This window comes from Rhodococcus sp. T9N (assembly GCF_024436645.1).
In the GTDB taxonomy this organism is placed as follows: domain Bacteria; phylum Actinomycetota; class Actinomycetes; order Mycobacteriales; family Mycobacteriaceae; genus Rhodococcus_F; species Rhodococcus_F qingshengii.
On the sequence record NZ_JAMSKS010000023.1, the window covers coordinates 1 to 48,351 of the forward strand.

At 59.9% G+C, this 48,351-nt stretch carries 51 protein-coding genes and 4 pseudogenes; 33 read left to right on the forward strand and 22 right to left on the reverse strand.

The window, feature by feature from the left end:
- Positions 1 to 134, forward strand: a pseudogene (locus tag M1L53_RS27610) (NAD(+) synthase); the annotation flags it as partial.
- A 620-nt stretch (positions 135 to 754) separates the two neighbouring features.
- Positions 755 to 1,054, forward strand: coding sequence for a hypothetical protein (locus tag M1L53_RS27615; protein WP_261949322.1), 300 nt, complete (start codon positions 755 to 757; stop codon positions 1,052 to 1,054).
- Positions 1,055 to 1,496: 442 nt separating this feature from the next.
- On the opposite strand, the gene M1L53_RS27620 is transcribed toward M1L53_RS27615, so the two are convergent.
- Entirely contained in the window at positions 1,497 to 1,712 is a 216-nt protein-coding gene (locus M1L53_RS27620) for a hypothetical protein (RefSeq protein WP_261949323.1), read from the reverse strand.
- 82 nt (positions 1,713 to 1,794) lie between these two features.
- Here M1L53_RS27620 and M1L53_RS27625 point away from each other — a divergent pair, with 82 nt between their 5' ends.
- Positions 1,795 to 2,169, forward strand: a complete 375-nt coding sequence (locus tag M1L53_RS27625) for a hypothetical protein (protein ID WP_058037999.1) — start codon at positions 1,795 to 1,797, stop codon at positions 2,167 to 2,169.
- Here the strand turns inward: M1L53_RS27625 and M1L53_RS27630 are convergent.
- The gene (locus M1L53_RS27630; protein ID WP_397517570.1) at positions 2,148 to 2,447 is read right to left on the reverse strand and encodes a MerR family transcriptional regulator; all 300 of its coding nucleotides are present in this window, start codon (positions 2,445 to 2,447) and stop codon (positions 2,148 to 2,150) included. The genes M1L53_RS27625 and M1L53_RS27630 overlap by 22 nt on opposite strands.
- A 376-nt stretch (positions 2,448 to 2,823) precedes the next feature.
- On the opposite strand from M1L53_RS27630, the gene M1L53_RS27635 reads away from it, so the two are divergent.
- Together M1L53_RS27635 and M1L53_RS27640 are read left to right on the forward strand one after the other, a co-directional pair.
- Positions 2,824 to 2,961: a hypothetical protein gene (locus M1L53_RS27635; RefSeq protein ID WP_261949325.1), complete on the forward strand. Its 138-nt coding sequence runs from the start codon at positions 2,824 to 2,826 to the stop codon at positions 2,959 to 2,961.
- Positions 2,962 to 3,094: 133 nt separating this feature from the next.
- The gene (locus M1L53_RS27640) at positions 3,095 to 3,886 is read left to right on the forward strand and encodes a SigB/SigF/SigG family RNA polymerase sigma factor (protein WP_261949326.1); all 792 of its coding nucleotides are present in this window, start codon (positions 3,095 to 3,097) and stop codon (positions 3,884 to 3,886) included.
- Between the two features lie 140 nt (positions 3,887 to 4,026).
- Here M1L53_RS27640 and M1L53_RS27645 read toward each other — a convergent pair whose 3' ends face one another.
- A complete protein-coding gene (locus M1L53_RS27645; protein WP_261949327.1) occupies positions 4,027 to 4,455 on the reverse strand; it encodes an ATP-binding protein in 429 nt (142 codons plus the stop codon).
- Positions 4,456 to 4,589: 134 nt separating this feature from the next.
- The gene (locus tag M1L53_RS27650) at positions 4,590 to 5,297 is read right to left on the reverse strand and encodes a PAS domain-containing protein (protein ID WP_261949328.1); all 708 of its coding nucleotides are present in this window, start codon (positions 5,295 to 5,297) and stop codon (positions 4,590 to 4,592) included.
- Between the two features lie 254 nt (positions 5,298 to 5,551).
- Between M1L53_RS27650 and M1L53_RS27655 the strand changes: the two are divergent.
- Positions 5,552 to 5,713, forward strand: a pseudogene (locus tag M1L53_RS27655) (low affinity iron permease family protein); the annotation flags it as partial.
- Positions 5,714 to 5,764: 51 nt separating this feature from the next.
- Here the strand turns inward: M1L53_RS27655 and M1L53_RS27660 are convergent.
- Positions 5,765 to 7,225, reverse strand: a complete 1,461-nt coding sequence (locus tag M1L53_RS27660; RefSeq protein ID WP_261949329.1) for an aminotransferase class I/II-fold pyridoxal phosphate-dependent enzyme — start codon at positions 7,223 to 7,225, stop codon at positions 5,765 to 5,767.
- A gap of 1,047 nt (positions 7,226 to 8,272) precedes the next feature.
- On the opposite strand from M1L53_RS27660, the gene M1L53_RS27665 reads away from it, so the two are divergent.
- The 8 genes from M1L53_RS27665 to M1L53_RS27700 all read left to right on the forward strand — a co-directional run bounded on the left by M1L53_RS27665 (position 8,273) and on the right by M1L53_RS27700 (position 14,246).
- Positions 8,273 to 9,325, forward strand: a complete 1,053-nt coding sequence (locus tag M1L53_RS27665) for a glycosyltransferase family 1 protein (RefSeq protein WP_261949395.1) — start codon at positions 8,273 to 8,275, stop codon at positions 9,323 to 9,325.
- On the forward strand, positions 9,322 to 10,446 hold the full coding sequence (locus M1L53_RS27670) for a glycosyltransferase family 4 protein (RefSeq protein WP_261949330.1): 1,125 nt from the start codon (positions 9,322 to 9,324) through the stop codon (positions 10,444 to 10,446). The genes M1L53_RS27665 and M1L53_RS27670 overlap by 4 nt, the downstream gene beginning before the upstream one ends.
- Entirely contained in the window at positions 10,446 to 11,453 is a 1,008-nt protein-coding gene (locus tag M1L53_RS27675; protein ID WP_261949331.1) for a glycosyltransferase, read from the forward strand. Before M1L53_RS27670 ends, M1L53_RS27675 begins: the two co-directional genes overlap by 1 nt.
- 1 nt (position 11,454) lies before the next feature.
- On the forward strand, positions 11,455 to 12,291 hold the full coding sequence (locus M1L53_RS27680) for a glycosyltransferase family 2 protein (protein WP_261949332.1): 837 nt from the start codon (positions 11,455 to 11,457) through the stop codon (positions 12,289 to 12,291).
- An 82-nt stretch (positions 12,292 to 12,373) separates the two neighbouring features.
- Entirely contained in the window at positions 12,374 to 12,562 is a 189-nt protein-coding gene (locus M1L53_RS27685) for a hypothetical protein (RefSeq protein ID WP_024488145.1), read from the forward strand.
- Between the two features lie 46 nt (positions 12,563 to 12,608).
- Positions 12,609 to 13,166 (forward strand): type 1 glutamine amidotransferase domain-containing protein, encoded by a 558-nt coding sequence (locus M1L53_RS27690; RefSeq protein WP_261949333.1) that lies wholly within the window; start codon positions 12,609 to 12,611, stop codon positions 13,164 to 13,166.
- Between the two features lie 159 nt (positions 13,167 to 13,325).
- A complete protein-coding gene (locus M1L53_RS27695) occupies positions 13,326 to 13,829 on the forward strand; it encodes a TspO/MBR family protein (RefSeq protein ID WP_397517571.1) in 504 nt (167 codons plus the stop codon).
- 204 nt (positions 13,830 to 14,033) lie between these two features.
- The gene (locus tag M1L53_RS27700) at positions 14,034 to 14,246 is read left to right on the forward strand and encodes a hypothetical protein (RefSeq protein WP_019749559.1); all 213 of its coding nucleotides are present in this window, start codon (positions 14,034 to 14,036) and stop codon (positions 14,244 to 14,246) included.
- 57 nt (positions 14,247 to 14,303) lie between these two features.
- Here M1L53_RS27700 and M1L53_RS27705 read toward each other — a convergent pair whose 3' ends face one another.
- Both M1L53_RS27705 and M1L53_RS27710 read right to left on the reverse strand, forming a co-directional pair.
- Entirely contained in the window at positions 14,304 to 15,782 is a 1,479-nt protein-coding gene (locus M1L53_RS27705) for an FAD-dependent oxidoreductase (protein WP_261949334.1), read from the reverse strand.
- A gap of 70 nt (positions 15,783 to 15,852) precedes the next feature.
- Complete coding sequence (locus tag M1L53_RS27710; protein WP_261949335.1) at positions 15,853 to 16,317, reverse strand: DUF4383 domain-containing protein; 465 nt, start codon at positions 16,315 to 16,317, stop codon at positions 15,853 to 15,855.
- Positions 16,318 to 16,509: 192 nt separating this feature from the next.
- Here M1L53_RS27710 and M1L53_RS27715 point away from each other — a divergent pair, with 192 nt between their 5' ends.
- From M1L53_RS27715 to M1L53_RS34925, 3 genes are all read left to right on the forward strand, one after another.
- Positions 16,510 to 16,683 (forward strand): hypothetical protein, encoded by a 174-nt coding sequence (locus tag M1L53_RS27715; protein ID WP_261949336.1) that lies wholly within the window; start codon positions 16,510 to 16,512, stop codon positions 16,681 to 16,683.
- An 87-nt stretch (positions 16,684 to 16,770) separates the two neighbouring features.
- The gene (locus M1L53_RS27720; protein WP_261949337.1) at positions 16,771 to 18,000 is read left to right on the forward strand and encodes an IS110 family transposase; all 1,230 of its coding nucleotides are present in this window, start codon (positions 16,771 to 16,773) and stop codon (positions 17,998 to 18,000) included.
- 213 nt (positions 18,001 to 18,213) lie between these two features.
- Complete coding sequence (locus M1L53_RS34925) at positions 18,214 to 18,516, forward strand: DUF3349 domain-containing protein (RefSeq protein WP_397517573.1); 303 nt, start codon at positions 18,214 to 18,216, stop codon at positions 18,514 to 18,516.
- Positions 18,517 to 18,532: 16 nt separating this feature from the next.
- Here the strand turns inward: M1L53_RS34925 and M1L53_RS27725 are convergent, their stop codons facing one another.
- Positions 18,533 to 19,585, reverse strand: coding sequence for an NAD-dependent epimerase/dehydratase family protein (locus M1L53_RS27725; RefSeq protein WP_261949338.1), 1,053 nt, complete (start codon positions 19,583 to 19,585; stop codon positions 18,533 to 18,535).
- A gap of 649 nt (positions 19,586 to 20,234) precedes the next feature.
- Here M1L53_RS27725 and M1L53_RS27730 point away from each other — a divergent pair.
- The 3 genes from M1L53_RS27730 to M1L53_RS27740 are packed head-to-tail and all read left to right on the forward strand — an operon-like array spanning position 20,235 to position 21,866.
- Positions 20,235 to 20,852 (forward strand): nucleotidyltransferase, encoded by a 618-nt coding sequence (locus M1L53_RS27730; protein ID WP_261949339.1) that lies wholly within the window; start codon positions 20,235 to 20,237, stop codon positions 20,850 to 20,852.
- A 34-nt stretch (positions 20,853 to 20,886) separates the two neighbouring features.
- Complete coding sequence (locus M1L53_RS27735; protein ID WP_261949340.1) at positions 20,887 to 21,150, forward strand: BON domain-containing protein; 264 nt, start codon at positions 20,887 to 20,889, stop codon at positions 21,148 to 21,150.
- On the forward strand, positions 21,147 to 21,866 hold the full coding sequence (locus M1L53_RS27740; RefSeq protein ID WP_261949341.1) for a metallophosphoesterase: 720 nt from the start codon (positions 21,147 to 21,149) through the stop codon (positions 21,864 to 21,866). Before M1L53_RS27735 ends, M1L53_RS27740 begins: the two co-directional genes overlap by 4 nt.
- A gap of 961 nt (positions 21,867 to 22,827) precedes the next feature.
- Here M1L53_RS27740 and M1L53_RS27745 read toward each other — a convergent pair.
- Both M1L53_RS27745 and M1L53_RS27750 read right to left on the reverse strand, forming a co-directional pair.
- On the reverse strand, positions 22,828 to 23,082 hold the full coding sequence (locus M1L53_RS27745) for a hypothetical protein (protein WP_261949342.1): 255 nt from the start codon (positions 23,080 to 23,082) through the stop codon (positions 22,828 to 22,830).
- Positions 23,083 to 23,146: 64 nt separating this feature from the next.
- Positions 23,147 to 23,590, reverse strand: coding sequence for a hypothetical protein (locus M1L53_RS27750; protein WP_261949343.1), 444 nt, complete (start codon positions 23,588 to 23,590; stop codon positions 23,147 to 23,149).
- 247 nt (positions 23,591 to 23,837) lie between these two features.
- On the opposite strand from M1L53_RS27750, the gene M1L53_RS27755 reads away from it, so the two are divergent.
- Positions 23,838 to 25,211, forward strand: coding sequence for a cytochrome P450 (locus M1L53_RS27755; RefSeq protein WP_261949344.1), 1,374 nt, complete (start codon positions 23,838 to 23,840; stop codon positions 25,209 to 25,211).
- A gap of 161 nt (positions 25,212 to 25,372) precedes the next feature.
- Here the strand turns inward: M1L53_RS27755 and M1L53_RS27760 are convergent, their stop codons facing one another.
- The gene (locus M1L53_RS27760; protein ID WP_261949345.1) at positions 25,373 to 25,984 is read right to left on the reverse strand and encodes a flavodoxin family protein; all 612 of its coding nucleotides are present in this window, start codon (positions 25,982 to 25,984) and stop codon (positions 25,373 to 25,375) included.
- A gap of 214 nt (positions 25,985 to 26,198) precedes the next feature.
- Between M1L53_RS27760 and M1L53_RS27765 the strand changes: the two genes are divergently transcribed.
- On the forward strand, positions 26,199 to 26,852 hold the full coding sequence (locus M1L53_RS27765) for a UdgX family uracil-DNA binding protein (RefSeq protein ID WP_261949346.1): 654 nt from the start codon (positions 26,199 to 26,201) through the stop codon (positions 26,850 to 26,852).
- A 146-nt stretch (positions 26,853 to 26,998) separates the two neighbouring features.
- Positions 26,999 to 27,226 (forward strand): DUF6480 family protein, encoded by a 228-nt coding sequence (locus M1L53_RS27770; protein ID WP_080910726.1) that lies wholly within the window; start codon positions 26,999 to 27,001, stop codon positions 27,224 to 27,226.
- 222 nt (positions 27,227 to 27,448) lie between these two features.
- Here M1L53_RS27770 and M1L53_RS27775 read toward each other — a convergent pair whose 3' ends face one another.
- Together M1L53_RS27775 and M1L53_RS27780 are read right to left on the reverse strand one after the other, a co-directional pair.
- Positions 27,449 to 27,811, reverse strand: coding sequence for a hypothetical protein (locus tag M1L53_RS27775; RefSeq protein WP_261949347.1), 363 nt, complete (start codon positions 27,809 to 27,811; stop codon positions 27,449 to 27,451).
- Between the two features lie 272 nt (positions 27,812 to 28,083).
- Positions 28,084 to 29,118 carry a Ppx/GppA phosphatase family protein gene (locus M1L53_RS27780; protein WP_261949348.1) on the reverse strand — a complete coding sequence of 345 codons (1,035 nt, stop codon included), beginning with the start codon at positions 29,116 to 29,118 and terminating at the stop codon, positions 28,084 to 28,086.
- A gap of 222 nt (positions 29,119 to 29,340) precedes the next feature.
- Between M1L53_RS27780 and M1L53_RS27785 the strand changes: the two genes are divergently transcribed.
- Positions 29,341 to 29,763 carry an ATP-binding protein gene (locus tag M1L53_RS27785; protein ID WP_261949349.1) on the forward strand — a complete coding sequence of 141 codons (423 nt, stop codon included), beginning with the start codon at positions 29,341 to 29,343 and terminating at the stop codon, positions 29,761 to 29,763.
- Positions 29,718 to 30,542, forward strand: coding sequence for a SigB/SigF/SigG family RNA polymerase sigma factor (locus M1L53_RS27790; RefSeq protein WP_080910730.1), 825 nt, complete (start codon positions 29,718 to 29,720; stop codon positions 30,540 to 30,542). Before M1L53_RS27785 ends, M1L53_RS27790 begins: the two co-directional genes overlap by 46 nt.
- Before the next feature lie 4 nt (positions 30,543 to 30,546).
- Here M1L53_RS27790 and M1L53_RS27795 read toward each other — a convergent pair whose 3' ends face one another.
- On the reverse strand, positions 30,547 to 30,876 hold the full coding sequence (locus M1L53_RS27795) for a hypothetical protein (RefSeq protein WP_261949350.1): 330 nt from the start codon (positions 30,874 to 30,876) through the stop codon (positions 30,547 to 30,549).
- A gap of 290 nt (positions 30,877 to 31,166) precedes the next feature.
- Here M1L53_RS27795 and M1L53_RS27800 point away from each other — a divergent pair, with 290 nt between their 5' ends.
- Positions 31,167 to 32,939, forward strand: a complete 1,773-nt coding sequence (locus M1L53_RS27800; RefSeq protein ID WP_397517574.1) for a thiamine pyrophosphate-requiring protein — start codon at positions 31,167 to 31,169, stop codon at positions 32,937 to 32,939.
- 66 nt (positions 32,940 to 33,005) lie between these two features.
- Here the strand turns inward: M1L53_RS27800 and M1L53_RS27805 are convergent, their stop codons facing one another.
- Positions 33,006 to 33,242, reverse strand: a complete 237-nt coding sequence (locus M1L53_RS27805) for a hypothetical protein (RefSeq protein WP_261949352.1) — start codon at positions 33,240 to 33,242, stop codon at positions 33,006 to 33,008.
- Positions 33,243 to 33,522: 280 nt separating this feature from the next.
- Between M1L53_RS27805 and M1L53_RS27810 the strand changes: the two are divergent.
- The 3 genes and pseudogenes from M1L53_RS27810 to M1L53_RS27820 all read left to right on the forward strand — a co-directional run.
- Positions 33,523 to 33,723, forward strand: a pseudogene (locus M1L53_RS27810) (hypothetical protein); the annotation flags it as partial.
- A gap of 395 nt (positions 33,724 to 34,118) precedes the next feature.
- A complete protein-coding gene (locus tag M1L53_RS27815; RefSeq protein WP_261949353.1) occupies positions 34,119 to 34,835 on the forward strand; it encodes a GAF and ANTAR domain-containing protein in 717 nt (238 codons plus the stop codon).
- 45 nt (positions 34,836 to 34,880) lie between these two features.
- Positions 34,881 to 37,225: pseudogene (locus M1L53_RS27820) on the forward strand (molybdopterin oxidoreductase family protein).
- A 33-nt stretch (positions 37,226 to 37,258) separates the two neighbouring features.
- Here M1L53_RS27820 and M1L53_RS27825 read toward each other — a convergent pair.
- The gene (locus M1L53_RS27825; RefSeq protein WP_261949354.1) at positions 37,259 to 38,311 is read right to left on the reverse strand and encodes a C45 family peptidase; all 1,053 of its coding nucleotides are present in this window, start codon (positions 38,309 to 38,311) and stop codon (positions 37,259 to 37,261) included.
- Positions 38,312 to 38,458: 147 nt separating this feature from the next.
- On the opposite strand from M1L53_RS27825, the gene M1L53_RS27830 reads away from it, so the two are divergent.
- The 3 genes from M1L53_RS27830 (at position 38,459) to M1L53_RS27840 (ending at position 40,747) form a co-directional block, all read left to right on the forward strand.
- The gene (locus tag M1L53_RS27830) at positions 38,459 to 39,925 is read left to right on the forward strand and encodes an aminotransferase class I/II-fold pyridoxal phosphate-dependent enzyme (protein WP_261949355.1); all 1,467 of its coding nucleotides are present in this window, start codon (positions 38,459 to 38,461) and stop codon (positions 39,923 to 39,925) included.
- Positions 39,926 to 40,058: 133 nt separating this feature from the next.
- A complete protein-coding gene (locus M1L53_RS27835; protein ID WP_261949356.1) occupies positions 40,059 to 40,181 on the forward strand; it encodes a hypothetical protein in 123 nt (40 codons plus the stop codon).
- A complete protein-coding gene (locus M1L53_RS27840) occupies positions 40,169 to 40,747 on the forward strand; it encodes a GAF and ANTAR domain-containing protein (RefSeq protein WP_261949357.1) in 579 nt (192 codons plus the stop codon). Before M1L53_RS27835 ends, M1L53_RS27840 begins: the two co-directional genes overlap by 13 nt.
- Before the next feature lie 223 nt (positions 40,748 to 40,970).
- On the opposite strand, the gene M1L53_RS27845 is transcribed toward M1L53_RS27840, so the two are convergent.
- The 3 genes from M1L53_RS27845 to M1L53_RS27855 form a co-directional block, all read right to left on the reverse strand.
- Positions 40,971 to 41,201 carry a hypothetical protein gene (locus M1L53_RS27845; protein ID WP_261949358.1) on the reverse strand — a complete coding sequence of 77 codons (231 nt, stop codon included), beginning with the start codon at positions 41,199 to 41,201 and terminating at the stop codon, positions 40,971 to 40,973.
- A gap of 78 nt (positions 41,202 to 41,279) precedes the next feature.
- Positions 41,280 to 41,972 (reverse strand): superoxide dismutase family protein, encoded by a 693-nt coding sequence (locus M1L53_RS27850; RefSeq protein ID WP_261949359.1) that lies wholly within the window; start codon positions 41,970 to 41,972, stop codon positions 41,280 to 41,282.
- A 72-nt stretch (positions 41,973 to 42,044) separates the two neighbouring features.
- On the reverse strand, positions 42,045 to 44,429 hold the full coding sequence (locus M1L53_RS27855; protein WP_397517572.1) for an ATP-dependent DNA ligase: 2,385 nt from the start codon (positions 44,427 to 44,429) through the stop codon (positions 42,045 to 42,047).
- Positions 44,430 to 44,594: 165 nt separating this feature from the next.
- Here M1L53_RS27855 and M1L53_RS27860 point away from each other — a divergent pair, with 165 nt between their 5' ends.
- Positions 44,595 to 44,792 (forward strand): hypothetical protein, encoded by a 198-nt coding sequence (locus tag M1L53_RS27860; protein ID WP_261949360.1) that lies wholly within the window; start codon positions 44,595 to 44,597, stop codon positions 44,790 to 44,792.
- Between the two features lie 944 nt (positions 44,793 to 45,736).
- On the opposite strand, the gene M1L53_RS27865 is transcribed toward M1L53_RS27860, so the two are convergent.
- The 3 genes from M1L53_RS27865 to M1L53_RS27875 all read right to left on the reverse strand — a co-directional run bounded on the left by M1L53_RS27865 (position 45,737) and on the right by M1L53_RS27875 (position 48,030).
- Positions 45,737 to 46,006 carry a Rho termination factor N-terminal domain-containing protein gene (locus M1L53_RS27865; protein ID WP_261949361.1) on the reverse strand — a complete coding sequence of 90 codons (270 nt, stop codon included), beginning with the start codon at positions 46,004 to 46,006 and terminating at the stop codon, positions 45,737 to 45,739.
- Between the two features lie 94 nt (positions 46,007 to 46,100).
- Complete coding sequence (locus M1L53_RS27870) at positions 46,101 to 47,561, reverse strand: aminotransferase class I/II-fold pyridoxal phosphate-dependent enzyme (RefSeq protein ID WP_261949362.1); 1,461 nt, start codon at positions 47,559 to 47,561, stop codon at positions 46,101 to 46,103.
- A 232-nt stretch (positions 47,562 to 47,793) separates the two neighbouring features.
- Positions 47,794 to 48,030 (reverse strand): CsbD family protein, encoded by a 237-nt coding sequence (locus M1L53_RS27875; RefSeq protein ID WP_261949363.1) that lies wholly within the window; start codon positions 48,028 to 48,030, stop codon positions 47,794 to 47,796.
- Positions 48,031 to 48,351: the final 321 nt, after the last annotated feature.

Here is a 48,351-nt window from a genome sequence, read left to right on the forward strand (position 1 = left end):
ACTCACAGATAGACGACTACCTCGAAGGAAAGGACGTTTCCTCCGAGGTAGCCGAAAAGCTCGAGAAGATGTTCATCAACACTCGTCACAAGCGCACGGTGCCGGTCACACCCTTCGATACCTGGTGGCACTGAACGCAACACGCTGTCGGGGGCACAGTTCGATCCGCAGCTGTCTAATCGGCGGATTGAATCGCGGCGATCCAGCGTCACCCCGCAATTGTTCGGGGCGCGACAGCTAGATCTACTCGAACCGCTATTGTGCGGCACCGAGCGGGTGAAACTACGAGGCAGGCCTTGCGGCGCTACAGGTTTCGACGAGCATACCCCGGTAGCGAAGTTCGGAGAACGCGAGTGCCGTTCAGGACGAACAGAGGTACTTGGCGCGATGTTGCAGTCACACGCACACTGATGCGCTCCTGCCAGCACGCCTGACGAAGGGCAGGCGTGCCGATCGAGAGAAGCGGTTCGGGTCCCACAAACTGGTGCCGACCCCAGAATGGCATGTCCGCGGAAAAGTCGCTCCCCGGTGCAAACAGCACGTGATTGCACGCACTCTCCATATCATCCGATCACCGCGAGGTCGCTGGAGCCTCTTCGGCTCGTCCACGCCAACCGTACGGTTCCTGGGTGTGATGCCCTCCCTTGTTGCGGAGTTGACTGTTTCATCCGCGCATGACCGGGGTACGTGCGTTGCGAACGAACAACGAGGGCTGGTGACACGTTGTCATGATTGCTGGGACGGAGTGTGTGTTGTGGCTGAGCCGAATGAAATCGACCCTGTCCATGTGGACAATGACCGCACGAATCGATCGCACGTCGGGGAGGCGATCACAGACGGGCGCAACTATCCCGGGTACCTGCTGATCGGCCTCGGATTGGCAACTCTCGGATTAACTTTGGTGGCAGCAGGTTACGGATTTCGTGGGTGGGCGGTCATCGCCGGATGTGTGTGCGTAATTTCTTTCGTCGTCGGTGCCCTGGCAATCTTGATGGAACATCGGCGGGTCAAGCGTTTGGAAGGCAGCGAACTTCTCGACCAAGAGGGTCATTGAGCGATCTTCCCGGGCGCTGGTCGAGAAGTAGACCGCCGAAACAGAACCAAAGGCGTAGTCCGGATCGATTGGCACCGTACTCAGGGGACGCTGAGCGAGCTCTTCGTTCGTCCTCTAAGTGAATAACCGCGCTTCGTTTCGACTGAGCGGCCGGAGCGCCCCGTTCGGGGGCTCATCGAACAATCCTCGTCGAACAATCTCAGTCGCCCGATGTTCGCGTCACGGCGATTGCCGTTGAGTGAGTGGACACACTGACGAAGCGGAAGAAAATTGCTCAGGTCGCATAAGACGGAGACGAGGAGGACACTAGTGGACTGGTTCCTATCGGTGAGGGAGAAGAGGCCGGAGTTCACCTATACCGCGGTGCTGTGGGGCATGATCGTTCGACGGCCATCGAGCACGTGATCCACCCGGGTCAGGCCATCGCTCACCGCGAGGATGGTTAGGTTGTCGACGTAGCCGGCGAGGTGGTCTTCGACGGCACACCGGCGATGTGATCGCATTCGGGTATCCCAGCGTCAGCGACGCCGAGCTTGGTCTTGCGATCGGTGTCCAGTTTCGGACAGTGTTTGGACCCATACGGGCATTCGGCTCGATCGGTGTTGATCACCGAGTGGGATGCCCCCAATGGGGTGAGTTGCGCAGGGTTAGGATGCATCTCAGTTCCGGTCGTTGCCGGGCAACTGATCGTATGTACGCCGTGCCCGGTGCATGGCGGTGTCAAGCACGGGTAGGACGGCATGCCTCTTACGAAGAAGTTTTCCGAGATGTACGACGACGCATTGACTGCACTGGCCGCGGCGTCCCAACGACCTGCCAACGTCGTGAATGTGGACGGCCACTACGCTATTCGCGTCGACCTCGAGTACAACCGCTACGTCCTGGCCACGAACGCTCCGCGAGGACTATGGGACGAACCTGACGCCAGCGAATCCTGGTTGGTGCGTATCTTTCAAACCGGCGACGACGGTACGGACACGCTGCTCGGCGAAGCGAAGAAGCCATGGCTCATCGACGCATTCGACTCCGCGGTCGAACAGCTTGAATCTGACGGAAACATCGTCGTTGCCGACGCGGAATTCGGCAGCATTCGTTACACCCGCGAACTGGGCTGAACAGTCTCGGGCGTGACTTCCGGTGGTGTGTCCACGGCCGTTTCGCTCAGCTGAGCGATCCGCTCAGCCAGGATCGCGTTCTCGGTTTCAAGTGAGAGAATGACACCGATTCCGGTCAAGTTGATTCCGTCGCCGATCAACGCGGTAATACGGCGCAGTTTGTCGAGGTCCGCCGCACAGTAACGCCGCGTCCCGCCACTGGTGCGTGCGGGAGTCAACAGTCCGCGACGTTCGTAGAGTCTCAATGTCTGTGGGCCGACTCCGGACAGTTCCGACATCACGGAAATTCCGTAGACCCCTCGGTGGGCGTGCGCTGGATCCTTCAATGCCTCAGCGCTCTCCTTCAACCCAGCCGAATATCTCTCGACCTTAACATGTCGGTGCGCCGTCCCCCCGCCCTCCCGCACCTAAAATCTGATCTCCGACGCCACAGATTTCATCAGACGTGCGAACCCGATCTCGCCGGGAAAGGAGCCGATAAAATTCCGCACATGCTGGTTTCGCGCACAAGTGGGCATGTCTGGGCCTGGAAGTCGTATTGCGGTCGGTCGATCACTGTTCCACCTGTTGCCTTTTATCTGCATCGGTTGATATAGATTTATGACAGTCAATTACTTAGATGCATGCTGGAGCACTTGCACTTCGGGAGCGCGAATGACCACTGCCATGGCCACCGCCCGCGGCGGCGACGGCATCACCTGCCTGGCGCTGGGGCCGCTCTGCGGGCCTGTGTTCGCTCTGGCCGCGGCGATGGTTTTCTGGAGCGTTCTGCCGATCACCACCCGAAAATGAAGGAGACGACGATGTCGGCAACACGATCTGTACGCCGTTCCGGCAACACGACGGTGTCTTCACCTCAGCGAGGGGCCACCGTCCCTAGGCACTCTGCCAGGGCGATGACAAGGGGAAAGGGGTTGGCATTCTCATGAGCACCCACACGCGAGACGCCGACTACACGCACCTTGCGGCCCTTTTCGAACAGCTGGCTTCAATACCGAATGACGACGAGCACCGCGAGCGTCTACGTGCGCAGATCATCGAGTCGTGTCTACCACTGACCCGGAACATCGCCTTGCGATACCGCGGTCGCGGACAAGCCCACGAGGACCTCGTACAGGCCGCCAGCGTCGGTCTGGTCAGTGCGGTGAACCGCTTCGATCTCGCCAAGGGCAAAGACTTCCTAGCCTTCGCGATTCCGACGATGGTGGGTGAAGTGCGCAAACATTTCCGGGACCGCGGCTGGGACGTCCGTGTTCCGCGCTCGTTGCAGGAAAACTATCTCGCGCTCAACAAGGCCCGCTCTTCCCTCACCCAAGCCCTCGGACGCGAACCCACCGTGCCGGAACTGGCAAAAGAACTCGAAGTGGAACCTGCCGAGATCGCGGAGATCGTCGCCGCCGGCGATTCCTATCACGCGGCGTCCCTCGATGCCGCAACCGTCAACGACGGACGGACGATCGCAGACACCTTGGGAGACTTCGACTCTGCCCTCGAAGGCATTGACAACCAACAAACGCTCCGACCGGCACTACTCGCACTTCCTCAACGAGAACGCGCAATCGTGCTCTACCGATTCTTCGGCGAACTGACCCAAGCGGAAATTGCCGAGAAGGTTGGTCTCTCGCAAATGCATGTCTCCCGACTGCTCGCACAATCGCTCAAAGCGCTCCGACGGACGCAGTCCCTCGCAGCCCTCGAGGCCGCCGTCGCAGCGTGAGCTGGATGCCAAGAAAAGTGGACTCGTGTTGATCCCGGTACAAAGCAACTCGTGATCGGACGCGTCGTCGGTTACGGCGACGAGACACACCAACTGTCCGGTGTCCGGCGCGTACTCGTTGCCCTCCTCCGCGCGCGGGATCAAGAATCTGCCTGCAAGACCTTGGTCAGTGTGATTGTCACAGCCCACTTCTCCTCGGGTGCGGTAGGCGGGAGCTCCTCGAGGACCACTTCGTCGGCCAGGGTCTCGAGGACGCGCCACCCGAAGGACGAAGTGCTCGTGGTGATCTGACCCGTTGTTGCCGCAGAGAGGATCACCTGCGCAGCGGCGGTATCGTCGCCGAACGTGCACGTCAGGGTGCTGGAGGGGAGGGCGTGGCCGATGAGGATGGTCGCTGCTTCGTCGGCGGCGAGTACGAGATCGGACAACGCGTCCAACGAGAGCGCATAGTGCGCGGCCACGGTTCGCACCAGCGATCGCAGCACCGGCAGTTGATCCGGTGATGCAGAGACGGACAGTGAAGGTGAAACGGCGACCGGGGTAACGATCGCCCGCGCGAAGGACGTCACGTGAGATTTGCTCCTGTACTTAATCGGATGCAGCCAACCCCATTGGTGGGATCTTGGTAGCCGCATTCGAGAAGGATGATCAGCACTCAGCTACCCAACTGAAGTGCCGCCAAACATCGAGCTTAACGCCGTTGTCAGAGACCCAGCAGGGCGTGGTCGGAGTGTGTTGGTACGGCGTCGGCCATGTGGAAGTCCGTTGCCAGCCCCGTGAGGAGCTTTTCTGCGACATCACGAACTTTCACGAGTGTTTCCTGCGAATGCCAGGTGAGGACGTTGAATGCCCGGTTCGCCGATTCCGTGACAGTGTCATCGATAGTTTCGGTGACCTCGACGTAGAAGCCGGAACTGCCGATGATCTCGCCGGACTCGTCGACCAGTCGTTCGCCGACTATCACCACCGAGCGCGTCGTTCCTCTGGTGTCGACGATGCGGTGCCGGCTGCTGAACGAGCCGCCGGAAGTGCGGAGCGCTTCCAACGTCTCAGCGACATGAGGCCGATCGCCGGAATGTTTCTGGGAGAGACGCAATTCCGTGGCGGGGGTGATGGCGCCAGGTTCGTAGCGGTGTATCCGACTACTTCCACTCGCCGGCGCGGCGATAGAGGAATCCTCCCACCCGTTGTAGCACAACGGATTTCGCCGTCGGACCCACGCCCATGTCGTCCGGTACAGCATGTCCCTTTCGTTCCTCACCCAACCCTGGGCTTGATGCAGCGATGTTTGCCCGCCGAACTGCCTGGGCATCACCACCGAGCGCAGGCGCAGCGCGGATGCTGCGCGTCGGAGCTGGTGGGCTCGCCGTCGCGCATGGACCGGCACCCGGTCGCATGTCTGGGCTGTCATGCATAATCGGTGCCGGTCCGACCCGCCGCCAGCAACTCCTGAACTACGTTCTGTAGCGAAAGATTTGACGATCCCAGGGCCACCCCGGGTTGATGGACCGGATGGGCGGCGATATAGACGTAGGGGACAAGCGCCCTGGGGCGATAGTGAGCGGTACTGGAAGATGTTCCGGCGAGAGGACAATCAGATCAACGACGGCAACGAGCGAGAACTCGTCGGAGAAAGCGGACGTGATATTTCCATCCGAGGTATCGATGAAACTCTCCGTCTTCGACCGGTTCGCCACCTACGTCAGTGCACGCACCTCACAGGCATGGTTTTTCGTGGTGTGCGTGATAATCGTGGTGCTCTGGGCTCCGTCGTTCTTCCTGTTGGGCACTATCGACACCTGGCAACTGACGATCAACACCGTCACATTCCTCGAATCTAGCGGAGCCCAGGGGGCACACGATCGAATCGGGAGCACGTCACACCATCACCCGAAAGCAATCGAGTGAGGAGTCGGTGGCATCGGGCACGGCCATACCCGCGCGCAGTCCGGACTGAAGGTAGCCGATGACTTCCGTGTCGAGGCGCTCTCCGGGCACCACGGCGGGAATTCCGGGTGGGTACGGGGTGAGTTGCTCGGCGGCGATACGTCCGGCAGCGTGGGCACCGGGGATCATTTCAGTTCGGCCGAAGAATGCTTCGCGTGGCGATGACACAGTTTCGAGTTGAAGGCTCGCAGGAGAGGGTAGCTCGATGCGGGGGGTGTCGGGGAAACTTGGTGCTGCGCCGCAGAGAGCTTCGAGGCCGTCCAGCAGTCGTCGGGTGGTCTCGCGATCGTCTGCGGTGGAGACGGTCGCGAGGATGCGCCGATGGTCGCTCATGCCTACATCGATCGAGCGTTCGGCTCGGAGCCAATCCGCGCACTGATAGCCGGTGGCTCCCGTCCGTGAAACGTCGATCAGCACTTGCATTCTGTCGAGGTCGTGGGAAGCCTGGTGGCCCAGCAATTCGGAGTCGAGGACCTCGAGATCTGGGAGTTGTTCGATGTCGTCACGAAGCGAGGTGACCAGTGTCAGCGCTGTATCCAACAACTCGTGTCCGGTCTCGACCATCTGACGGCGCCATCCGTCGAGAGCTGAATAGATCATGACGTTGGGGCTCGTGGTCATCAACAGATCGGCGCACGCCGACAGGTGAGCAGTGTCGACAAGATCTCCCTGGACGTGGAAGACCGACCCCTGTTCGAAACCCATCCCCATCTTGTGCACACTGACCACGCAGACGTCCGCTCCTGCATCCATCGCCCAGGTGGGCAATCCTTCGTGAAAAGGGAGATGTGCACCCCACGCCTCGTCGACGATCAAGGGTTTACCCCTGCGGTGGCATTCGTCTGCGATCGCGGCTAGGTCTGCACAGGTGCCGTACGAACTCGGGCTGACGATCAGCGCCCCCGCCGCGTCCGGGTTCTTTTCCCACGCATCACGCACTTGGGAAGGGGAAGGGGGATGCGAAATGTGGTGCGCAGCATCCCATTGCGGGGTTATCCATCGGGGAGTGATGCCGGCAAAGATCAGCCCCGCGACGATCGACTTGTGACTGTCTCGACTGAGCAGCAGCCCACCGGGATCGTTGCCCGCGACTGCCATCATTGCTGCCTTGACGGACAGTGAACTACCGTAGGTCGAGAAGAACGCATAGTCCGCGCCCACCGCGTCGGCCATCAATCGTTCGGCATCTGCAAGGTAGTTGTTCGATGATCGGCGGTCGTCGAGGCCGGACGTGGCGAGAACGTCGTCGTGGAATGGATCCCGCCCGAGTACATCGAGTACCCGCCGGTCTGTGCCGCGCTCTTGTCTGTGCCCCGGTGGGGTGAACCCGTACCGATCCAACCGACGGTACTGCTCGAGGGCCTCCAGCAACGGTGCTCGGTTTTGATCCATGCGGCGGGACTACCCCGCACTCGAGGAAAACAATCGAAACAAACGTCACACTGGACTCCTTCTGCCTCGAGACCTGCCGCTGTAAAGATGACCCGAAGCCACTCAGCAACGGGAGGCGGGGAGGAATCGTAATACCCGCGCGCTGGCTCTATCTCGAGAATTGGCACGCGGGACTAAATTCGGCACAGTGAGTTGATCGATCCTGCCGAATCACCGGGCAACCTACCGGAGTAGACAGACAATATGGGTCGTTTCTGCTTTGTTTTTAGTCGTCGCGGGCCGGTATCTGGACTTCACACAAGGGAAACTGACTTCGTAGGCCGACATCCTGTGGACGAAATCACGTTCGTCTGCTATGGACCCGCTGCGGAACCTACAACCACGCCGAAACTATGTGCCTGACGCCAGTCTGTTTTGTAATCGCTGTGATCGGATTGAGTTACGACGGGCGGCCACCTCGGATCATCTGTCGAGGCGAAGGAAAGTGCGTCGACCAGCCTGACTACCGAATGTTCACTTCCGCGGCACGCGCTTCGACTGCACACGAAAAAACGAGCCGTACAGGTGAGCTGTTCTTCACCAGCATCAGCATCCGTTGGCGAGCGCTCCCCGGCGCCAAGCGATTGTCACGGCGGCCGAGGCGGGTGCGATTTCGAGGGTGAGGCGCGTGCATGAAACGCGGCTTCGGATGAGCCCAAATCGCAGGATGCTCTTCGATTGTGTGAGTTACGCGAGAAATGGGTAACGCTAGGTCGGCCCCGGGAAGTGTGCCCGTCGCGTTCAGGCGTGCGGCACGAAACACGTTCCGCCTCAACTATATCCGACAGACGCATCTACGATATGGTGATGAGGTATCGCGGTTGAGGAACCAGCCGTTGAAGTGAGAAACAGCCGTCTTCTCGTCTCTTCGGCGCGAGCGCGCCCTGACCTGATGCAAGGAGTGAGATGAACGGGCAAGCACGTCCCGGCGATCGGTTGTCGACCGATTTTGATTTGTCTACACAAGTCGACGTGGTTCGAGTTGACGACGTGGCCGGAACTGCAGACGTGATTCGGGTTGCGTCTGTTCCTGCATCGCACGTGTACGTACGGCATTTGGCACCGCACATGGGAACGGACGGCGTCGTTCGTCTTGACGATCCGATCCCCGCAGATGGCCGTAAGGTTCCCGGCGGCTGGTGGCCTCCCGTGATGCTCGACCCGGGATGGATCCGCGAGCATCATCACCTTTTTGATCTTTTCCATGTTCACTTCGGTTTCGACGCGATCGCACCGCAGGTTATGGAGGACATCGTTCACGAGTTAGACAGTCACGAAATCCCCTTGGTCTATACGGTGCATGACCTGCGAAATCCGCACCATCCCGATCCCGAGCCGCACCGCGAGATCCTGGACGTGTTGATCCCGGCGGCGGACTCCCTGATCACCTTGACACCGGGGGCGGCGGCATTGGTTGCGAATGATTGGGGGAGGGAATGCACAGTGCTACCTCATCCTCATGTGATCGAATTGGACAAATTCGGTCTTGCGCGGCCTCCTGGAACACAATTCACCGTGGGAGTGCACGTGAAAAGCCTGCGTCCCAACATGGATCCCTTTCCGGTGTTGAACACTCTGTGCTCGACGATTGCGACGTTGCCGGGTGCGCGATTGGTGGTGAACATCCATGATGAGATCTTCGATCCCGACAATCACTGGTATGCACCGCAGGCGTCGAAGAAACTCTTGGAATACGAGGATCTACCGGGTGTCGAGGTCGTGGTACATCCGTATTTCACCGACGACGAGCTGTGGCGATATCTGATGTCTCTGTCGGTTTCGGTCTTGCCGTATCGATTTGGTACGCATTCTGGATGGCTGGAGGCATGTTACGACCTCGGGACATCCGTCATCGCTCCCAGCTGTGGGTTCTACTCACAACAACAGGACTGCAAAATCTACGGGTTCGACGAGCATCATTTCGACCCGGAGTCGCTGGATCGATGCGTTCGCGAATTGTATTCGGCAGAGCCCGTGCGTCTTTCCGTGGCAATGCGTGCCAGGCAGCGTCGTTTTCTTGCCTCTGCTCACCGCGAAATCTATGAAAAGGCTCTCGCATGAGCGCGTTACGCATAGCTCTGATCGCATCGAGTCGCTATCCCGTCACCCAACCGTTCGCCGGCGGTCTCGAAGCTCACGTATGGCACCTGGCCGCAGCTCTGCGAAAAGCCGGCCACGATGTCACGCTTTTCGCCGGGCATGGTTCGGATCCGGAACTCGCTTGCGAGCTGATCGATGTCCGTCCAGCCCGCATCAGCACGGCGGCCAGGACTGACATCTCCATGCCGGCAGAGTATTTCATGCAAGAACACCATGCCTATCTCGACCTGATGCTCCGCCTCTCGCGTGACTATACGGAGAGCTTCGACGTCATCCACAACCACAGCCTGCACTACCTCCCAGTGGCGATGGCTTCCACGCTGAGTGCTCCTGTGCTCACCACTTTGCACACGCCGCCGACTCCGTGGCTGGAATCAGCAATCGCGGCAGGGGGGTCTCCTGGTCGGTTTGCTGCAGTGAGTCGTTTCACCGCCGATTCATGGAAACAGGCAGCCGGCGACGTCGAGGTCGTGCACAACGGAGTCGATACCGATCAATGGAGTGAGGGACCTGGCGGGCATCGACTGATCTGGTTTGGGCGCCTTGTTCCGGAAAAGGGTGCACACCATGCGATTGCGGCCGCCACGGAAGCCGGTATGCCGTTGGTACTAGCCGGGCCGATCAGTGACCATACGTATTTCAGAGAGCGAATCGAACCACACCTCGGCGGCTCTGTTCGATACCTCGGTCATCTGATGACTGACGATCTTGTTGACGCGGTAGGGACGTCTGCAGTGGCACTTGTGACCCCGCAGTGGGACGAGCCCTACGGGTTGGTCGTCGCCGAGGCGCTTGCCTGCGGTACCCCGGTCGTGGCTTACAGTCGGGGTGGCATACCGGAAATACTCACGCCGGATTGCGGTCGGTTGGTCCCAGCCGACGATGTGGCTGCGCTGTCCGTCGCGATCGGCGAGGCTAAACAGCTGGCTCGACAGCACGCTCGGGCGCGAGCTGTGAACCACTGTTCGGAACGAAGAATGGTGGACCGGTATGTCGCACTGTACGACGAAATCTGCTCTGCTCCAGTACAGTCCGACACACACCCAGCGGCACCCGCTGCCACAACGCGTCGAGCAAGCTGATGATCGGTTACTACATCCACCATCACGGGCGAGGCCATCTCACCCGTGCCGCGTCGATCGCGAGAAAACTGAGCCTCGACGTCACCGCGCTCACCAGTGCCCATTCAGTTGCAGTGGAGGCCTTCGACGACCATGTTCAGTTGCAACTCGACTACGGCGACGCGCACGAGGTTGACCCCACGGCCAACGATGCTCTTCATTGGGCACCGATCCACGAAACCGGGCTTCGTTCTCGGATGGCCCGAGTCGCCCGTTGGGTAGCGACCGCGCGTCCCGATGCCGTTGTCGTGGATGTATCCGTCGAAATTGCAACATTCATTCGATTGATGGGTGTCCCCGTCATCGTAGTGGCGATGCCAGGCGACAGGACCGATGCCGCCCACCAGCTCGCGTATCGACTTGCTGATCACATCATCGCCGCCTGGCCCCACGAGCTCTACGACCCGACTTGGCTCCACCCCCATGCGCACAAGACGACTTACGTGGGAGGTATCAGCCGCTTCGAGGATCGGGAGTGCGTATCTCGGACCGTCGACACTTCCTTGTCTCCTCGAGTTGTGGTGTTGAGTGGCGCCGGCGGATCAGCGGTCTCGAACGCTGACGTTCAAGCTGCTGCGGCGCAGCATCGTTCCTTCCACTGGACAGGGATCGGATTGCCGGGAGGGACGTGGGTTGCAGATCCCTGGCCGGACATCTGCTCGAGCGATATCATGGTCTCGCACGCAGGCCAGAACGCGGTGGCCGACATCGCGATCGCCGGTAAGCCTGCCATCGTGATCGCACAAGAACGTCCCTTCGGAGAACAGGTCGCGACCGCTGGAGCCCTGTCCATGCACAATCTCGCCGTGACGCTGAAGGAATGGCCGGCACTCGAATCCTGGCCCGATTTGATCACGCAGGCGCAGGCTCTCGATCGCGAAGGCTGGTCCAAGTGGCGGACCACGGGTGCTGCTGACCGCGCGGCGCGAGTCATCGAGTCAGTCGCGATACGGCACACGGCCCGCTGACGTGAGGACAGCGGTAATCACGATCGTGCACGGGCGTCACGAGCACTTGCGAATGCACCTGCGTGGCCTCGCTGCCAGTACGACCCTGCCGTACTCGCACGTCATCGTCGCGATGGGCGACGAGACGGTGAAAAACATAGTCGCGCAAGAGAGAAGCTCGGCCCACGTCGTGGAAATCGACGTTCCAGAAGGGGATCCTCTTCCGCTCGCCCGTGCCCGAAACATTGGAGCAGCGAAAGCTCGATGTCACGGAGCCGAGCTGCTCGTATTTCTCGACGTCGATTGCATTGCGGCGCCAACACTGCTCGCTCGATATCACGAGACGGCAAGTGAGGAGAATTCTACTGCCTCACTGTTCTGCGGACCGGTTACTTACTTGACGCAGCCGTTGTCGTCGCCGATTACTCCGGATGAGATGGCACTGCTGCACAATCCACATCCAGCAAGACCAGCGCCCCGCGCCGGGACGGTCCTCGACGGGGACGACTTCAATCTCTTCTGGTCGTTATCGTTCGCGGTCACTGTACCGACATGGCTTGCCTTGCAAGGCTTCTGCGAGGAATACCGTGGGTACGGCGGAGAGGACACCGATTTCGCCTGGTCCGCCCGAGACAAGGGCGTGAAATTGACCTGGGTCGGAGGAGCTGATGCCTACCATCAATTCCACCACGTGTCCGATCCACCTATCGAGCACCTTGACAACATCTTGACCAATGCGCAGGTGTTTCATCAGCGTTGGGGGCAGTGGCCGATGCAAGGATGGATCGACGCATTCGAAGAGAGGGGTCTCGTGGAGTACCGACCAGACCTTCAAACCTGGGTGCGGATTCGGAACTAGAGCTTCGTGACCACCGTGGTGCAGTAAACCACGACATCCCGACGGATGATTAAGAAAACATCGACTGGGGAAGCCGACCCGAATGGCTACATACAGAGTGATCAATCCTGCAGGCGACGTCACCGCGACGCGCGACATCGAAAGCGCTGACGACGCCCATGCCTGGTTTGTAGATGCCCGCGCCGACAACTCGGAACTGGGATGGCGTATGGAAGTTCAGCATGATGGCGAATGGTCGTTCTTCGACGACACCGAGGGCGCATCCAGCTGAGCAGTCGCTCAACGGATGCGACGAAGATGAGGAAGGACGTTCAAGCATGAGTCAACAACTCACAGGGAAGAAAGTGGCATTCCTCGTGGCGACGGAGGGAGTCGAACAGATCGAGTTGACGGATCCCTGGGACGCTTTGGTTGCCGAACACGCTCAGCCGTCGATTGTTTCGACAGAATCCGGCACAATCCAGGCGTTCAACCATCTCGACAAAGCTGACGTCTTCGACGTGGACGCGGTGGTCGAGTCGGCGGAGTCGTCCGAATACGACGCTCTCGTCCTGCCGGGCGGTGTGGCCAACCCTGATTTTCTCCGCATGAATCCCCACGCGGTGGCGTTCGCCCGGAGTTTTTTCGATGCCGGAAAGCCTGTCGCAGTAATCTGCCACGGACCGTGGACGCTGGTCGAAGCCGGCGTGGTGGCCGGTCGTACGCTGACCTCGTGGCCTAGTTTGCGCACCGATATCACGAACGCCGGCGGCACGTGGATAGACCAAGAAGTCGTGGTCTGTACTTCTGGCCCGAATACCTTGATATCGAGCCGCAAGCCCGATGATTTACCCGCGTTCTGCGCGAAACTCACCGATACACTTGCGACTGTCTGAGACCCTTGACATGGTGATCGGACGAAAAATCGCGATCATCACCTCGTGCGGCGAAGAGCGGACGGTCGCCCGACGCGAGTACCGATGGAGTGCCGAAGACGCTCAACGTGGTTGTGCCTTCAAAGTATCGTCAAAACATTAGGCGCCAGGAGTTGACCAATGCCCGAGAGTCGCCGCTCCTTCAGGAAATGGCTACCGCGCACTGCGACAATGACGACGGCGGCCGCCGTCGTCGGCTCAGTTGCATCGGGGAGACCAGCACAAAGCGCGTGGTTCGAGAAGCTGCGCAAGCCCTCATTTCAGCCGCCACCCGTTGCCTTCCCCGTCGTGTGGACTGTTTTGTACGCCGACATCGCAGTCAGCACGGCGCTGACTCTTGCGCGCCTCACCGAGAAGGGGGACGAGACCGCCGCTCGCGACTACACCCGAGTACTGGCGATCAACCTCCTCGTAAACGCCGGCTGGAGTTGGGTGTTCTTCCGCTCGCATCGACTTCGTACAGCAACCGTCGTCGCAGCCATCCTGACTGTAAGCAGCGCAGAGTTGGCGCGACGAACACTTCCGATCAGACGAGCGGCGGGAGTGGCATTGGCGCCGTACCCGCTTTGGTGTGCATTTGCGACGGTCTTGTCCACAGCTATTTGGCTCGAGAACCGGCGGTAATTGTGCTCATGGACGAGTCTCAGGGACCGATGATTGCGTTCAGCCGGCATCGGGTAGTTGTCCGGCATGGAGATATTGGTGATTCTTATACTGGTTGGTGCAGTCGCGTTCGTAGTCGCGCGCAAACGATTCACAGGAAAGCGCGAGCCGTGACCGGCCCGACGTACCCCGTTCCAACCATGATGCGGAAGCAAGGATGACGAGATGGACCTCTATCGGGTCACGATGCCGGACGGTTCGACTCTCGACGAGTATTTCGGATCGGACAATGAGGCAATCCAGGAGGCCACGAAAGCCAATCATGGTGTGAGTGAAGGGGTCACGGTCGAGCGATATGCTGGCGACGGAACGCTGTATCCGACGAAATTGCCGAATGGTGGGTATCGCGGAACCGTCCGAAAGCACCATGCCTGTTAGAGCGCGAGGCCGTGGAATGAGCTGAGGGCGATCCAGCTCACGAAGGGTGATCAAACGTCATGAGAGATCTTCGGTTGCAGGACCTTCCAGAAGCTCGCCGCTCGCGGTGAAGCGTGATCCGTGCAACGGACAATCCCAAGATCGTTCGGCATCGTTCCAACTCACGATGCCGCCGAGATGTGGGCATACCGCGGACACCTCCTGCGTCACTCCGCATACAGTGCTTCGGGCAACAGGCGTAAGCCCTTCCCATACGACCTGGCCATGGCTGTCGGATCCCGGGTCCTTGCGCGCGAGTCGATCGAACAAAGGCTTTACCCAGCCGCCCGCCAGGTGAACAGCCACTTCAGCATTGACCCGAACAGCATGGGGCACTCCCGATACTTGATTCCAATCCCACGGCGAATAGATTGCCGACCACTGCGCTCTGGTACCGAGGACGCTCGTGACCAGTGCCAGCGCGGCAGCGACCGAGTTGGTGATTCCCCACTTCGCGTAACCGGTGGCAATGAGAAGTGAGGGATCTCCCGGCAAAAGTTCCCCGACATAAGGGAGTTCGTTCACAGGCCGGTAGTCCTGTGCAGACCAGGAATGGGTCAGTTCGGCGCCGGGGAAGGTCTTGCCAGTCCAATCGATCAACTCTTGCAGACACTGTGACGGCGATGCTGCGCGCCCGACGGGATGCCCGTTACCACCGACGAGCAGCAAGTTGCTGTCATTGCGCGGAGCGTAACGAATTGACCGTTTCGGTTCGTCGACAGATACGTACATTCCTCGTGGAATATCGCCGGGAACTGCGAAGGCAGCTGCGTAGCTGCGTTGTGGTTCCAAGCGGGCAAAGAATCCGCCTCGATCGAGTATTGGTGTGCCCGTGGCGATCACGACTCGAGCAGCGGTGACTACGCCGTGGTTCGTATGCACCGAACGTCGATGACGATTGCCGTGCACGGTCCTGACCCGGGTGCCTTCGTGCAAGGTTCCACCCCGCCGGACGAATTCCCGGATCAGCGCGTCGAGTGCCTGGACTGCGTCGAACTGCGCTTGATCATCCAAGCGGAGCGCGCCAACCACCGGGAACGGTAATTCGACCGCGTCGGTCCAGTGGGCATCGAGGCCCGCCGCACGCGCTGCATCCAATTCTTCCCGTAGGGAGACGGTTCCGTCGGTGCTGGTGGTGTACGTGAAAGCCGATTCACGTTGCACTGCTACAGAATTGTCGGCGCAGTAGCGCAGCAGCCACTGCTGTCCCTCCCGATTGGCCTCGACGTAGGAGCGCACCGCCGACGGTGAGTGCTTCTTTGCAATACTCGAAAGTCGAGTGCCTTGGAGCAAACTGATCTTGCCAGTCGTATTGCCGGTTGTGACAGCTCCGACGGTCCTGGATTCGAGTAACGCCACCTCATGACCGGCCCGTGCGAACAGCAAAGCCGTAACCACACCTGTCATACCGGCCCCGACGACAACGGTGTCGTATTCGCGCTCGGTGAATTCGGATGAGTACTCGGGGCGAGCCCCTTCGAGCCACAGGGAGGTCATGACCGACGGTTGCCCATCGCTACCGTATGAGAAACGTGGCCGCTGGCATCTCGTCGCAATTGCGGAGAATTCACCGAATCGGGCTGTCCGTGCGGCTTTCTCGCCGCGCGAGACGGGGAGTCAAGAATCCGAGTGCCACCATGCCGACCCCGAGTCCGAAGTGCAACCAGTTGTCGGCATCGTTGACCGGAACAAAGTTGGCGGAACTGTCTTGGTCGATCAGCAGGCCGTAGATCCACAACGCCAAGTAGATGATTCCGCCGCCAATGAGATACGTCTGTGCGGTGCGAGCCATACGAGCCATCGCCACACCCGCCACACCGAAGACCAGATGAACCACGTTGTGTAAAAAGGAGACTTCGAAAATCCCGAAAAGCTTCGCACCTGAATGATGGCCCGCTCCGGCCAGCATGTCGTAATCGGTTGTCACACCGGGAATAAAGCCGAGGATTCCGACTAGTAAAAACACCGCACCCACGGCCGCCGCGGCTATCTGTACTGCTGAATAGGTGCGACGAAAGTTTCGCTGTGCCATGATGTTCCTCTCGTTGTTTCGGTCCCGCTGTCGCCTACGACTTACGTTGTGACGCACGCTCCGTAGGCGTGGCCGACTACGGTGGTTCGTGTCACCCTAATCGGTAGTTGGGATAGGAGCTGACCCCACGTAGGGACAGCTTGTGTTCTGGTCCTGCTGCCGGGGCGACGCCTGTTGTTGCCCGGACATTCGATGTCTCACGAAAGAACGGTGCGTCCCGGTAGCGGTGATCTGGTGTTCGGTGGTGTGATGGCGTTGCCCCTGCCGACCGCAGGGTTCACCCCGGTACGAGTTCTCCCGAGCCGTAGAGCTCTTCGGAAAGCATTGGGGGTCCTGCGGTGTGCTGGAGTCACGGACGGCTACTGAGATGACGGACCGTCGAGTCCTGCGATTAGGGCGCCGCGTGACCCCTGCCCGGTGCCGGGCACCGTATCGAGCAGACGGAGGGAACGGATGAGTTTGTTCTGTGGAATCGATTGGGCCACTGATCATCACGACATCACGGTCGTCGATCACACGGGCCGCCTGGTGGCCGGCGGCAGGGTCGAGAACACCGCCTCGGGATTCGCGGCGTTGTTGGCCATGCTCGCCGACGCCGGTGAGGATCCGCACGAGCCGATGCCGGTGGCTATCGAGACCGATCACGGTCTGTGGGTTGCGGCGTTGACCGCATCGGGAAGGCAGGTTTACCCGATCAATCCGCTCGCGGCCTCGCGTTACCGGTCCCGGCATGTCGTGTCCGGGGCGAAGTCCGATGCGGTCGATGCCCGTACCTTGGCGAACATCCTGCGCACCGACCTGCCCGAGCATCGCCCACGGTCGGATGATTCCGAGCTGGCCCAGAGTGTGAGGGTGCTCGCCCGTGCGCAGCAGGACACGATCTGGAACAGGCAACAGGTCGTCAACCGGGTTATCGCACTGCTCAAGGAGTTCTACCCGGCAGCGTTGGAAGCCTTCACCGGCCTCGAAGGCGGCATCACCCGAGCAGATGCCCGGACGATCCTCACCGCAGCTCCCACCCCTGCCCAGGCTGCGGCACTGACACCGGCCCGATTGCGGAAACTGATGTCCAAGGCCGGCCGTCAGCGATACCTCGACCGGGACGCGGTGCGCCTGCGCGAGGTGTTCACCGCCGAGCACCTCCGTCAACCCGTATTGATCGAAGAAGCGATGGGACGGCAGCTGAGCGCTCTGCTCGGGCAGCTGAACGCCATCTGTACTGCGGTTGCTGATCTGACGGAGGCGGTCACCGAGACTTTTCACCGACACCCGGACGCGAAAATCCTGACCAGCTTCCCCGGCGTGGGGCCAGTGGTCGGCGCCCGGGTGCTCGCCGAGATCGGTGACGACCGAACCAAATTCGACGATGCTCGCGGCTTGAAAGCTTTCGCCGGATCCGCGCCGATCACCCGCGCCAGCGGTAAGAAGACCGTCATCACGCACCGGCACATCAAGAACCGTCGCCTCGCCGCCGCCGGTTCGATATGGGCGATGGCAGCGCTGAAATCCTCGCCCGGAGCGCGGCGACACTACGACGCACGCAGAGCCAAAGGCGACTGGCTCCAAGAAGCCAAACGTCACCTGTTCAACAAATTCCTCGGACAACTCCACCACTGCCTGCAAACCGGACAAACCTACAACGAAACCCATGCTTTCCCACCTCCTCTCACACTCGCTGCTTGACTCTTAACTTCCTGAGATGTCTTTCGTGTCGCTGCCGTGGGACAATTCCCAATCACCACGGGGCCTAAACAACTCTCGGCCGTGTGCAGGCCGAGGAAGCACGTGTTGTATCGTCCTTGCTGTCTTGATTCTGTGGCGTCGAAGCTGTGAACTGAGGGGTAGGCGCACGCATCGAGAGCCGTACTCGAGAGCTTTCGCAGCGATCCGAAGGACATCCCTGAGAACGAGGATTTCGCGTTACTATCCGTCCTGCGTCGTGGATTGAGCAATGACGAGATCGACCAAGTGGTGGCGCTCTCTGTCGAGTATCCTTCTGAAACTCCGGATTGGCACATCAATTGCGCGCGCGTCCGGGAAGTCGTAGTGGGCTCCATCCGCGAAGAACCGTCCGAGGAGGACATGGAGTGCGTGTCTTGTCGGCTCGACGAAGGTGGTTGGTCTTTGACGCAGTCTGACCCACGTGACGGATTAGGCCGTGTTACCTATTTCAGCCTCCACATCTTCCACCCAAAATAGCTGTTGCGCAGTCTTTTCAAGCGCGGGATCCGAGTCCGGTCGCGATTTCGCGAAGCCTCGCGACAGGCCCGTCACCCGCGAGTGGGGGAGTGTGCCATCCAGCACCCGTTCTAAGCCCCTCGAAAAATTCCTGCAGAACGGCGCTGGGACTTCGAGTGGGTAGCCACCCCAGCTCGATACGTGCGCGCGAGCAATCCATCGTCGGAATTTGCATCACGGTGTCGAAGAGGCCCGGAGTAGATGGGACAGCGTGTGCATGCCATGCCGCCCAAAGGCCCGCCCGGATTACGGGCTCCGGAATGTCGATCAAGCGTGCGTCGAACAAATCTGCGAGGGTGTTCATACCGACGGGCGGATCCGCTGCCAGGTTGAATGCGCCTTGCTGCTCGCCCAAAGTCGCTGTCACGTAGGCGTCGGCGACGTCGGATGAATGAACCACCTGCACTGACAACGCAGGAAGCTGCGGCAAGACCGGTATCCAGAAACTACTGACAAGTGAGCCGGGCAGGAACGGACCTGCGAACAACCGTCGTTGAGCCGTGGCGGAACTCTTCTGGAATATGAATGCTGGACGCATGCGTACGACGCGGGTCCTGTGACGGTCTTCGAATATATCGAGACACCTTTCCAGGTAAGCCTTTTCGCGGGGGTAAGAAGCCCCAGGCCACCCGTGTGTCGGCCAGTCCTCCGATACCGCCGGTTGATTGCGCCCGGGCGAGTATGCTCCGACCGAGGATGCGTGGATCAATGCCGAGACACCTGTCTGGGCGACCGCACGAAACACTCGCAACGACCCTGAGACGTTGTTCTCCCAGGTGATTTCGGGACGTCGCGCCGGTTGAAACAGCCAGGCCAGATGGATCACTACGTCCGCGCCCTCGAAGTGCGACTCGAGATTGTCACGACAAACGTCCGAGACAGCGAACCGCGTTTTGGGTACAGTCCAGTCGGTAGGACGACGCGACAACCCTAAAACCGATTCGACGCCTTCTTCCGCACTCAGTGCTTTGATGACACTGGTACCGACATTGCCCGTTGCACCCGTGACCACGACCCGCAATCCGCTCATAGATCGGGCAGTACCCGAGGTGGAACGTCGTAAACGACCTAACAGAGGGACAATCAGGCCCCGTCGGGGCGAATCGAGACCGGGCATTCGATGTTCCCGCGCCAGACGCCTGTGTCGTGTCCACAACTCGATGAGCACCTTGAAGTTCTCTATGTCGGTCTTGACGCCACGGAGAGAATTCCGAGTTTTCGGCGACGTTCTCCAGAATCGGTCGGGGTCGATTCCATCCGTGCTGTCACCCGCGTCCGGTGATCGTCTAAACGGTGGAAGGTGATCACCTCAGCATGGTCGGACCTGCGCCGGATTTCCATGGAACGGGCTCGGAAGGGTGCTGTCCGGCGATGAGGGCGTCGAATTCTCCTACTTGGCTTCATATCTCGACGATCCAATGTGTGACACATCGTCTTGACTCATCTCACGTACCCCTGAGATGAGGTGGGAATCGGCTCGAATATGGGTCACTGGTCGTACGCGGTACGCCCAGGAACGTTGACATCGACGAATTCTGTCACGGTACTGATGGGGTTCGGGCTACCTAATGGGGCGATAGCTGCATGCCAACCGTCTCACGGCCTCACGCCGCGATCGTGACCGAAAGCTGCGCTGCCCGTAGCCGGTTTACAAAGTCAGGATCGGGTATCGCTCATTGATGAGCACCGAACCGACTCGGCACCGGCCACCGCCGGTCGAGTACTTCCCACCGCGCAACACTGTGTCGATGGACGAGTTGTTGCAGACATTGACACGTGTGGTTAATTCGCTGACCCACGCCGAGATCCCGTTCGCCGTTGCCGGAGGCTGCGCTGTTTACGCGCGGGGCGGACCGCCCTCGGGTCACGACGTTGATATTTTTCTGCGGCGGACCGACGTCGCCCCAGCACTTGCAGTACTGCAACAGAACCGCATGAGACGGGTGGACCCACCGGAGGACTGGCTGGTCAAAGCCTATGACGGAGACATTCTCGTTGACCTGATCTTCTCCGCGTCAGGACGTGAAATCACAGACGAATTGCTCGCGCGTGCGCCACGGATGCGAATAGGCTCAGCACACGCTCCGGTGGTTACCGCGACGGACCTGATGATCGACAAACTGAACGTCCTCGACGCTCACCGATGTGATTTTGTTCCGATGCTCCAAATCGCGAGGGACTTGCGTGAGCAGGTCGACTGGTCAGAGGTGGCAGACAAGACTGAATCGTCTCCGTATGCACGGGCGTTCCTGGGCCTTCTCGAGGATCTGTCCATTGCCTCGCCGAAGTCCTCGTAGGGCAGAGGCGTAACGAGCCGACTAGGAGGATGCGATGGAGTTCGAATCTCGGCTACCTCAATATGTGGTGGCTCACATTCGACGAGTCTTCGCGGAGGACCCCCGAACCTCTGAACTTGGTGTGAGGGTATCGATTCGAGGAGAGACCGTTCATCTCGGTGGCGAAGTGAGCACGCAGCATCGTAAGCATGAACTCGAATCAATCGTCGCGGAGATTTATCCGGACGTGCAGGTGCACAACGACATCCACGTGGTGAGCTCTGCGGAACCCCAGCCTGAATGCGAGGACTTGACGTGATACGCATTGCGGCGGTCGGTGACATCCATCTCGGTGTGGACTCCCGGGGAGAGATGCGCCCGGCTCTCGAGAAGGTGTCGATTCATGCGGACGTGCTACTGCTCGCGGGCGATCTCACCCGACACGGCGGAGCCGAGGAGGCTGAGGTCGTGGCTGACGAGTTCGGCGAACTCGGCGTTCCTGTGATCGCGGTGCTCGGCAATCACGACTACCACAGTGATGCGGTTGAAGATGTCACAGCAGTTTTGGTGGGGCGAGGTATCACAGTTTTGGAGGGACAATCGGTCACGATGGATATCGACGGGCAGACGTTGGGGATCGCCGGCACAAAGGGATTTGGTGGGGGATTCGCGGGAAAATGCGCCAGTGTGTTCGGCGAACCTCAGATGAAGAACTTCGCGGGGCATACCGTCGAGGTGGCGGACCGCTTCCGCTCGACCGTCTCCGAACTCGAAGCTGACGTCCGAATTGCCTTGTTGCACTACTCGCCGGTCAGTGACACCTTGCATGGAGAGCCGCCTGAAATCTATCCGTTCCTCGGTTCATATCTACTTGGGGAGCCGATTGACGAGTTTCATCTGGATCTCGCCCTGCACGGTCACGCTCACGCGGGATGTGAGCGTGGAACGACGCCGGGAGGCGTACGGGTTCGCAATGTCGCGCAACCCGTCATCCGCTCCGCTTACACGGTATACGGACTTGGTCGGCACGATTGACGTACTGGACCGCATTTGTCGAGTCGAATATCCGAACAGGCACCCTTCGACCTGAATGCGAACGCCAAGTCGGGCGTCTTCGAAACCAGCCCTCTGACTGCTCGATTTCACGCCAAGTATTTACTCTCCCAAGTGCTGGACCGAGCGCGACGTGAAGGACTACGAGCGGATATCCCGAGTGACAAGGAACCTGCCCGACTTCCGCCCGCCGATCCGATCAAAACTTTGCGGTAGCAGGGCACTGGACGAGAGCGTGCTGAGGTCGTGGCACTGAGGGTTCTCGACCGTGGAGTTCCCGGTTGTGAACGGAAAATACGTCGAAGAGATGGCTCCGTACGGCGTAGCCAGTCTTCTGTGCGAGCACGCACAGGTCTCGAAAGACCTCGAAAGGCACTGTCGAGCTCATCTTTCCAGCGAAGAGTGGCATTCGCGGAGCTGTGGAGATTGTCGAACTGCCCGTTTGCGAACGTGCTACACACACTTCGTCGAACGAGGACGGCTCGGCGTGTCTGCCCGTCTATCGAGAATGCAGTGCGGTGGAAGCTGTCACCGCCGAGAAATATCAGTGCTCGATTCAAATCGCTGGTTGTCAGGACTACGCGGTGGAAAGCCCCGAAGCGTGGCATCCGACGACGCCCGCTGTTTTGGCTTTGCCGAGCAAAGCCCCCCAGAGTTTCAAAACGCAGAAGCCAACCGACTTGCAGTGTTTCGCGCGAGGGCCGGGATTCCCATTGCGCCGACCCACGCAAAAGGCTACGTCAATCCCCGTGCCGTCGATGCATATGACGCGGGCATCACAATTTCGCGCGCGGTCAACCGCGCAGACAGACTCGATGATTCGGTACGGCGTTCGCGGGCACCGACAACGCCCGAGCCCTTCTCATCGAGTTGGTACGTCGCAAAATTCGCCGAAAATCGACGGATGATGGTCCGTCCGACTCGAACGTGCTACTTCTGTCTGTCAGCTGTGACGACTCCCGGCGGCGACGCGGTCTTTTGGCTCGTCGTGACCGCTCTCTCTTGCGCAATGGGCGCAGCAATATATCGTCTCGTCCACCTCGATGCCGTGCCCGAGTATGCGACAGCCGCAGTGGGCGCATTGCGGAGCCAGGGCTTGGACCGCGCATTCGAAACTGTCGAATGTTGCGGTGCGATCTCCGCGTGTCACAGTGAAGGTTCGATCGTACTCATTGCCACAGGTTTCACACTTAGCCACGAAATTCTCCTTCTCTTTTACTGTCTCGCTTACCTCTCCTGGTCGGCTAGCCTGTAGGTCAGTTTCACGACGGACAGGCAGGCGTAACCAAGTCATAGATCTGTTCAGCTTGAGCTTGCGTCGGTTCATTGCCATTGTGTGCGGCGAGCGTTCGGATCTGTTCGGTGACTTGTTGCTCATCGGCTCCGGCTCCAATGGCATCGCATGATTGCAGGACTATGACTTTGATGCTCTCATCGTCACGCTCTTCCGCGAGTTCTGAATACCCGGTCCGGAATGCAACGACGAAGGAAGTCAGTTTCGCTTCATCAAGGGTCCCCAGATCGGCGGATCCGGACGTCGAAGTCTCCTCGTCGGTGACTTGGTCGGTCGGCGGGGTCATGTTCTGAATCGACGCAGTGGCATTCGTATCTTCGTTTCCACCGTTGTTTCCGCAGGCTCCAGTCGATATCAGGGTGCCCGCGAGTATCGTTGCGCCAATTATCCTCTTCATGTCTGCTCCGTTCAAGTGGAATTGAGTGTCAGGCTTCGTGCGTTTCGGATGGTCATGCCCCGGTGTTACCCCAAGCCATCGATTTCTACCCGTCGTTCGCGTGGCTCAATACTGGAAACAATGGAATCCTCGTAAACAGCTGAGACGCAGTTACTTTCGTAGGATCGAAGTCCGGCGCTCAACCGATTCTCCGCGATCGAACCCGCCATACCCGGGAATTGTCGCGGGTTTGGCGAAGTTGCCATCGGGTAGGTACCAACCCATGACTATCAACGAAACCGCGGCGACGACATCAGTAAGCGTGCCGACAGTGACTGGTATCCGGGCAGTGCGACTCTTGATGCAACTAGCGGGCCCGTCAGTGGTAGCCGGCGCCATCGCTCGCAGGCACTCGACGTTGCCGCTGCTGGAAAAAGTGCAAGCCGATGCTTCGACTCCTCGACTCGTATCGGGACTTCGCGAGGAATTCGGATCTGGTCCCCTGCTGCTCGATCTACCGGGTCGCCGAGTCGTAGTATTGCTCGACCGGGAGGACGCGAGTCGCGTCCTCGAGGAGACACCGGATCCGTTCTCCCCGGCAAACCGCGAAAAGGTCGCTGCACTGAGTTCTTTTCAACCTCATGGAGTTCTCGTAACTCGAGGCCGATTGCGGGTCGCTCGACGCGCTTTCAACGAATCCGTTCTTGAGACAGGCGAACCACTTCACTATCTCGCTGGAGCAATGACCGAAACCGTGGTCAGCGAAACCGGCGAACTCAACGAGCTTGCACGTGCGCGCGGGCATTTGGATGCGGGTAGTTTTCTGCCGGCCTGGTGGAATCTGGTCCGCTCGCTGGTGCTGGGGCCGTCCGCACGTGAGGACAATTCTGTCACCGACCAACTTTGGAGCCTGAGGTCGCAGGGTAACTGGTCCTACTTCCTTCCGCATCGTCGCCGATTGCGGGATCGGTTCATCGAGAGTCTCTATCAGTACGCAGCACGCGCTGAAACGCCCAGTCTCATCGCGGCAGTCAATCAGACATCCGCTGCACCCTCGGTCGACCCGATTGGGCAGGTGCCCCATTGGCTGTTCGCATTTGATGCGGCCGGCATCGTCACTATTCGAGCGCTGGCGCTCCTTGCGACCCACCCGCGACAACGGGCACGCGCACTGGAAGAAATCGACGAGACCGATCCCCGACACCCCAGTCGATACCCGTTCTTACGCGCGTGCGTCTTGGAATCCGCGCGGCTATGGCCGACCACGCCTGTAATTCTGCGTGATTCGATCGCTCCGACGACTTGGCCGACCGAACGCGGTGTCGCCGAAATTCCTACCGACAGTGCATTCATCATCCTGACCGCAGCATTTCACCGGGATCCGCAAAATGTGCCGTTTGCCGACGTGTTCACCCCTGACGCTTGGCTCGACGGCCGTGCTGATACGCAAGCGTTCATGCCCTTCAGCGGCGGACTTGCCGTATGTCCCGGGCAGAACTTCGCTCTCTTCGTCGCTACGACTGCACTGGCAAACCTGCTGCGCGGAAGCACCTTCGAACTCGACCCGAGAACTGGTTTGACCGCAGACGCGGCTGTGCCGGCTACACTCAATCACTACAGTCTTCGTTTTCGTACGAAACCGGCAAGACGGCGCTAGCGTGGTCGACCATTGAATCGCTGTGGCTCTGAAACGAAGCGCAGTGGCTCATGCTGACCATTGCGACGAGGTGGGAGCCGAAGTTACTGGCCAGCGCAGAAGTTGGTCCGCACTAGAAGATTTTGCAGACTTCGGTCTTACGACGCTCGAACTCTGGCCCGTCAATCCTCTACCGGATAGGGTTGTTGGCGAAGGACTTTCGCGAGGTGCACGGCGTTACGCACGAGGGTGGAGTTGGCGGATGCTACGGCCGGGGGCACGCTTTCCAAGTCGTTGTAGTCCCCGGGTGTCATCGCCTCGCCATTCCAGTAGGTGCACCCCTGTGCCGGTATGGAAAAGCCACAATCGTTGAGAGCTTGAAAGAGTGAGGCAACTATGGCGTGTGCCCCGTCCTCATTACCGACTACTGCTGCTACTGCGACCTTGTCGAACATGTTAGGTCTGCCGCGGTCGTCTGTTTCGGAGAGTTCGGCATCGAGACGCTCGAGAGCACGCTTGGCGACACTCGACATTTGACCAAGCCATGTGGGGGTCGAAACCAGCAAGATGTCTGCATTGTGTATTTGTGCCCGAATTCGAGGCCATTGATCGCCCCGACCCATGTCGATTTCCACTCCGGGTCGAATGTCATGGTCCACGAGTCGAATTGAACTGCAGCTCACGCCCTCTTCGCGAAATTCGGAGAGGAGCTGCTCGGCAATGAGTTCGCTACTCGACCGTGCAGGCGAAGGTTTCAAGGAGCAAGTCAAAGCGAGAGCAGTCAAGGAGTTCATGACGGGCGACTACCCAGCCTCTGCCTTCTCCACACACTGGCGACAAATTTGTTGGTTCTGGCGGGTCGAAGTGTGGTTGTGCAGATATTTTGGCTTCGAACGATGTCGCAGGATTGCTGGATTACAGAAGACCGCGTCAGGGCATGCCTCAATAGCACAACCCGCCCGTCGAGAGAATCCGTTTTGTCAGTGGTGAAACCCGAAGGGAGCCAGAGTGGATGACGGTGATGCAGACAAATTCGTGCCGGACAGTCGGGACCTACGCAGACTCAAAGCCGCTGCGTCGAACTGTCGCGGCTGCGGCCTTTACCGCGAGGCCAACCAGACTGTGTTCGGGAATGGAAAGAAGGCGGCCACGTTGATGCTCGTCGGGGAACAGCCCGGTGACCAGGAAGACAACGCTGGTAAGCCGTTCGTGGGCCCCGCTGGCAAGCTGCTGCAGCGGGCGCTCGACGCAGCGGACATCGATCGCAGCGAGGCGTATGTGACAAATGCGGTCAAACATTTCAAATTCGTACGGGCTGAGCGTGGAACGCGTCGTATTCACAAGAAGCCCGGGCGCGGCGAGATCGACGCATGCCGTCCTTGGCTCGTGGCAGAGATCGACGCGGTTGAACCCGATGTTGTTGTGTGTCTGGGGGCGACGGCGGCGCAGTCGCTGATCGCGCGAGACTTTCGTGTCACGGCACACCGCGGAGAAAGGCACCATCTGATGCCGGAACTGGGCGTGCACTGCGATCCGTTCGTCTTTGCGACCGTCCATCCTTCTTCGATTCTCCGGGGGGCACGTGATGAGCGTGAACGGGCTTTCGCCGACCTGGTGACCGACCTTCGAGCCGCGATGGTTTCGTGTCAGTCGCCGAGATAAAGGTTCGAAGCGGAGGGGGCGAAGAGAAACGGGACTGAATCAAATCCTGGCACGGAGTACTTTTTCGGTCAATCGGGTAGCACCACGACTACGCAAGGAAAGGGCCTCGGGTCCGCACGAACATAATCCCGTGGAGATGAGGAAAAGTGATCGCTACACCGCCAGAACCAGATCCCGCCAACACCCCTGACTTGGAGCCCGGCGGAGGTGTTGCGCCCGGGCGAACACCACCTGATGCTGCACAAACTTCCGGTTTGTCTTCTCCGGAACCCTCGCCCGCCGGAAAGTTCCCGTTGATGGGCATTGGGACGGTCATCGCAATCGGGGTTATTGTGCTTGTGTTCGTCGTCGTCGCCGTAGCGATACTCGTGTAGGGGGTTCAGACGCCACCGAGTTTCGGACACAGGCGCCTATGTCTCAGCAAGATTTCCCTCCATGCTGTCGATTGTGCAAAGTCGCCCAGTTGGCGCTGTATAGGAACAGGCCGCGGATTCATATCCGCATCGGACGACCACCCCCCCAGCCACGATCGACGCCCTCGGCTGTTCGCACAAGTTTGGCGAGCCGCGTAGCCAGGACATGGGTGCTGGGCCCCGCTAGCCAACCATCAGAAAACGCATGGATGCGAGCAGATAGATCGTCATGAGCGTGAGCAGTCCCCACGCGACTCCTTGCCAGATCGGCCACGGGCGTTGGTTTTTCCATGCACGGTAAGCTCGAACCAGTGCCGACAAACCGCCGACAAGCAAAACCGCAGCAGGCACGATTGCCAGAGCAAATCGCTCTGTATCCGTGCATGCTGGAAGTTCGCGAACGTGACAGGTGTCCGGCCGGTTCGCCATCCAGACGAGTGCGAGCGCTGCGACGATTGCGGCGAAGGCAATGGACACGCCTGCGTGCACCAGCGCGCAACGTGACGTAGCTCTGGCGTTCCACCTTTTCTCGACGTCATTTGTCATTGTCATCCTCTTTCGTCTAAGGCGATTTCCACGGGATGATAAGCGCCCTCACAGAATTCGAGCTGGTAACGGGACGAGACCTCGTTAGCGAATTTGTGTGTCTGGTTTTGCACTACCTGCGAAGGGCGTTCCGTGACCGTCGAACGTGCTCGTTCGCCGCATCCCCGCACCACCTGCACCCTAGTGCTCGGGTCGATACCGTGCAGCGCACTGCAATCCCAACCCGACTGAATGTTTCGAAATACTTGCAGGTACTCAGCCATTCAAAATGTTCAGCGTGTGGAGTCGAGAGGTGCGTCTACGCCGGGTAGGACGGTGATCGAGGCGCCGTCCAGGTGTGGCTTGGGGGTAAGTGCATGGAGGGGAAGTTCGTTTCGAAGGTCTGACACTGCCGAAAGATGTTGCAATATCACGCCTTCTCGCAGCGCCCACGGGCTCACATCCACCTCGTCGATATCGAGAGCGGACAGGGTCTCGTAGGCGACGATCGCTCCCGCCACGATCTGGTGCGCGCGCGATCTGGCAATTCCTTGCAGTTTGGAACGTCGTTCAGTCGTCATCGCAGCCAGTCGTGGCACCCACCCGTGTAGATCCTTGCGGGACAATGTTCTTCGTACGAACGGGCCCTTTCTTTGCGGTGGTGCTCCGGTCAGGCGCGCCAACTGCTTAAAAGTTTTCGATGTGCCTACAACTCTCTGAGGCTTTCCCTCCCACAACAAACGGTCCGCTGTCTCGCGTAGTGACGCTCGCACATACCGTCGTAACTCCTTTACTTGTTTGTGAGATGGGGGATCGGCGTCGAAGAATGCCCGCGTGAGCCGCCCTGCCCCCAGCGGCAGCGAAACAGCCAACTCCGGGGCAGCGTCGCGGCCGAGGGTGATCTCCATAGTCGTACCGCCAATGTCGAGATCCAGGAGTCGACCCGCGCACCACCCGTACCAGCGATGCACCGCGAAATACGTCAAGCGCGCTTCTTGCAGTCCGGTGAGGAACTGGGGTCGCAATCCGCATTCGGACGCTACCTTGTCAAGAATCTCCTCTCGATTCGCTGCATCTCGAATCGCGGCCGTCACAAACACGTAGATTTGATCGACCTCGTACCGATGCGCTGACTGCAACGACTGCGTCACGGCTCGACAGACTCGATCTATCCCGCCGGCATCCAGGCACTGACTGGCGTCGATCGACTCACCCAGCCCAGTGGCAGCTTTCAGTGCGTGCAAGGGAAGCGGGGGCGCACCGGCGGTCGCTTCCACGATCTGCAACTGCGCCGAATTGGACCCGACATCCAACACACCTAGCCGCATAGACAGCGGGTACCCCAGGGCCGAGAACTAAACACTCACTTGGATGCGACAAGCCGCAGACGTCGAAAAGTCTTGTCCACGTTGGGTGTCGAGGCAGCGACAGAAGCCGAGTTTGGAGTTCTGGTTGCTGGGTAGCTGAAATATCGGGAACCGAATCTGGCTTGCGACCAGGACCAGTCGGACCGGCCGTTCTCCGAGCAGGTACAGGAGCGCAAACACGTGATGTCTTACGAACGGGCGATCGATACGTCAACTTCACCTTCTGCTTCACTGACCATCGACGCGTCTCCGGAGCACTTCGGCGTACTCCGAGCCCTCGTGCGGACCGCTGCCGCACACTATCCACTTACCCTGGATGCTTTGACCGACCTTGTGCTGGCTGCAGATGAAGCTGCGAGCACTCTCGTCAATTACGCGGCCCCGAGAAGCACCCTGATGTGCACGTTCGCCGTCGACACTGACCATTATCTGCGAATCGGCCTGACCGCCACTACCTTGCGACCCATCAGTAACAGTTCCTCATCATTCGGGCGCATCGTTCTCCGAACGCTGGTCGACAACGTGGCAATCGAACAGGTACCCACACCGATCGATGGAGAATGGCTGGTCACCATCATGCTGGGAAAGGCGGTGCAACCCGGTTGACGACGCCTCAAGCCAGAGAAAGCAAAGACTACGCACACGTCATCGGCTTGTTCGCGGAGATGGCTGCTCTGCCGGAGGACGCCCCAGAACGTGAGCGCCTCCGAGTGCATATTATCGAGTCGTGTCTGCCCATTGCAGAGAACATCGCCACCCGGTACCGAGGGCGCGGTCAAAGCCACGAAGACCTCGTTCAAGTTGCCAGTGTCGGCCTTGTCAACGCCGTAAATCGATTCGACTTGGACAAGGGTAGAGACTTTCTGTCGTTTGCCATCCCGACGATGATGGGGGAGGTCCGCAAGCACTTCCGCGATCGGGGGTGGGACGTTCGGATTCCACGCTCGATGCAGGAAAATTATCTCGCACTGCAGAAAGCGGGGGCTGCCCTCACCCAAAGTCTCGGCCGCGAGCCAACCGTTCCCGAGCTCGCTGCGCAGATCGACGTCGAACCCGGTGAGATAGCCGCAATCATCGCGGCCGGTGACTCGTACCACGCCGCTTCGCTCGATGCCGCCTTCTCCGCTGACGGGGCGTCCCTCGCAGACAGTCTGGGGGACTTCGACGCAGCCTTGGACGGCATCGACACTCACGAAACACTTCGGCCGGCACTTCTTGCGCTGCCGGAGCGGGAGAGGACCATTCTCGTCTACCGATTCTTCGGTCAACTGACCCAAACCGAAATAGCCGAAAAAGTCGGGATCTCCCAGATGCATGTATCGCGGTTGCTTGCTCAATCTCTCGAAACACTGCGAAAGGCTCTCGGAGGAAACATCTCTCGATGAGGAACTACGGCTCGGCCAAGCGAGTTCGCAGGAAGGATGCGACCTCACGGCCGACATACTCGATGGCGACACTCACCTCAACGGCGCCGCAACTCACATCATGCTCCACTCGTACGTGCCCTTCCGGCGAGAGCACATAATCTTCGTACACTTCTGACGCCGGACCCGTTCCCTCCGCGTCGACGATCCTGAAACCCGCAGCGGTCAACAGTTTCCCAATGCGGGTCACCACTTCCTGGAAGGGCACTTCAGTGATGCCTTCGCCGCAAACAGCAGGACGAACAGTCACGGTTTCGACCGCAACTCCCTTCCGCGTTGGAGCGCTGAAAGTCATTCGGCAACTCCGGCAAGTCGAGCTGCACGGCGTCCGGGCTGATACGAAGTCTCGAACGGGAGGCTGTTGCGCTTTGTCGAATCACACTCGACGGGCAAATGTAGTCGGACTACCAGAGATCGATGGCGGTGGCTGATCATCATGACTCCTGCGTGGAAAGTTCTGCCGGAAACATTTGGCAGCTACCCGGTGGACATGAAAAGTACACATTCCACGCCCGAGAATTGCTCGTGTACTTCATCGTTCGCTGGGTAGTCCCCGAGAAGCGAGCTACGGAAGAAGGTGATCGAATGCCGAACGTCGCGGACGGGATCGTCAATCGACTCCTGGCATGGAAGGTGCCGCGGGTATTCGGATACCCAGGGGACGGAATCAACCCGATCATGGCTGCGCTGAGCCGCGCCACCGACCGAATCGAGCTGGTGACAGCCAGACACGAGGAAATGGCAGCGTTCATGGCAGTTGGTCATGCCAAGTACACCGGGGAAGTCGGCGTCTGTCTTGCCACCCAGGGGCCCGGCGCCGTCCATCTCCTCAACGGGCTGTACGACGCAAAGCTCGATCGTAAACCGGTGGTTGCAATCGTCGGACAGGTCGCATTGACGGCGCGGGGCAGCAGCTACCAGCAAGAGATCGATTTGCCGACACTGTTCAAAGACGTGTGCGCGCAGTACTCGCAAACCCTTTCCACCCCGGAGCAACTGGAAGCAGTGCTGGACAACGCCTTCCGCACAGCCATAGCGACCTCCAGCCCTACCTGCGTCATAGTTCCGCACGATGTGCAACAACACGAGATGAAAAACAAACCGCACAGTCACGGCATCGTCCCAAGCGCTCCCGTTGTGACTGTTCCGCGCGTGGTTCCCACCGCAGCGGACGTGACTCGGGCGGCCGCGCTACTGAACGGTGGCGAACGCATCGCGATGCTGGTCGGGCAAGGCGCACGCGGAGCGCGCGCCGAAATCGCCGAGGCAGCACAACTACTCAGCTCAGGAGTGACAACATCGCTATTGGGAAAGCCAGTCGTCGACGAGACTTCACCATGGTCATGCGGTGTTATGGGCCATCTGGGGACCACAGCCGCAGCGGATCTCATGAGCGAATGCGACACGCTCCTGATCGTCGGAAGTAACGATCCATGGACTGAGTTCTATCCTGCTCCAGGGCAAGCTCGTGCGGTCCAAATCGACATAGACGCTCGCAATGTGGGTTCCAAATACGACGTCGAAGTACCGATTGTCGGCGATGCGGCGGAGTCTCTCCGTATGTTGCTACCGCTTCTTCGTCACCGCGAGAAGCAATGGAGCAACGACGTTGCAACCATGATCGAAAACTGGAGAGCGATCTCGAACGATCGCCTGTCTCGAGATCGGACACCGTTGAATCCGCAGGCTGTTGTGGGAACGCTTGCTTCGTGCATTCCGCGAGACGCTCTTGTGGCGGTCGATGTCGGATCGGTGGTGTACTGGTATGCCCGATTCCTCCCCCTACCCGCGGAAGTTCCCGCCCACCTGTCGAGCACACTCGCGTCCATGGGATCGGCGATGCCCTACGGTTTGGCCGCGAAGTTCGCCCATCCGCACCGCCCGGCCGTCGCGCTGGCCGGCGACGGGGCGATGCTCATGAGTGGAAATTCCGAGTTGATCACGCTGGCACGTCACTGGCGAGAGTGGGCGGACCCACGATTCGTTGTGCTCATACTCAACAATGGTGATCTGGCTGAAGTCAGTTGGGAGCAAAGGGAGATGGAAGGAGACACTCGTTTCAGTCAGTCCCAGGAAGTTCCGTCTTTCAACTTCGCCGAGTACGCCGATTTACTCGGCCTGGGCGGAATCCGTTTACACAAGCGCGAGGACACCGAATCTGTGTGGAGGACGGCGCTGGAGGCGGAAAGACCGGTCGTCATCGAAGCCATGGTCGATCCGAATACTCCTCTGCTTCCTCCTCGCGCTTCGCAGGACAAAGCTCGAACAATGAGAGAAGCGCTTCGCCGGGAAGGCGCCGACTACGCTGTAGACGAATTGGACAGGCAGCGATCCGGCGAAGAGGAAGCCGAGTCCTGAGGAGCTGCACGAGACAAGAGCCCTAGCCGCATGCAACGCGCAGCACCTGTCGAACGCCGTGCCCGTCTAAACGGTCGAGCCGTCCAGCCTGGCACTGAGCAGCTTCTTGCCTTCCTTGCCTCCCTTTCGACTTTCCGTCTGTGCTCGCCGGAAGAAGTCCGCAAGTTCGTCATCGCCGTCACGTTCCGCGTCTTGAATGTAGGTCTCCATTCGTAGCGCGTTACTCAACGATGCTTCGACGAACCAAATCAGGTTGTAGTCTTTGTCTTTCGTGCCGGTCACCGTACCGGTTTCTTCAGTCATCGGTCCTCCTTGATCGAAGTGGGGATTCAGGGGTGGATGACTCCTGCCCGCAGGACACGTACCCACGCGGGACTGGGCCAAACGAATATCGACGTCGTGGAAATGGCGCAGGCGTGTGTCACATCGGATTGCCCGGGGTAGAAGAAGTCCATGGCACGGTAGACCCATGCGACCCCAGTTCGGTATGCCGCGCCTGAGGCTTCCTCCGGTTGAGAAAACAGCCGAGGAAGCCGCCTCGAAATTGGTCTCACGCCACCGGCGAAATGCAGAAGGAAAGTGAATGAGCATCGAAGATGGTCCCGGCGATACGCTGAATGTCAGCGAAAGCGTCGACGACGAGGAGGTACCAGAAACAGACGGCGACGACGTCGTAGATCCACCCGAGAAGTGGAGCGAAGCCGACAGATTCGGCACGACGCCTCGGGAAGTGCGAGAGGGCGAATCGTTGGATCAGAAACTCGCGGAAGAAGAACCGGACGTGCTCGAGGGCCGTTGAACTGCCGCATGGGTGAGTGCCTGTCGTCCGGGATTCGATCGCGTGATTGACGATCGCAAGATGCGGGTAGGTCCGCTCCACAATGAAGCTTCTGGCAACAAGACTGCGGCGCCCTGGAATTAACGCCAGGGCGAGAAGTCGGACATCGAAGGGGAAAGAGAGTCGTGAATCAAAAACCGAATAATCCCTCGGAAGAACCGTACGATCCGTCGGATGATCCCGATGCGGATCCCCGTAACGTGCAGTCCGTCACCCGACAACCAGATCAAGCGGAAGGGGAAGACTATGACGAAACGAGCTGATGTGCCGTCTCCTTCACACGCCAATCGTCGAATACGTAACCTTCTCACGCACCCTGCAGACAGGGACTAGGCGCAGAGATGCCAAATCTCCCTGCTCGTCGTGTGCAGGCACCGCCACAGCCATTCGACGTCACCAAACGCCTGTCCGACGAACTTGTCCAGTGCACCGGGGTAGACGGAGCCGGTGTCGCGGTGTTCGCATCGGCGTCCACGCGCGATCTCGTATACGCGACCGACACCGACTCCGAGGAATTGGACGAAATTCAATTCACCCTCGGCGAGGGCCCGTGTCTCGACGCGTTCCGCTTTCAACACAGCGAACTTCACGACGACATGGCCAGCGGAGAAGCACGGAATCGGTGGCCAATTTTCTCGAGCCAAGTCCTGGCTTTAGGGGCGGCGAGCGTTTACGCGTACCCCTTGACCATCGGGGGTGAGCCGTTCGGGGTTCTGGAAATGTACGGGCGCTCCCCGGTGTCCCTGGCTTCGACCGAGGACGCGACATGCCGGTTGTATGCAGAGTCGATCGGCCATGCAGTACTGGCGGAACTCGACCCCGCGTACGCATTGATTTCCGGGACTGATTTAAAGGTTTTCAGACGCGGGAATGTACATGTTGCTTCCGGAATGTTGGCTGCACGGCTCGGTGTTCCAGTGGAAGAAGCGTTGGTACGTTTGCGATCTGCTGCGTTCTCCCAGCATCGTCGGATCACCGCCGTTGCGCTCGAGATCGTCCGAGGAGAGCGCCTCGATCTCGACAGCAGTCGGCACACTGGCATCCGCGGCGATACATGAACATCCCCTGGTTTCCGTCCTTCTGGCGCGGGGTAGCAACACAGGATGGCCGAACAAGACCGGATCGCTGAACCCTGGGGGGATCGGACACCGTACCGAGCGGGAGATCGGTGGCCGGCGCGTCCCGATATCTGCCTAGCCCCGGGCATCGAGGCAGACGATGTGGAGACTTGGGTGCAATCCGCATCTCTGCTACACAGCAACGGCGACGCCATGGATATTGCGGTTCGGGACGCTCGGATCGTCGGTGTGCGTGGTCGCGTCGACGACAGGGTGAACCACGGTCGGCTCGGGCCCAAGGATTTGTTCGGTTGGCAAGCCAATTCGTCGAGTGAGCGTTTGACTGCGCCACTGGTCCGCGTCGATGGGGATCTCGTCGAAACGGACTGGGACACAGCGATGAATCTCATCGTCGACCGAAGTCGAGCACTCCTCGACGAGCACGGGCCCAGCGCTCTCGGTTTCTACACCAGTGGCCAGTTGTTCCTCGAGGAGTACTACACCCTCGCCGCAATCGCGCACGGCGGCATCGGAACCAACCACCTCGACGGCAACACCCGATTGTGCACCGCAACTGCAGCCGAGGCGTTGAAGGAGTCCTTCGCGAGCGACGGCCAACCGGGAAGCTATACGGACGTCGACCACGCCGATGTGATTGCCTTGTTCGGCCACAACGTCGCCGAGACACAGACCGTGCTGTGGTCGCGAGTACTCGACCGGTTGGCTGGCGAAGATCCACCGAAGATCGTGGTTGTCGATCCGCGCCCCACTCCCGTGGCCCAAGTTGCGACTGTTCATCTGGCGCCGCTGCCGGGAACAAACCTCGCGCTCATGAATGGTTTGCTACACGAGATTATTGCGCAAGGCTGGGTCGATCACACGTACGTCGACGATCACTCGGTCGGCTACGACGACCTTGTCGCCTGCGTTTCGGAGTACACACTCGAGCGCGTCGCGAAACTCTGCGGTGTCTCCGAAGAGGATGTACGTCGAGCAGCGCAACTATTGGGCACCGCCGAGCGCCTACTGTCGACAGTGTTGCAAGGGTTCTACCAATCGCACCAGGCGACGGCAGCGGCAGTGCAAGTGAACAACATCCACATCATCCGCGGCATGCTCGGTCGCCCCGGATGCGGGCTGCTGCAGATGAACGGGCAGCCCACGGCTGAGAACACACGAGAATGTGGCGCCAACGGAGACCTGGCGGGGTTTCGGAACTGGGCGAACGACGAGCACGTCGCAGAACTCGCCAAACTGTGGAACCTGGACATCCGACGGATACAGCACGACGGACCGCCGACGCACGCGATGAAGATATTCGAACATGCGGAACAAGGCTCGATTCGCATGCTGTGGATCAGTGCGACCAATCCGGCTGTCTCCCTACCCGAGCTGCATCGGATCAGATCAATCCTGGCGCAGCAACGTCTTTTTCTTGTTGTACAGGACATTTTTCTCACTGAAACCGCCGAACTGGCCGACGTGGTTCTTCCCGCAGCGACCTGGGGCGAGAAGACGGGAACCTTTACCAATGCCGATCGGACCGTACACATTTCGGACAAAGCTGTCGAGGCGCCAGGTGCAGCGAGAGCCGACCTCGAAATTTTCCTCGACTACGCGCGGCGTATGGCTTTCCGCGACAAGGACGGCGATCCATTTCCGCCCTGGCACGATCCGGAGTCTGCCTTCGAAGCATGGAAAAAATGCAGCGCCGGACGCCCGTGCGACTACACCGCGCTCACATACGGGCGCCTGCGTGGGGGGGAGCGGCATTCAATGGCCGTGCGATGACGAGCACGCCGACGGGACCGAGCGTTTGTACACCGACGGACAGTTCTTTGCCGCGCCCGCCTACTGCGAAAGTTACGGCAAGAATCTGGCCACCGGCGCGCCAGTCGATGCGCAGGAATACCGCGCCCGTAACCCACACGGCAAAGCGATGATCAAAGCGGCACAGTACGTTCCACCTCGCCAACACGTAGACGACGAGTACCCATACGCGCTCATCACGGGCCGGACTTTATACCACTTTCACACGCGAACCAAGACTGCCCGCGTTCCGCAATTGCAAGCCGCCGCACCGCAGGTATGGGGTCGAGGTCTCAGCGCGTGATGCGCTCTGCAATCGCATCGACGAAGGCGATCTCGTCGCGGTCATGTCACGGCGGGGCATCATCGAAGGACAAGCGCGTATCACCGGTATCCGCGAAGGGGTGATCTTCGTGCCGTTCCACTACGGATACTGGGACACTCCGCGTTCGGAATCCGGTCGCCACGTACATCGGCGCGCGGCAAACGAGATGACGATCACCGATTGGGATCCCGCTTCCAAGCAGCCCATTTTCAAGACTGCCGCTTGCCGTATCCAACGACTCGGTCCTCCGATCTAGGTCGTCGGTCAACCTCCATGCGGCCGTGATTTCCTAGCGCGTCTCCACCGTCCGAGGCTCACTCCAACTCGGCGTGATCCAGGGCTCCCGGTCCGGCAAACCGAGGCAGAATCGCGCTGTTGGTGGAGTGGTTACAAACTCGAAGACGACAGCCCCGAAAGTTTGTGTCCGGCGGCCGAAGCGAGGAGTAACGCACAGTGGCGCGCTGCGGTCGGCGAGAATGCGTTGTGCAGACTCGCCGTCGCGAGCACTGACCGCATGCGACGTCAGAAAATCCATCCGAACCTTGGAATCGGCGATCCGTCCCTCATCGGTCAGTTCTCGTTCGGCAACGAGATCGATATCGTCGTTCGACAGCGGATGATTGGTGTGCAGCACCATCCGCGAACCTGGCAGGGTACTGTCTCGAACCTTCGAGGCCGAACACTCCACACCGTGGAAACCGCGCGCGTCCGCCACCGCATAGTGCTGCCCGCTCGCGTGAGAGACGCGGCGTAAGAAGTCGACGGCACGATCGCGCGAAACCTGCGCAAGCGCCCCTCGGATGACCGTCGCCACAGGTAATCCGACCTCGTTGTGGCGCAACATGCCAAGCGCGTTGACGCAAACGCCGACGCCCGCATCGTTGACGCCGGTCAGCCCGATCATTCCCGCCGAGCTCAGCACGAGCGCGTCGGGGCCATGCCCCGGACTGACATGCAGTACTACCTGCGATTCAGTCATGAAATCCGGCAGGTCCATGTTTTGGGCGAGGAACACGCCACCTTCGCCGACCTGCCCGAGAACACTGCAGCCGAGCTCGAGGTGCTCGCGGTGTATCCACCACTGCTGATCCATAAAGTTGTACGCAAGAACTTCGGGCAAGGGGACGGCGGCGGCCTCCGCGATTCCCCGCATCTCCTCGGCCAAATCCGGCACCGAGGCTTCGACGGTCGCCAACAGTCCGTTCGCGGTGAGGTGCTCCCGGCTGTGAGCGCTCGTACCTTCCCGCCATCGCGCAAGCGCAGCGTGGATCATCTCGCGCGCGTGCTCACCGTGGGCGCGCCCACGTGCCCGTCCGTTTCCCACGCACTCGATGACCGTCATCGGAAGGCCTCCTCTCGACGCGAACCTCCCTGTAAAACAGACTGACAGAGAATGTTTCGTGGTGGAAGGCCTCACGATCAACGTCCACAACTTCGAGGCGGCGGTGACAATTGTTCAAGACGCGACGTCACCGGGTAGGCCTTGTACATGGACCAGTCGCAGGCACCTATTCTGGACGGGTTGGAGGAGTACCACCGACTCGACCGATACGGATTTTCCCCACCGGGACACCGGCAGGGACGCGGTGCAGACCCTCGGGTCATCCGGGTACTGGGTCCCGACGTATTCCGTTCCGACGTACTGGCTTCCGGTGGTCTGGACGACCGCAAGTCCCGAAACGGATACTTGTCCAAAGCCGAACAATTGATGGCCGAGGCAGTGAGGGCAGAGCACGCCTACTTCTCGACCTGCGGTAGTTCGCTGTCGGTCAAAGCCGCGATGCTGGCCGTGGCAGGAAATGATCCGGGAGGGCTGCTCGTCTCCCGTGATTCACACAAATCCATCGTCGCCGGCCTGATCTTCAGCGGGGTGACGCCTCGCTGGATCACACCACGATGGGACGAAGACATGCACTTCTCCCACCCGCCGTCGCCGGACGAGGTACTTGCCATGTGGAAGAAACACCCCGATGCGGCCGGTGCGTTGATCGTCAGCCCCAGCCCGTACGGGACGTGTGCGGATATCGAGGCCATCGCGAACGTGTGCCATGAGCGAGGTAAGCCACTCATCGTGGACGAGGCGTGGGGTGCGCATCTGCCCTTCCACGAGGACCTTCCGACATGGGCTATGGATGCCGGCGCCGATGTCTGTGTGGTCAGTATCCACAAGATGGGGGCGGGGTTCGAACAAGGATCCGTCTATCACCTCCAGGGGGATCTCGTCGACGAATCTCACCTCTCGCAATGCGCAGATCTGCTGACGACAACAAGCCCAAACGTGATGCTGTACGCGGCCATCGACGGTTGGCGCAGACAGATGGTCGAACAAGGAAGGGATCTACTCGGCCGAGCTCTGACCCTCGCCCAACGCACCAGGGAACGAATCGCCGACATCGACGGCCTGAACGTGCTCGAAGAGCGACTGCTCGGAGAGGAAGCGTCACATGATCTGGACCGGCTGCAAATTCTTCTCGACGTCAGCGAGCTCGGGATATCCGGATATCAGTGCACAGACTGGGTGCGCGAGCACTGCCACCTCGACCTGGGTATGCATGATCACCGACGCGTCATGGCCACGATGTCTATGGCCGACGACGAGAGCACCGCGGACCGACTCGTCTCCTCGCTGACGTCACTCGCTCGCGCTGCACGCGAGTTCGATCCGCCGCCGAAAATGTTCTTGCCGAACCCCGGCGAGTTGCAACTCGAGTCCGTGATGTCGCCGCGTGATGCCTTCTTCGGGCCCACTGAGATGATAGAGGCACGAAGAACGGATGGGCGTATTGCCGCCGAACAGCTGACCCCGTATCCGCCCGGTATTCCCGCTGTCGTGCCGGGAGAGCGGCTCGACCGGTCCGTAATCGACTATCTGCAAACGGGAGTCGACGCAGGGATGGAGATACCCGACGCCGCCGACGGTTCCCTCCGACACATCCGGGTAGTCCGAGAAGCCTGACTTGCGGAGGTTACGTCTCATTTCGTCCGATTCCCGGGTTCGTAATTTGTCTGTTTTGGAGGGTGTATCGGTGAAGCCAGCGCCGCCGCTTTCGAGTGTGCGCAGGACCTGATTCCTGCGGGACAGGACGGTCATGACCCTTTCCGAAGATTCAGCTTCCGATACGCCGGTAGTAGTTATCGCTGCGGTGCGCCCGTACCGCTCCGATGAGATTGCGGAGACCCTGGGATTCCAGGTGCCGACATGGCTGGTGTGACGACGTTGTCTGCGCATTCCGGCCAGCCGGAGACGGTGGCATGCACCGACGAGCGCGCTTTGGACGTTGATATCGATCAGTACCGGGCCGACGAGGGTCCCTGTCTGGAGTCTGCTCGGACTCGACAGGTGGTGCGGGTGCGGGTAGAGGGCGCGGCGCTCCGATGGCCGCGGTTTGCGTCGAATGTTGCAGGGATGGGCGTGGCGAGTTTTCTTTCTGCTCCGTTGTCAATCGACGAGCGTCATGTGGGAGCGCTGAATTTGTACGGTTTCGGTGATCACGGTTTCACAGAGATCGACGAAGTGTTGTTACAGGTCTTTGTGGCCGCGGTCGAGGGCGCGGTGTGGAATGCGCGTCGGGCGGAGCAATGGCGCTCCGAAGTCGACGGGCTTCGAGAAGCGATGAAGACGCGAGCGGCAATCGATCAGGCAAAGGGAATGTTGATGGCGTTGCACGGGATTGATGAGGATCGGGCGTTCGAGGTCCTCGTAGATCAGTCTCAGCAGCGGAACGTCCGGGTGGCCATGCTCGCAGCCGAGGTCGTGGAATCGCTGACCAAGCGGTGATCTGTGGGACGATGCCTTACGGAACGTAGAAAGCTGCGGCGTCGGGCGCGATTGATTCCGCCACCGACAAGACAGTGATGACGATTCACCCGGCCCGGTCTGCAGGAGATCTTTCTGCCGGGATCCCGTTCAGTCCCGAGAGTCAGTCCAGAGAGTCTGCCAGAGCGGTTGCTTCGGTCGACGCATTCAACCAGTGATCGCCGGCGATCACCGGAGCGAGTCGTCAGTCCGGCGCCCTGTCACCGGTGTCGATGGGTGTGGCGTCCTCGCGGTCTGCTCGATTCCCCGGAAGGCCTTCCTGCTGACGTTCCTCGACCACCTGTTCCTCGAGATCGTCGACTAGTCCGGTGAGATCTTGGTTGAGTGCTGCTTTCCCCTCCGAATCCGACGCGTGTTGATGCTCGGATCCGCTCGTAGATGGGCGTAATGCGTCCTTCTTTTTCGACTCATGCATCGACATCTCCTTTCGTCGCCCGTTGTGCGCGTGGTGGTACATCAATGGGCGACAGTCTACGTAGATGTTCTTGTCTGCTCAGAAGTCTTCATCGATACACGCGAGCCGATCGCCTGCCACACCTGCCTCTCCCGGCGCAATCTTCGTACGGTCAGCATGGATCACCACAGACTGCGCCTCTCCCTCGCGGAACTTCCAGTCGACCGTGGCTGACGACTGAGCGTTACCGTTCGCATCGGTGGTGATGTCGAGCCAAACCTCGTTGGAGGGGTTGGCGTACGCGGGATCGGTGGAGGGTGATTCGGGGCCGGCCGCCGGATCCACGTTGTTCTGATAGTGCGGCCCGGAGTCCGCTGGGTTGGGGCCGCACGGCCGTGTATGCACGTGCACACCCAGATCTCGATTGGGAGTAAGCCCTGCGGCCTCGACTGTGACGGTCGTTCGGTTGCCCTCGTCTTCGGATTCGATGTCCACCGCAGATCCCACAGGAACCACAACCTCGTCGTACGTGAAAGCGTCGTCGTCACTCGCCTGACCGGGTGCCCGAAATACGTCACCGTCGAGACCCGGAAGAAAGCTGGGAACCGTCGTTGTCGTGTCGAGCGAGGCGGGTGGTGTTTCGACGGTGGCATTTTCGCTGGTCGAGCCGTCACTACCGCCGCATCCGGCCGCGACAAGGGCAGCGAGGGAGAGACCTGTGATAGTTGTCGAGCGTCCGAGGCTTAGGAGTCGGCGGTCCGTGCGTCGGAGCTGAATGTGTCGTAGATGCATGATTTGGCAGTACCCGCTCGCGCCGCCACCATTCCTCGCGCGCAGTTCTCCCACGCCGAGGAAACCCTCGGATTATTCGAACCGTACCTCGTCCGGGTCCTTGTCCGGTCGCAGTCCGCGCCACGTCGGATGCCTGACCAGACCTGCCGTCGTCCATTCGGTGAACGCGATCTCACCGACCAGTCGCGGCGTCACCCACACTGCGTCCTTTCGTTCGGAGGGTTTCAATTCAGCGGAGAAGGGGCTGGTTTTGCGGGACAGGCGTTTCAACGTGCGGCTCAAGGTTTCGAGCGCCGATTCGGTGAATCCGGTACCGACCCGGCCGATGTAGCGCAGTCCGTCCTCGTCGGGGACGCCTAACAACAACGAACCGAGGCTGTCGGCGCGAGCGCCTTTGCCCGGCCGGTAGCCGCCGACCAGGACTTCCTGGGTGCGCTGGTTCTTCACCTTGACCCAGGATCGTCCACGCTGGGCCGGCAGGTACGGGGAATCATTGCGTTTGGCGACGATTCCCTCCCAGCCGCGGCGTCGACTCTCGTCCAGTGCTCGTTCGCCGTTTCCGTTCAGCCGAGCAGGCACGGTGAGTCCCTCGCACGTGGCGGCAAGCTCGTCCAGTACCCGCCGCCGATCGAGATACTTCTTCTTCATCAGTGAAGTTCCGTCGAGAAACAAGATGTCGAACACGAAAAACTCGGCGGGGTACTTCTCAGCGGCACGCTCGATAGCGGCTGTTCGTCGCAGGCCCATTCGGTTCTGCAGAGCAGCGAAACTCGTGACATCGTGCGCGTCGAGTGTGACTATCTCACCATCGAGGACTGCGGCGTGTTCGCCGAGAGCCGGGCCGATCCAGGCGAGGTCGGGATAGGTGGATGTCAGGTCGAGTCCCGAACGGCTGTACAGTCGAAGTTTTCCGTCGAATACTTCACCGACCGCCCGAATTCCGTCCCATTTGCCCTCGAAGGACCACTCGCCGGCGGCCAGGGTCTCCAGATAATCGGCAGGACGGAGAGTAGCGAACATCGGTTCCAGACCGTGGGGCGGTGCGCTGTGTTCGGTCGTCACCCTCGACGGCTGTTCACCACCGCCGGAAGGAATCGGCCGTTCGTCGGCCTTCTTGATCTTGTGCATCAACCAATGATCGGCTTTGGTATTGATCAGTGCGTACTGTCCACGTATCCGGTCGCCGTGGAGCTCGAACACCAGCTTCCCCGTTTCCCACTTTATCGGGACATAACTACCGGAATCGAAAATCTCGACCCGCCCACCTCCGTACTGGTCTTCAGGGATGGTCCCCGAGAACGTCCGGTAGTCGAGCGGGTGGTCTTCGGTCTGAACGGCGAGACGGTTGGTTCCCGGTTTGGTCGGGACCCCCTTCGGCACCGCCCACGAGACGAGAACACCGTCGTGTTCGAGCCGGAAGTCCCAGTGCAGGTTGGTCGCGTGATGTTCCTGGATGACGAAACTGAGTTCTTCGACGGAATCCGACCCCTGTCCGTTCGTCGACTGTTCTGGCATCGGCTCGGGTGTCTGGCCTCGATGGCGTTTGGACCGATAGGTGTGGAGCGAGTCCAGAGACTTCGACAACAGGTCGCCGTCGCTTCGATACCGTTCGAGTACTTCGTCGAAACGTAACTGGCGCAGGCCTTTCTGCTCAATTTCGGACCAATCCCGGGGTGCCGCAGCAGTTGGTTCGGCTCGACCCCGCAGCGAGTACGGTGCTACGGTCGTCTTAGCAGGGTTGTTCTGACTCCAGTCGACGAATACCTTGCCTGAACGTTCGGTTTTCGCCATGGTCGCGGTCACCAGGTCCGGCCAGTCTTTGGCGAGTTGCTTGGCGATTTTCTGGGCGAACTGCGACGGTTCCGAGTCGAGAGTCGTGGTCAGCTCGGCGTACACGTGAATGCCTTTGCTCCCACTGGTGACCGGATACGACGACAGGCCTGATGCTGTGAGGTGCTCTCGAACTGCCAGGGCGACGCGCGCGCAGTCATACAGTTCCACACCCTCGCCGGGGTCGAGATCGAAAATCAACCGGGTGGCCAGGCCTGGCCTACCCTTGACGACAGTCCATTGCGACACATGAAGTTCCAGCGCGGCCAGTTGGCCCATCAAAGCCAAGCCTGCAGTCGAATCGACAAGGGGATAATCGACAGCGCGGTCCTGGTGGCGCACAGAGAACCGCCGCACCCACTTCGGGATTGAAGGCGGTGCTTGCCGTTCGAAGAAGAAGTCCGAGTCGACACCATCGGGCCAGCGTTTCCTCGTGACAGGACGTTGCGAGAGATGAGGCAACATGGCCGGCGCGATCTCTTTCAAATATTCGATCACCTCACCCTTACTTGTCCCGGTATCGGGATACAGCACCTTGTCGAGATGGGTGAGATTCAGTCGGTGTCCATCGATCGTTGTTGCCGGCATCGCGGAATCCACCTCCTTGCTGTCCGCTGTTTCACCCATGTGGAAGTGGTAGCCGATCCACCCCACAACGAAACACGTGGGGAGGGTGACGAGGAAACACGCGGGGTGGGTGACGAGAGGTGGTCGTGCAGGCGCACAATGTTCGCGTTTTACGCTCGAAGGAGTCGGGTAGCAAGCGAGGAGATGGTTCGAAGGAGTAGAAAAATGGATCTCGACGACGCCGAACCTGTGGTGTGGACCGAATCCGAGGCTCGCGAAGCTTGGTGGCGTGCGATCTTGGGAATCAGCACGGCCGCTCCACATTTCACCACATCCGAAGCGGAGGAGCTCTTGAGCGGAAATTACTCGACGGCGACGGGAATCCATCCCCACATGTCGAATAGTTCGGTTGACGCAGCCTGATCGTGCCTCAGCCTCGAAATCATCTCTGCGGAACCTCCGGCGGTACGCCAGGGAATGGACACGCGCCCGTCAGCGCGGCACGAACACCGTGTCGGAGTTGTGTGTTTGCCGGGCATGCAGTGGTTGTCACCCCTATGGTGCACGCAGGGCCGCCGTAGCTGTAGAAGTCGGCACTTCGCGAATTCCACTGCTTCGCAACGTCAACTGTGGGGAAGTCGTCCCGGATAGGGAGTAGATGCGGATTGCGGTGATGACGCTTTCTGCCGAGGGATAGATATCACGAACGCATCGCCGATCTACCTGTGACGTTTGGTCACGGAAACCGATTAGAGTCGACCGTCGTCTGCTGAGGTGACCGCAAGGCGGGCGTACTCGACTGTGCTGAGGGCGCGAACAATTGCGCCTGCCTCCAATCGGAGAACGCGTCCACTGCGTTGATGGTGTGCACCCCCCCATCAGAACTCCGACGGCTTGCTCGACGGTTCTGGCTGCCACCGTGTCACACAAACTTCGTGCTGCCCGCCCCTGACGCGCGATCAGGTTGATGGTCTCCAGAGCGGTGTTGAGATAGCCCGCGAGGATGGTCCACTATGTCGTCCGAGTGACCGGTGTCGGCAACGGTGGAGTGCGAGTACAGGTTTAGTGATCCCACGGAAGTGCCTAGAATGCCGAAACTAGCCCGACTACTTGCCGATAGGATTCGGTCAGCGGCTCTCCGAATAGTCTTTCCAAGGGAGGGCTAGGGCTCACGCGGGCGGGGCGAGGTTCACTGAGCGGCGCACGTGCTGTCTGTCGCAGAGAGGTTCTGGTGTTTTGCCACAACCTTTGTCGAGTCGGAGTCTCAAAGGGAAGTTCTCTTCGATCCGGAAGGTCACCGATTCGCAGAAGCGCGAAAGACGGACCCAAGATCGGACTGAGCCCGTATGTCGCCCCCTAAGTCGGGTTCAGTGATTTCTCAGCGTATCGATCAGTTCACTCTTCTTCAGTTTCGAGTAGCCGTGCAGGTCAAGTTCTTTGGCGCGTCTCTTCAATTCTTCGACTGTCCATTCTTCGTACGGCGAAGACTTGCCCCCGGACTTGCCCACGCTCGATCGCCCCCGATTGGCCGCTGCGTTGGATATCCGGGCCGCTTTCTGCTTCGAATCCCCCTTCTTTCGTAGTTCTTCGTAGAGGTCTTGATCCTTGAGTTGGGGTTGTGAGTCTTGACGAGCCACTGGTGTTCCTCCTCTGTGTCAATGGAACTGAAGTATCGGTCTGTACAGGGTGCTACCCGTGGGGTAGATGATCAAACCGGCAAACAACGTCGTCTCAGGCCATCACCCGAAAGCAATCGAGTGAGGAGTCGGTGGCATCGGGCACGGCCATACCCGCGCGCAGTCCGGACTGAAGGTAGCCGATGACTTCCGTGTCGAGGCGCTCTCCGGGCACCACGGCGGGAATTCCGGGTGGGTACGGGGTGAGTTGCTCGGCGGCGATACGTCCGGCAGCGTGGGCACCGGGGATCATTTCAGTTCGGCCGAAGAATGCTTCGCGTGGCGATGACACAGTTTCGAGTTGAAGGCTCGCAGGAGAGGGTAGCTCGATGCGGGGGGTGTCGGGGAAACTTGGTGCTGCGCCGCAGAGAGCTTCGAGGCCGTCCAGCAGTCGTCGGGTGGTCTCGCGATCGTCTGCGGTGGAGACGGTCGCGAGGATGCGCCGATGGTCGCTCATGCCTACATCGATCGAGCGTTCGGCTCGGAGCCAATCCGCGCACTGATAGCCGGTGGCTCCCGTCCGTGAAACGTCGATCAGCACTTGCATTCTGTCGAGGTCGTGGGAAGCCTGGTGGCCCAGCAATTCGGAGTCGAGGACCTCGAGATCTGGGAGTTGTTCGATGTCGTCACGAAGCGAGGTGACCAGTGTCAGCGCTGTATCCAACAACTCGTGTCCGGTCTCGACCATCTGACGGCGCCATCCGTCGAGAGCTGAATAGATCATGACGTTGGGGCTCGTGGTCATCAACAGATCGGCGCACGCCGACAGGTGAGCAGTGTCGACAAGATCTCCCTGGACGTGGAAGACCGACCCCTGTTCGAAACCCATCCCCATCTTGTGCACACTGACCACGCAGACGTCCGCTCCTGCATCCATCGCCCAGGTGGGCAATCCTTCGTGAAAAGGGAGATGTGCACCCCACGCCTCGTCGACGATCAAGGGTTTACCCCTGCGGTGGCATTCGTCTGCGATCGCGGCTAGGTCTGCACAGGTGCCGTACGAACTCGGGCTGACGATCAGCGCCCCCGCCGCGTCCGGGTTCTTTTCCCACGCATCACGCACTTGGGAAGGGGAAGGGGGATGCGAAATGTGGTGCGCAGCATCCCATTGCGGGGTTATCCATCGGGGAGTGATGCCGGCAAAGATCAGCCCCGCGACGATCGACTTGTGACTGTCTCGACTGAGCAGCAGCCCACCGGGATCGTTGCCCGCGACTGCCATCATTGCTGCCTTGACGGACAGTGAACTACCGCAGGTCGAGAAGAACGCATAGTCCGCGCCCACCGCGTCGGCCATCAATCGTTCGGCATCTGCAAGGTAGTTGTTCGATGATCGGCGGTCGTCGAGGCCGGACGTGGCGAGAACGTCGTCGTGGAATGGATCCCGCCCGAGTACATCGAGTACCCGCCGGTCTGTGCCGCGCTCTTGTCTGTGCCCCGGTGGGGTGAACCCGTACCGATCCAACCGACGGTACTGCTCGAGGGCCTCCAGCAACGGTGCTCGGTTTTGATCCATGCGGCGGGACTACCCATCGCCCAATCGAGGCAATCGAAATGTTCGTCACAACAAACTCGCTCGGGCTGTATACGACAGGACGGACTTCTTCGAGTACCGGACACGAACTTCGCTGGCTCACTACGAACTAATCCGTTGCGCGGGCTCAGCTTCAAGTGGACGGTGAAGGCCAACTGAATCACAACGCTCCCCGCCCGGCGGCAACCCGGGCGGGGAGCGTTGAAGGCTTCGACTATTGCTCAGACCGTTGTCGAGCTTCGTTCGCCTCCGCTTCACCACGAGCCTTCTCTGCCTCCGCCTCCTTCTTCGCGACTTCGCGTTGACTCTCAGCCTTGACCTGCTGTGCTCGCCCTTCGTCAGCCAAACTGTCGTTTCCTGCAACAGCGCCGACAGCCTCTTTGGCTTTGCCCTTGGCGTCTTCTACGACGCCCTTGATGCCTTCGCTGGGACCGCTCTTTTCATCTGGCATGTGGTTTCTCCAGTTTCCTCGCGGGTATCTACACCGAACGTCCTACCCCGAGAGGGGACTGACAAACATGTCCTACTTGATCCCTACGACCTTGCGGGGCAACAGCGACGTAAGGACCTCGAACCCCCCACTACCGCGAGAATGGAAAGCAAGCTGAGCGGGACCCGCCCCGGCTTGCGGAAACGAAGGACCCGCGTTGAGTCCGTAGTCCAGTGCATGCAATTCCGCGTAATTGGTGGTCTCATGCTTCGGGACTGCCCCCGGTTTGGTTGACATCTGACCTGTGAAGATGTGTCTTCACAGTGGAAGGATGCCGCTATG

Coding starts and splice junctions, on each gene's coding strand:
- M1L53_RS27710 (WP_261949335.1), bottom strand. CDS start 16,317: ATGGCACAGCGAAACTTTCGTCGCACCTATTCAGCAGTACAGATAGCC.
- M1L53_RS27705 (WP_261949334.1), bottom strand. CDS start 15,782: ATGACCTCCCTGTGGCTCGAAGGGGCTCGCCCCGAGTACTCATCCGAA.
- M1L53_RS27620 (WP_261949323.1), bottom strand. CDS start 1,712: ATGCATCCTAACCCTGCGCAACTCACCCCATTGGGGGCATCCCACTCG.
- M1L53_RS27630 (WP_397517570.1), bottom strand. CDS start 2,447: ATGTCGGAACTGTCCGGAGTCGGCCCACAGACATTGAGACTCTACGAA.
- M1L53_RS27775 (WP_261949347.1), bottom strand. CDS start 27,811: ATGACAAATGACGTCGAGAAAAGGTGGAACGCCAGAGCTACGTCACGT.
- M1L53_RS27650 (WP_261949328.1), bottom strand. CDS start 5,297: ATGACAGCCCAGACATGCGACCGGGTGCCGGTCCATGCGCGACGGCGA.
- M1L53_RS27830 (WP_261949355.1), top strand. CDS start 38,459: ATGGACCAGTCGCAGGCACCTATTCTGGACGGGTTGGAGGAGTACCAC.
- M1L53_RS27850 (WP_261949359.1), bottom strand. CDS start 41,972: ATGCATCTACGACACATTCAGCTCCGACGCACGGACCGCCGACTCCTA.
- M1L53_RS27860 (WP_261949360.1), top strand. CDS start 44,595: ATGGATCTCGACGACGCCGAACCTGTGGTGTGGACCGAATCCGAGGCT.
- M1L53_RS27675 (WP_261949331.1), top strand. CDS start 10,446: ATGATCGGTTACTACATCCACCATCACGGGCGAGGCCATCTCACCCGT.
- M1L53_RS27735 (WP_261949340.1), top strand. CDS start 20,887: ATGGAGTTCGAATCTCGGCTACCTCAATATGTGGTGGCTCACATTCGA.
- M1L53_RS27635 (WP_261949325.1), top strand. CDS start 2,824: ATGACCACTGCCATGGCCACCGCCCGCGGCGGCGACGGCATCACCTGC.
- M1L53_RS27720 (WP_261949337.1), top strand. CDS start 16,771: ATGAGTTTGTTCTGTGGAATCGATTGGGCCACTGATCATCACGACATC.
- M1L53_RS27780 (WP_261949348.1), bottom strand. CDS start 29,118: ATGCGGCTAGGTGTGTTGGATGTCGGGTCCAATTCGGCGCAGTTGCAG.
- M1L53_RS27640 (WP_261949326.1), top strand. CDS start 3,095: ATGAGCACCCACACGCGAGACGCCGACTACACGCACCTTGCGGCCCTT.
- M1L53_RS27795 (WP_261949350.1), bottom strand. CDS start 30,876: ATGACTTTCAGCGCTCCAACGCGGAAGGGAGTTGCGGTCGAAACCGTG.
- M1L53_RS27755 (WP_261949344.1), top strand. CDS start 23,838: ATGACTATCAACGAAACCGCGGCGACGACATCAGTAAGCGTGCCGACA.
- M1L53_RS27805 (WP_261949352.1), bottom strand. CDS start 33,242: ATGACTGAAGAAACCGGTACGGTGACCGGCACGAAAGACAAAGACTAC.
- M1L53_RS27760 (WP_261949345.1), bottom strand. CDS start 25,984: ATGAACTCCTTGACTGCTCTCGCTTTGACTTGCTCCTTGAAACCTTCG.
- M1L53_RS27730 (WP_261949339.1), top strand. CDS start 20,235: ATGAGCACCGAACCGACTCGGCACCGGCCACCGCCGGTCGAGTACTTC.
- M1L53_RS27660 (WP_261949329.1), bottom strand. CDS start 7,225: ATGGATCAAAACCGAGCACCGTTGCTGGAGGCCCTCGAGCAGTACCGT.
- M1L53_RS27875 (WP_261949363.1), bottom strand. CDS start 48,030: ATGCCAGATGAAAAGAGCGGTCCCAGCGAAGGCATCAAGGGCGTCGTA.
- M1L53_RS27790 (WP_080910730.1), top strand. CDS start 29,718: ATGGCTGGTCACCATCATGCTGGGAAAGGCGGTGCAACCCGGTTGACG.
- M1L53_RS27845 (WP_261949358.1), bottom strand. CDS start 41,201: ATGCATGAGTCGAAAAAGAAGGACGCATTACGCCCATCTACGAGCGGA.
- M1L53_RS27725 (WP_261949338.1), bottom strand. CDS start 19,585: ATGAGCGGATTGCGGGTCGTGGTCACGGGTGCAACGGGCAATGTCGGT.
- M1L53_RS27870 (WP_261949362.1), bottom strand. CDS start 47,561: ATGGATCAAAACCGAGCACCGTTGCTGGAGGCCCTCGAGCAGTACCGT.
- M1L53_RS27785 (WP_261949349.1), top strand. CDS start 29,341: ATGTCTTACGAACGGGCGATCGATACGTCAACTTCACCTTCTGCTTCA.
- M1L53_RS27855 (WP_397517572.1), bottom strand. CDS start 44,429: ATGGGTGAAACAGCGGACAGCAAGGAGGTGGATTCCGCGATGCCGGCA.
- M1L53_RS27715 (WP_261949336.1), top strand. CDS start 16,510: ATGTCTCACGAAAGAACGGTGCGTCCCGGTAGCGGTGATCTGGTGTTC.
- M1L53_RS27670 (WP_261949330.1), top strand. CDS start 9,322: ATGAGCGCGTTACGCATAGCTCTGATCGCATCGAGTCGCTATCCCGTC.
- M1L53_RS27835 (WP_261949356.1), top strand. CDS start 40,059: ATGACCCTTTCCGAAGATTCAGCTTCCGATACGCCGGTAGTAGTTATC.
- M1L53_RS27825 (WP_261949354.1), bottom strand. CDS start 38,311: ATGACGGTCATCGAGTGCGTGGGAAACGGACGGGCACGTGGGCGCGCC.
- M1L53_RS27695 (WP_397517571.1), top strand. CDS start 13,326: ATGCCCGAGAGTCGCCGCTCCTTCAGGAAATGGCTACCGCGCACTGCG.
- M1L53_RS27815 (WP_261949353.1), top strand. CDS start 34,119: ATGCCAAATCTCCCTGCTCGTCGTGTGCAGGCACCGCCACAGCCATTC.
- M1L53_RS27700 (WP_019749559.1), top strand. CDS start 14,034: ATGGACCTCTATCGGGTCACGATGCCGGACGGTTCGACTCTCGACGAG.
- M1L53_RS27800 (WP_397517574.1), top strand. CDS start 31,167: ATGCCGAACGTCGCGGACGGGATCGTCAATCGACTCCTGGCATGGAAG.
- M1L53_RS27685 (WP_024488145.1), top strand. CDS start 12,374: ATGGCTACATACAGAGTGATCAATCCTGCAGGCGACGTCACCGCGACG.
- M1L53_RS27625 (WP_058037999.1), top strand. CDS start 1,795: ATGCCTCTTACGAAGAAGTTTTCCGAGATGTACGACGACGCATTGACT.
- M1L53_RS27840 (WP_261949357.1), top strand. CDS start 40,169: ATGGCTGGTGTGACGACGTTGTCTGCGCATTCCGGCCAGCCGGAGACG.
- M1L53_RS27690 (WP_261949333.1), top strand. CDS start 12,609: ATGAGTCAACAACTCACAGGGAAGAAAGTGGCATTCCTCGTGGCGACG.